42 protein-coding genes, 1 tRNA gene and 1 pseudogene (1 of these 44 running past the window's edge) are annotated in these 57,671 nt (G+C 72.2%); 15 read left to right on the forward strand and 29 right to left on the reverse strand.

The window, feature by feature from the left end; translation table 11 throughout:
* Positions 1-379: 379 nt before the first annotated feature.
* A complete protein-coding gene (locus ABD350_RS33030; RefSeq protein ID WP_382466847.1) occupies positions 380-4,183 on the reverse strand; it encodes an AfsR/SARP family transcriptional regulator in 3,804 nt (1,267 codons plus the stop codon).
* Between the two features lie 798 nt (positions 4,184-4,981).
* On the opposite strand from ABD350_RS33030, the gene ABD350_RS33035 reads away from it, so the two are divergent.
* Genes ABD350_RS33035 through ABD350_RS33045 form a run of 3 tightly spaced genes read left to right on the forward strand, consistent with a single transcriptional unit; the run spans position 4,982 to position 8,897 of the window.
* A complete protein-coding gene (locus tag ABD350_RS33035; RefSeq protein ID WP_344352662.1) occupies positions 4,982-5,824 on the forward strand; it encodes a vWA domain-containing protein in 843 nt (280 codons plus the stop codon).
* A 5-nt stretch (positions 5,825-5,829) separates the two neighbouring features.
* Entirely contained in the window at positions 5,830-6,690 is an 861-nt protein-coding gene (locus ABD350_RS33040; RefSeq protein WP_344352663.1) for a hypothetical protein, read from the forward strand.
* Positions 6,690-8,897, forward strand: coding sequence for a hypothetical protein (locus ABD350_RS33045; protein WP_344352664.1), 2,208 nt, complete (start codon positions 6,690-6,692; stop codon positions 8,895-8,897). Before ABD350_RS33040 ends, ABD350_RS33045 begins: the two co-directional genes overlap by 1 nt.
* 140 nt (positions 8,898-9,037) lie before the next feature.
* Here ABD350_RS33045 and ABD350_RS33050 read toward each other — a convergent pair.
* The 11 genes from ABD350_RS33050 to bldG form a co-directional block, all read right to left on the reverse strand.
* Positions 9,038-9,111 (reverse strand) — tRNA-Thr (locus ABD350_RS33050).
* Positions 9,112-9,218: 107 nt separating this feature from the next.
* Complete coding sequence (locus ABD350_RS33055; protein ID WP_344352665.1) at positions 9,219-10,850, reverse strand: alpha/beta hydrolase; 1,632 nt, start codon at positions 10,848-10,850, stop codon at positions 9,219-9,221.
* A 215-nt stretch (positions 10,851-11,065) separates the two neighbouring features.
* The gene (locus tag ABD350_RS33060; RefSeq protein WP_344352666.1) at positions 11,066-12,271 is read right to left on the reverse strand and encodes a DNA polymerase III subunit delta'; all 1,206 of its coding nucleotides are present in this window, start codon (positions 12,269-12,271) and stop codon (positions 11,066-11,068) included.
* Between the two features lie 303 nt (positions 12,272-12,574).
* Positions 12,575-16,024 (reverse strand): dTMP kinase, encoded by a 3,450-nt coding sequence (gene tmk, locus ABD350_RS33065; RefSeq protein WP_344352667.1) that lies wholly within the window; start codon positions 16,022-16,024, stop codon positions 12,575-12,577.
* Between the two features lie 315 nt (positions 16,025-16,339).
* The gene (topA, locus tag ABD350_RS33070; RefSeq protein WP_344352668.1) at positions 16,340-19,171 is read right to left on the reverse strand and encodes a type I DNA topoisomerase; all 2,832 of its coding nucleotides are present in this window, start codon (positions 19,169-19,171) and stop codon (positions 16,340-16,342) included.
* Positions 19,172-19,427: 256 nt separating this feature from the next.
* Positions 19,428-19,625, reverse strand: a complete 198-nt coding sequence (locus tag ABD350_RS33075; protein WP_344352669.1) for a hypothetical protein — start codon at positions 19,623-19,625, stop codon at positions 19,428-19,430.
* A gap of 323 nt (positions 19,626-19,948) precedes the next feature.
* Entirely contained in the window at positions 19,949-21,469 is a 1,521-nt protein-coding gene (locus ABD350_RS33080; protein WP_344352670.1) for a DUF7059 domain-containing protein, read from the reverse strand.
* A 61-nt stretch (positions 21,470-21,530) separates the two neighbouring features.
* Positions 21,531-22,142, reverse strand: coding sequence for a small secreted protein (locus ABD350_RS33085; RefSeq protein WP_344352671.1), 612 nt, complete (start codon positions 22,140-22,142; stop codon positions 21,531-21,533).
* Positions 22,143-22,356: 214 nt separating this feature from the next.
* Positions 22,357-24,759: a sodium-translocating pyrophosphatase gene (locus tag ABD350_RS33090; protein WP_344352672.1), complete on the reverse strand. Its 2,403-nt coding sequence runs from the start codon at positions 24,757-24,759 to the stop codon at positions 22,357-22,359.
* A gap of 297 nt (positions 24,760-25,056) precedes the next feature.
* Positions 25,057-25,491 (reverse strand): ATP-binding protein, encoded by a 435-nt coding sequence (locus ABD350_RS33095; RefSeq protein ID WP_344352673.1) that lies wholly within the window; start codon positions 25,489-25,491, stop codon positions 25,057-25,059.
* Between the two features lie 251 nt (positions 25,492-25,742).
* Positions 25,743-26,084 carry an anti-sigma factor antagonist BldG gene (bldG, locus tag ABD350_RS33100; protein WP_318202147.1) on the reverse strand — a complete coding sequence of 114 codons (342 nt, stop codon included), beginning with the start codon at positions 26,082-26,084 and terminating at the stop codon, positions 25,743-25,745.
* Between the two features lie 79 nt (positions 26,085-26,163).
* Here bldG and ABD350_RS33105 point away from each other — a divergent pair, with 79 nt between their 5' ends.
* Positions 26,164-28,641: a DEAD/DEAH box helicase gene (locus ABD350_RS33105; RefSeq protein WP_344352674.1), complete on the forward strand. Its 2,478-nt coding sequence runs from the start codon at positions 26,164-26,166 to the stop codon at positions 28,639-28,641.
* 139 nt (positions 28,642-28,780) lie between these two features.
* Here the strand turns inward: ABD350_RS33105 and ABD350_RS38100 are convergent, their stop codons facing one another.
* The 7 genes from ABD350_RS38100 to ssd form a co-directional block, all read right to left on the reverse strand.
* Positions 28,781-29,416 carry an Rv3654c family TadE-like protein gene (locus tag ABD350_RS38100; RefSeq protein WP_382466851.1) on the reverse strand — a complete coding sequence of 212 codons (636 nt, stop codon included), beginning with the start codon at positions 29,414-29,416 and terminating at the stop codon, positions 28,781-28,783.
* A 305-nt stretch (positions 29,417-29,721) separates the two neighbouring features.
* Positions 29,722-30,060 (reverse strand): TadE family type IV pilus minor pilin, encoded by a 339-nt coding sequence (locus ABD350_RS33115; protein ID WP_344352676.1) that lies wholly within the window; start codon positions 30,058-30,060, stop codon positions 29,722-29,724.
* A gap of 34 nt (positions 30,061-30,094) precedes the next feature.
* On the reverse strand, positions 30,095-30,295 hold the full coding sequence (locus tag ABD350_RS33120; protein ID WP_051753867.1) for a DUF4244 domain-containing protein: 201 nt from the start codon (positions 30,293-30,295) through the stop codon (positions 30,095-30,097).
* A 106-nt stretch (positions 30,296-30,401) separates the two neighbouring features.
* Entirely contained in the window at positions 30,402-31,190 is a 789-nt protein-coding gene (locus ABD350_RS33125) for a type II secretion system F family protein (protein ID WP_344352679.1), read from the reverse strand.
* 94 nt (positions 31,191-31,284) lie between these two features.
* Positions 31,285-32,154, reverse strand: coding sequence for a type II secretion system F family protein (locus tag ABD350_RS33130; RefSeq protein ID WP_344352681.1), 870 nt, complete (start codon positions 32,152-32,154; stop codon positions 31,285-31,287).
* Between the two features lie 115 nt (positions 32,155-32,269).
* Complete coding sequence (locus ABD350_RS33135; protein ID WP_344352683.1) at positions 32,270-33,457, reverse strand: TadA family conjugal transfer-associated ATPase; 1,188 nt, start codon at positions 33,455-33,457, stop codon at positions 32,270-32,272.
* Complete coding sequence (ssd, locus tag ABD350_RS33140; protein WP_344352685.1) at positions 33,454-34,560, reverse strand: septum site-determining protein Ssd; 1,107 nt, start codon at positions 34,558-34,560, stop codon at positions 33,454-33,456. The genes ABD350_RS33135 and ssd overlap by 4 nt, the downstream gene beginning before the upstream one ends.
* Before the next feature lie 593 nt (positions 34,561-35,153).
* Between ssd and ABD350_RS33145 the strand changes: the two genes are divergently transcribed.
* Positions 35,154-35,984: an HAD family hydrolase gene (locus ABD350_RS33145; RefSeq protein ID WP_344352687.1), complete on the forward strand. Its 831-nt coding sequence runs from the start codon at positions 35,154-35,156 to the stop codon at positions 35,982-35,984.
* Between the two features lie 381 nt (positions 35,985-36,365).
* On the opposite strand, the gene ABD350_RS33150 is transcribed toward ABD350_RS33145, so the two are convergent.
* Positions 36,366-37,190: a Fic family protein gene (locus tag ABD350_RS33150; protein WP_344352689.1), complete on the reverse strand. Its 825-nt coding sequence runs from the start codon at positions 37,188-37,190 to the stop codon at positions 36,366-36,368.
* A gap of 101 nt (positions 37,191-37,291) precedes the next feature.
* On the opposite strand from ABD350_RS33150, the gene ABD350_RS33155 reads away from it, so the two are divergent.
* Positions 37,292-38,272, forward strand: a complete 981-nt coding sequence (locus tag ABD350_RS33155) for an ATP-binding protein (protein WP_344352691.1) — start codon at positions 37,292-37,294, stop codon at positions 38,270-38,272.
* 3 nt (positions 38,273-38,275) lie between these two features.
* On the opposite strand, the gene ABD350_RS33160 is transcribed toward ABD350_RS33155, so the two are convergent.
* Entirely contained in the window at positions 38,276-39,541 is a 1,266-nt protein-coding gene (locus ABD350_RS33160) for a polysaccharide deacetylase family protein (RefSeq protein ID WP_344352693.1), read from the reverse strand.
* Positions 39,542-39,956: 415 nt separating this feature from the next.
* Between ABD350_RS33160 and acs the strand changes: the two genes are divergently transcribed.
* The 5 genes from acs to ABD350_RS33185 all read left to right on the forward strand — a co-directional run bounded on the left by acs (position 39,957) and on the right by ABD350_RS33185 (position 45,452).
* Complete coding sequence (gene acs, locus ABD350_RS33165; protein WP_344352695.1) at positions 39,957-41,954, forward strand: acetate--CoA ligase; 1,998 nt, start codon at positions 39,957-39,959, stop codon at positions 41,952-41,954.
* Between the two features lie 217 nt (positions 41,955-42,171).
* Positions 42,172-43,602, forward strand: a complete 1,431-nt coding sequence (gene nhaA / locus ABD350_RS33170; protein ID WP_344352696.1) for a Na+/H+ antiporter NhaA — start codon at positions 42,172-42,174, stop codon at positions 43,600-43,602.
* Between the two features lie 122 nt (positions 43,603-43,724).
* Positions 43,725-44,213 carry a phage holin family protein gene (locus ABD350_RS33175; RefSeq protein ID WP_344352697.1) on the forward strand — a complete coding sequence of 163 codons (489 nt, stop codon included), beginning with the start codon at positions 43,725-43,727 and terminating at the stop codon, positions 44,211-44,213.
* Positions 44,210-45,145, forward strand: a complete 936-nt coding sequence (locus ABD350_RS33180) for an alpha/beta fold hydrolase (RefSeq protein WP_344352698.1) — start codon at positions 44,210-44,212, stop codon at positions 45,143-45,145. Before ABD350_RS33175 ends, ABD350_RS33180 begins: the two co-directional genes overlap by 4 nt.
* Positions 45,146-45,272: 127 nt before the next feature.
* Complete coding sequence (locus ABD350_RS33185; protein ID WP_344352700.1) at positions 45,273-45,452, forward strand: hypothetical protein; 180 nt, start codon at positions 45,273-45,275, stop codon at positions 45,450-45,452.
* Between the two features lie 16 nt (positions 45,453-45,468).
* Here the strand turns inward: ABD350_RS33185 and ABD350_RS33190 are convergent, their stop codons facing one another.
* The 3 genes from ABD350_RS33190 to nth all read right to left on the reverse strand — a co-directional run bounded on the left by ABD350_RS33190 (position 45,469) and on the right by nth (position 48,607).
* Complete coding sequence (locus ABD350_RS33190) at positions 45,469-46,668, reverse strand: MarP family serine protease (protein WP_344352701.1); 1,200 nt, start codon at positions 46,666-46,668, stop codon at positions 45,469-45,471.
* A gap of 90 nt (positions 46,669-46,758) precedes the next feature.
* Entirely contained in the window at positions 46,759-47,454 is a 696-nt protein-coding gene (locus ABD350_RS33195; protein WP_344352702.1) for an NUDIX hydrolase, read from the reverse strand.
* Between the two features lie 55 nt (positions 47,455-47,509).
* Positions 47,510-48,607, reverse strand: coding sequence for an endonuclease III (nth, locus tag ABD350_RS33200; protein WP_382466944.1), 1,098 nt, complete (start codon positions 48,605-48,607; stop codon positions 47,510-47,512).
* Between the two features lie 383 nt (positions 48,608-48,990).
* Here nth and ABD350_RS33205 point away from each other — a divergent pair, with 383 nt between their 5' ends.
* Positions 48,991-49,665: a Crp/Fnr family transcriptional regulator gene (locus ABD350_RS33205; RefSeq protein ID WP_014674022.1), complete on the forward strand. Its 675-nt coding sequence runs from the start codon at positions 48,991-48,993 to the stop codon at positions 49,663-49,665.
* Positions 49,666-49,768: 103 nt separating this feature from the next.
* Here ABD350_RS33205 and ABD350_RS33210 read toward each other — a convergent pair whose 3' ends face one another.
* From ABD350_RS33210 to sp36, 4 genes and pseudogenes are all read right to left on the reverse strand, one after another.
* Entirely contained in the window at positions 49,769-50,599 is an 831-nt protein-coding gene (locus ABD350_RS33210) for an MBL fold metallo-hydrolase (RefSeq protein WP_344352703.1), read from the reverse strand.
* A 335-nt stretch (positions 50,600-50,934) separates the two neighbouring features.
* Positions 50,935-51,798: pseudogene (locus ABD350_RS33215) on the reverse strand (NUDIX hydrolase); the annotation flags it as partial.
* A gap of 65 nt (positions 51,799-51,863) precedes the next feature.
* Complete coding sequence (locus ABD350_RS33220; protein WP_344352705.1) at positions 51,864-52,328, reverse strand: RidA family protein; 465 nt, start codon at positions 52,326-52,328, stop codon at positions 51,864-51,866.
* A complete protein-coding gene (sp36, locus tag ABD350_RS33225) occupies positions 52,325-52,483 on the reverse strand; it encodes a Sp36 family protein (protein WP_086024262.1) in 159 nt (52 codons plus the stop codon). Before sp36 ends, ABD350_RS33220 begins: the two co-directional genes overlap by 4 nt.
* A gap of 95 nt (positions 52,484-52,578) precedes the next feature.
* Between sp36 and bagA the strand changes: the two genes are divergently transcribed.
* Positions 52,579-53,556, forward strand: a complete 978-nt coding sequence (gene bagA / locus ABD350_RS33230; RefSeq protein ID WP_344352707.1) for an ATPase BagA — start codon at positions 52,579-52,581, stop codon at positions 53,554-53,556.
* Positions 53,553-54,914: an ATPase BagB gene (gene bagB, locus ABD350_RS33235; protein ID WP_344352708.1), complete on the forward strand. Its 1,362-nt coding sequence runs from the start codon at positions 53,553-53,555 to the stop codon at positions 54,912-54,914. The genes bagA and bagB overlap by 4 nt, the downstream gene beginning before the upstream one ends.
* A 342-nt stretch (positions 54,915-55,256) precedes the next feature.
* Here bagB and wblA read toward each other — a convergent pair whose 3' ends face one another.
* A complete protein-coding gene (wblA, locus tag ABD350_RS33240; protein WP_030606400.1) occupies positions 55,257-55,595 on the reverse strand; it encodes a transcriptional regulator WblA in 339 nt (112 codons plus the stop codon).
* 567 nt (positions 55,596-56,162) lie between these two features.
* Between wblA and ABD350_RS33245 the strand changes: the two genes are divergently transcribed.
* A protein-coding gene (locus tag ABD350_RS33245) for a transglycosylase domain-containing protein (RefSeq protein WP_344352709.1) crosses the window boundary here: on the forward strand, positions 56,163-57,671 show its 5' portion. Its footprint extends 870 nt past the window's final position; the window shows 1,509 of its 2,379 coding nt (coding positions 1-1,509); it begins with the start codon at positions 56,163-56,165; its stop codon lies off the right edge, out of view.

Consider the following 57,671-nt stretch of genomic DNA (forward strand, 5'->3'; position numbering starts at 1 on the left):
TGGTCGGGGGTCGGTGGATGGTCGGGGGTCGGTGGATGGTCGGGGGTCGGTGGATGGTCGGGGGTCGGTGGATGGTCGGGGGTCGGTGGATGGTCGGGGGTCGGTGGATGGTGGTGCGGCGAGTGGTCGGGGGTCACCGGAAGGTGGGGCTCAGCGGGTGGTCGGTCTTCTCCGGAGGCGGGGCTCAGCGGGCGGCGGGGCTCCCCGGAGGCTGGCGCTCACCGGAGGCTGGGCTCCCCGAAGGCTGGCGCTCATCGGAGGCTGGGGGTTCAGCGGGTGGCCGGGGGCCTCGGAAGGCGGGGGTTCATCGGGTAGTCGCCGGGCTTCACCGGAAGGCGGGGCTCAGCGGGCGGGCGGGCGGTCGGGCGGCAGGGCTCGTTCAGCCGGTCTCCGGGTCCTCGTCCGGCAGATCCGGTTCGCCGGACGAGTCGTGGCCCCCGCCGCTCGGCGAACCGCCCTGCTCGCCGGTCGCGTCCGGACCGCCGTCCAACGGTCCCGCTCGGACGGGGGCGTCGGGCGCGTCGGAACCGTCGCCCAGCAGATCCCGCAGCTCCGCCAGGACGGCCTGCTCGTCCGTGCCGTCCAGTGCCGCGTGTGCCGCGCGCCAGGCGTCGTACGCCTCCGTCCGCCGCCCCCGCTCACGCAGCAGGAGCCCGTGCTGGTGCAGGGCCAGCCCGCCCATGTAGCGGTCGGCGCGGGCGTCGGCGCGGGACAGCAGCTCGGCACACTCCTCGGCCGCCCGCTCGATCTGCCCCAGCTGCCGCAGCGCGCGGACCAGACCGAGCCGGGTCTGGGCCTCGCCGTGCCAGTCGCCGTGGCCGCCCAGGATGCGCAGGCTCTCCTCGAAGTGCCGGGCGGCGGACTCCGGTTCGCCGAGGGTGAGATGGGCGTAGCCGATGTTGCAGTGCGCCGAGTGCCGCACGATGACCGCGCCGATCCTGTCCCCGATCGCCAGCGAGCGCCGGTGCTGCTCGATGGCGGCACGCGGGTCGGTGTGCTCGTAGAGGTTGCCGAGGTGGCTGCGGGTGACGGCCTCGCCGTAGGGATCGTTCAGCAACCGCGAGTAGGTGAGGCTCCGGCGCAGCGCCTCCCCCGACTCCGCGAACCGCCCGAGCCCCTCCAGCAGCAGCCCCCGGTTGTTCAGACAGCGCCGGATGCGGGAGACCATGCCCAGCCGCCCCCAGATCTCCAGGGCCTGGTCGGTGAGGGCGAGGGCGTCGTTCTGCCGGCCCGTCAGGAAGTGCAGCGCCGCGAGGTCGCACAGCGCGTATCCCTCGGCCGCCGGGTCCCCGAGCCGCCGCGCCACCGCGAGCCCGGCCCGGCCCAGCACCTCCATCTCGGCGACCCGGCCGCTGCGCTGGACGTACGGGGAGAGCAACCGCGTGAGCACCGAGAGGTGGGCGGCCGTGCGCGGATCGTCGGTGTCCGCGTTCCGCGACACCAGCGCGACGATGTTCTCCAGTTCCATCTCGCCCCAGGCGAACGCCTCCTCGGCCGATTCGAAGGGCGCGAGGGCGGCCACGTCCGTCGCGTGCCCGGCCGGCTGCGCGGCGGTCGGCCGCCGCCGGTCGTCCTGGTCGATGCCGGGCTCCACGATCGCCACCAGCACCCGCTCGGACATGGCGGCGTACCAGCGCAGGGCGAGGAGGCCGGCGCGGTCGTGGAGGGCGGTGGCCCCGGGCGCGGCCGGCCCCGAGAACGAGCCCCCGGTGACGGCCCGCGTACGAGCGGCCTGCGCGTGGGTAGCGGCCTCCTGGGTATCGACGTTGGCCTCGGCGCCGGCGTCGGCTTCCGCCAGTTCGCGGGCGAAGTCGCGAACCAGGTCGTGGGGCGCGTAGCGGCCGTACGCCGTCTCCTCCAGCAGGGCGACGTCGACCAGACGGTCCAGGGCGGCCTCGGCGCGCCGCTCGTCGGTTCCGGTGAGGCGGGCGATCAGCGAGGCGCCGTAGGTCGGCAGGTCGAGCGCGCCGATACGGCGCAGGGCGAGGGCCGCGTCCCGGTCGGCCTCGCGCTCGGCGGCGGCGAGCGCGTCGTGGGCGACGGCCAGGGAGCGGCGGACGCTCAGATCGTCGTACTCCAGATGGTGCAGCCGGCTGCCGGTATCGGCCAGCTGACCGGCCAGGACGTCCGGGGTGAGGGCGCGGCGGGCGGCGAGCCGGGCGGCGACCACGCGCAGCGCCAGCGGGAGCCGGCCGGTCAGCTCGACCAGCGGGTGGGCCGCGTCCAGCCCCGCGCGTCCGCTGACCGCGCGCAGCAGGGCCGCGCTGTCCTCACCGGTCAGCGGGGAGAGCGGGAAGCGCCGGGCGCCGTCGAGGGCGGTGAGCGGCGAACGGCTGGTGACGATCACCGCGCAGCCGGATCCGGCCGGCAGCAGCGGCCGGACCTGCGCCGCGTTCGCCGCGTCGTCCAGTACCAGCAGGAGGCGGGCGGGGGCGAGCAGCGAGCGGAGCAACGCGGCGGCCGCGTCGGGGTGTTCGGGGATGTTCCGGGGTCCCACGCCGAGGTCGCGCAGCAGGGCGGTGAGCGCCTGGGCGGCGGTGAGGGGGGACATGCCGGGGGTGGCGCCGTGCAGATTGACGTAGAGCTGACCGTCGGTGAAACGCTCCCGCAGCTCATGGGCCACGTGCAGGGCCAGAGCGCTTTTCCCGACCCCGGCCATGCCGCTGATCACCACGACGGCGGGGACGGAGGCGGGCGGCCCGGTCAGCGCCTGGCGCAACGCGCGCCGTACGTCCGTCCGCCCGGTGAAGTGGGCCGGCGGCGCGGGCAGCTGGGCCGGACGCGGGGTCTGCGGCACGGGCGGGGCGGCGCCGTCCTGCGGGGAGGCGGAGGCCGTGGGGCCGGTGGCGGTCCGGGGAGCCGGGGGCGCGGTGGGGGCGATGGGGGCGGGTTCGCCGACATCGCTCCCGAGGCGGGCGCCATCGGTACTGAGACTGCCGGAGCCGGTGCTGCCGTCGGTGCCGGTACTGCTGGTGCTGTCGGTACTGCCAGTGCTGCCAGTGCTGTCGGTGCTGTCGGTGCTGTCGGCAGCGGCCAGGCCATCGGCGTCACCGGCGCGCGGTTCCTCCCCCGCCCAGGTCTCCGGCCGGGAATCATCGCGCACCTGCCCGCCCCGGCCGCGCAGCACCTCGACATGCGCCTCGCGGACCGCCGAACCGGGTTCGATCCCGAGGTCCTCCACCAGACGGGCGCGCAGATCGCGGTGGACGGCGAGGGCCTCGGCCCGGCGCCCGGTGCGGTGCAGGGCGAGCATCAGCTGACGGTGGTACGCCTCGCGCAGCGGATGCTCGGCGGCCAGGGCCGTCAGCTCGGGCACGAGGGCGGCCAGACGGGCGCCCCCTAGGGCGAGTTCGGCGTCGTAGCGCCACTCCAGCAGGAGCAGCCGGGCCTGCTCCAGGCGCTGCGCGAAGGCGTAGCCGCCGATGTCGGCGGGGAGCCCGCTGAGCGGGGTGCCGCGCCACAGCGCGAGCGCGCCGGCGCAGGCCCGCAGCACGCCCGGCCAGTCCCGCCGGGCGTGCGCGGCCCGCGCCTCGGCGACGCGCGCGTCGAAGACGTGCACGTCCAGCTCGCCGTGGTCGACCCGCAGGACATAGCCCGGCGGTACGGCCCTGAGCCGCTCGGGATCGTCCAGGAGCCGGCGCAGCCGGGTGACGTGGTTGTGCAGGGAGGCCTGCGCGGAGACGGGCGGCGCGCCGCCCCACAGCGCGTCCTTCAGTACCTCGACCGAGACGACCCGGCCGGGCTCCAGCAGCAGCGCGGCGAGCAGGGCACGGACCTTGGGGCTCCCGATGGACCGGACGTGGCTGTCGGGGCCGTCGACCCCGGACGCCCCGCCCTTCTGGACGGCACGGCCGGAAACCACGGCACCGGAGTCCCCCGGCAAGCCATCGCCTGGATTTCCGGAAGAGATGCTCCCCGCAGCACCGGCAGAGGAATTGCCCGGAACACCGGCGGAGGAGCCGCCCGAGGCACCAGCGGAGGGGACACGCGAGGGCCCAGCGGAGGAGCCGCCCGAGGCACCGGCGGAAGGGTCACCCGAGGCCCCGATGACGGGGGCGCCGAAGGCCCCGGGGGCGGAGGCACCCGAGGGCCCCGGGGAGGATTCGTCCGAGACTCCGTCCGACGGTCGGTCGTAGAGGACCGGCGGTCCCAGCAGTCCGAAGCGCAGCTCGCACCGCCGCATCACGCCGCTCCACAGCCTTCCCGCGCGGCCGGGGACGACCGCGCTCCGCGGCGGGCGTATGCCCGCCGATGTCTGGCGGAAACCCGCCCTGTCCGCAACGGTTTCCCGCCACTTCCTGCCCACCGAACGACCTGTGGAATCTCCCTCGTTCGAGGGACTTTTCCCGCTTCCGAAGGGCGAGTTCGGGCCAACCGCTCGGCGGCCCGCTGACGAACCGTTGGCCACATGTTAGCGATCCGTTGGCGAATCCTGATGTGATCATTCCATCGGATCCGGCTCGACGGCGCGCGCGTATGTCGCGTAACTCGGGGGAGTGTCGCCGCAGGCTGGATCCGGGGACGACAAGGGCCCCGGCCGGCGGAGGTGAACGACCGGGGCCCCGTCCCGCCTCTCTCAGGCCCCCGCCTTCGACGGCCCCCCTCCCCCGTCCGGACACACGCGCCGACCGCGGATGTACCAAGACTGCGGCCACCACTTCAGCGTCGGGCAGACGGTAGCGGTCCAGGGCATCGGCGGCCTTGACCACCTCGGTGATGCGCTCGGCCCTGGCGTGGTCGGTCTTGTCGTCCGCGGTGAACGCCTCACGCGGACGCCGACGCATGAGTCCAGACTGCTGCGGGCGGCGCCGGAAGCTTGACCGACGAGCACATCGAGTCTTTCGGAACATGCGAAGTCCTCCGATCCCGCTCACTGCGCTGCACCGCATCCGCTACCATCAACCTCCCTGGGGGGTCAGGTTTCCGCGCGCGTTCTATGCCGTGGCTCAGCCCCTGTCGTGCAGAGGAGCTGGCCGCCGAGATGCCGTACACCGCCGAGATCAGCCGGACCAACCCCGGTTGCTTCATCTTCCTCGTAGACCAGTCGGCGTCGATGAGCGATCCCATCGGCAGCGGTGAGGCGGTGCAGCAGCGCGCCCAGGTCGTTTCGGACGCCATCAACCGGCTGCTGACCGAGCTCTCGGTCAAGTGCGCGAAGGAAGAGGGCGTCCGCGACTACTTCCATGTCGCGGTGATCGGCTACGGTCACAACCAGGTCGGTTCCGCCTTCACCGGCGCGCTCGCCGGTCGGGACCTCGTACCGCTGAGCGAGATCGCGAACAACCCCGCCCGTCTGGAGAGCCGTACGAAGAAGGTTTCGGACGGCGCCGGCGGCCTCGTCGAGACAACCGTTCAGTTCCCTGTCTGGATGGACCCGGTCACCAACGGCGGCACCCCCATGACCCGCGCCCTCGGCTACGCCGACTCCCTGGTGGCCCGCTGGGTCGAAGAGCACCCGGGCGGTTTTCCGCCCATCGTCCTCAACCTGACCGACGGTGAGTCCACCGACGGTGATCCCACGAGCGCGGCCATCGGGCTCGCCTCGCACGCCACCGCCGACGGGTCAGTGCTCCTCTTCAACCTGCACGTGTCCGGGGCCGGCGGGACTCCCGTCACGTTCCCCGACAGCGAGGCCGGCCTCCCGGACACCTATTCCCGGCTGCTCTTCCACATGTCGAGCGTGCTGCCCAGCCACATGCGCTCCTACGCTGCTTCGCAAGGGCACCGGGTCAGCGAAGCCACACGCGGTTTCGTCTACAACGCCGACATCACCTCTATCGTCGAGTTCCTCGACATCGGTACGCGCGCCACGGAACTGCGCTGACCGCCATGGGCGCACACCCGACGCCCATCGACTTCCAGTGCTTCCTGGTGCCCAAGGCAGGCAGCTCCCCCGAGGAATGTGAGGACGCCACACACGTCGCGTCGTCACCCGACGGGCACTCCGTCTTCGCCGCCGTGTCCGACGGGGCGTCCGAGAGTCTGCTCTCCGGGTCTTGGGCCAGGAAGCTCGTACGGGGTGCCGTTGCCTCGATGGCGGCTGCCGACGACCGGCGGCACGACAGGGAGAACAGCGGATCCGAGTTCTTCGTCGAGGATCTCCTGTCCCGCACCGTCGACCAGTGGGACGGCTACATCGCGGAGTATCAGGCCGAGCGGGCGGCCCGCGGCCGGCCCATCACCTGGTACGAGCAGCCGGGGCTGGACAAAGGGGCTTTCGCCACGCTGGTGGCCGTCCACATCCGGGCGGCATCAGCGGTTCCGGAAGACCCCGAGGCCCCGCCACCCTGGACCTGGCACGCCTTCGCCCTCGGCGACAGTTGCCTCTTCCACCTCCGCGAAGGCCGGCTGATCGCCTCGTTCCCCCTCGCCGACGGCGACGGCTTCGGCATCACCCCACAACTGCTCGGCAGCCGCAACCGGGACGCCGCCCTGATCACCGACCGCGCGTCGACCGCGACCGGTGAACTGCGCGCGGACGACGAGCTGCTGCTGACGACCGATGCGCTGGCCGCATGGCTGTTCTCCCACCCCGAGCTCGCTTCGGGCGGTTCCGGCAAGCAGCTCGGAAAGCTTGCCGATCTGGGCGAAGAGACCTTTGCCGAGTGGGTCCAGAGCGAGCGCGACAAGTCCCGGATGCGCAACGACGACGTAGCCCTCATTCGCATGCGGGTGAAGACGGAGGGGTAATGGCGGTCTCCCACACCGGCAAACCTGCCGCCGGACGGAAATTCCCGACCGGCGCGAACTACGTGGAAGCCCTTCAGAACCCCACACTGTGCTTCGAGGACCCGGACCTCAAGCACGGGACGGTCCAGCAGAGCCCCGTACTAGGTCCGAAGGCGATCTCGGGAAATTTCGCAAGCGTCTTCTCCATCACCGCCCCGGACGGACAGCGGTACGCCCTGAAGTGCTTCACCCGCGACAGCAGCACGCTGGAGGCCCGCTACCAGGCCATCAGCAGGCAGCTCGCCGACCTCAGGCCCTCCAAGCTGTCCCAGCCTTGGCCGGTCAGCACCGCATACCTGCCGAGGGGCGTCCTCGTCGCCGGTGAGTGGTACCCGGCCCTGAAGATGGCCTGGGTGGAGGGCACCAGTCTGATCACGTGGATCGAGCGGAACGTCCGGGACACGGCGGCCGTTCTCAGGACGGCTGAGCGCTTCGCTGCGCTGGTCGCCGACCTGGAGAGGCTCGGCGTCGCCCACGGCGACCTCCAGCACGGCAATCTCCTGGTCGCCGCCGACAGCACGCTCCGTCTTGTCGACTACGACGGGATGTACGTGCCTGCGCTGAAGGGGCAGGGCGCCACGGAGAATGGTCACCGCAACTACCAGTCCCCGACGCGTACGAGTGCGGACTTCGGCCCTTCTATAGACCGGTTCTCGGCCTGGGTCATCTACCTCAGCCTCGTCGCGATCGCCACCGACCCCGCTCTCTGGGACCAACTGCACGATGCTCAAGGCGAGTTCCTGATCCTGAAAGAGGACGACTTCAAGGAACCGCGATCCTCACCGGCCTGGAGCCTGCTGCTCACCCATACAGACCCGAACCTCCAGGCACTGGCCACGCAGACGCACGGGCACCTCACGGCGGCCGCCCAGGCAGTTCCGCCGCTGACCACGGCAGGGACGATCCCGACCCCCCGTCCGGCCCCCGCGGTGAACCAGCAGGGCGGATCCCCCTCCTGGATGGCAGGGCACATGCCGCAGCCCCGGAACAGACCTGCGGCAAGCGGCACGGGTCCGGGCACAGGCACGGGTACGGGTACGGGTACGGCCGCCGGTACAGGCTTCGCACACCGGCGCCCCGGAGACATCCTCGCCGGCGTGTTCGCGCTGACCGGATCGGCGGCACCGGCCACACTGACGGCCATCAGCACGCTGCCGACCGGTTACATGGCCGCCGCTCAGCTGGGAGTTCTGCTCCTGTCCGGCGGCGTCCTCCACGCCAGCCGACGCTCCCGCCCCGAAGCCCAGGCCTCGAAGGCCCGGATACTGGTGCTCCAGCAGCAGGTGGATGCGTTGGCTGACTCCGTGGCAGCGGCGCAGAAGATCCACCAGGAGATCGAATCCCTGAACACGGCCGGCGCGCGCCGGGACACACAGCTCAACCGGCAGATCAAGAGCCTGCAGACCGAGCTGCGCGACGAGCAGTCGCGGATCACCGTCAGGCTCAACAAGGAGACCGGCGATCTCAGGACCAAGCTGAGCGGTCTTGCCGCCAAGGAGCAGCAGCAACTGGATGCCGCGCTGGCGTCGGCGGTAAGGACGCACATCCAGGACAAACTCCGCCGGACGTCCATCAAGGACGCCAAGAAGCTCTCCAACATGGGCAGCGGAACGGTCACAAACCTGATCGCCGCCGGTATTCACACAGCCGCCGACTTCACGGGGGTCCGGTACGTACAGGGCAGCAGATACGGCAATCGTGACGCGTTCCTCATCCGCTCCAACGGACATCAGGTCAAGGTCCCAGGCGTCGGCGAGGTCCGGGCAGCCGCGCTCGAAAGCTGGCGGACCTCGCTGGAGCAGCGGGCCCGAAAGTCGGCTCCCACCAGCGTAGGCGTCCAGGAACGGGCCGCGATCCGACAACAGTTCGCCGCGCAGAAGAAGAGATACGAAGCGGAGATCACGCAGGCCGAGAGCGCGGCCCGACACGAGCGTGACCAACTCCAGCAGCGCATCACCACCCGTCTGCAGCAGGTCAACACGGAGAAGCAGCAGCACCAGGCGGCCACCCAGAAGCAGCGCGCGGTGCTGCTTCAGCGCCAGACCCAACTCGCCGACGCCACCACCACGCACGGCCGACTGGTCGCCCAGCTCACTACGGCGGGCGCGGAGCACCGCCGCACCTTCGGCCTGCGCCGATACCTGCGCTTCGTCGCAACAGGTCGCTGACCGGCCATCCGCCACGGCGCTGCCACGCTCGTGCCGGCGGCCGCCACCGACATCGAACGAGACCCCTGCCGTGTGACTCTCCATGCCCTGAGCAAACAGAAAACCCCAGGTCACGGGCTACGTGACCTGGGGTTTCTCTGAGCCGCTTTCGGGATTCGAACCCGAGACCTACGCATTACGAGTGCGTTGCTCTGGCCATCTGAGCTAAAGCGGCGTGCTGCTCGCACCATGGTGCGATCGGCGACGTCGGTAAGTCTACACAGTTCCGGGGAGTGCTTCGTACCCGCCCCGGAGCGGAGGGATCCGGGGCGGGTGGAAGGGTTATGAGCAGCGCTTTCCGGGGGGCGGCGGGGTGCCTCGGAGGAGGTAGGTGTCGATCGCCGTGTCGACGCAGCCGCTGCCTCGCCCGTACGCCGTGTGGCCGTCGCCGTCGTAGGTCAGCAGACGCGCCGAGTAGAGCTGGCCGGCCAGGGACCGGGCCCAGCGATAGGGCGTCGCCGGGTCGCGGACCGTGCCGACCACCACGATCGGCGCCGCCCCCTTCGCCTCGATGCGATGCGGCTCACCCGTGGCCCGCACCGGCCAGTACGCGCAAGTCAGCGAGGCCCACGCCAGGCCCGGGCCGAAGACCGGGGACGCCTTCTCGAACGCGGGCAGCGCCTTCTCGACCTGCTCGGGGCCCGTGAAGGCCGACGGCAGGTCCAGGCAGTTCACGGCGGCGTTGGCCATCATCAGGTTGCTGTAGTGCCCGCCGGCGTCCCGCTCGTAGTAGATGTCCGCCAGGGACAGCAGGCCCGCGCCGTCGTGCTTCTTGATCGCCGAGGTGAGCGCGTCGCGCAACTGCGCCCAGGCCCCCTCGTCGTACATCGACGCGATCACCCCGGTCGTGGCCAGCGCCTCGCCGAGCCTGCGGCCGTCCGCGTCGCCCGTCGGCAACGGGCGGGCGTCCAGCTCGCGGAAGAACGCCCGCAGGCGGTCGCCGACCCGCGCGGGCGACGCGCCCCTGCCGCCGAGCGGGCAGCCGGACCGTCGTACGCAGTCCTTCGCGAACGCCTGGAACGCCGTCTCGAAGCCCGCCGTCTGGTCCAGGTTCAGCCTGCGGGCGTCCAGGGACGGGTCCATCGCGCCGTCCAGGACCATCCGGCCGACCCGCTCGGGGAACAGCCCCGCGTACGTCGCCCCGAGGAACGTGCCGTACGACGCACCGACGTAGTTCAGCCTCCGGTCGCCGAGCACCGACCGCAGGATGTCCATGTCCCGGGCCGCCTCCACCGTGGAGACATGCCGCAGCAGCCGCGCCGAGTGGGCCCCGCAGCTCTCCGCGAACCTCCGGTTGGCCGCGACCAGCACGTCCCGCTCCCGCTGGTCGTCGGGTGTCAGGTCCGTCTGTGCGTACGCGTCCATCTGCCGCCCGTCGAGACATTTCACGGGCTCGCTGCGGGCGACGCCCCGCGGGTCCATGGCCACCATGTCGTAGCGGGCGCGGATCCGCTCCGGGTAGCCGAGGCCCGCGTACTGCTGGAGGTACTCCACCGCCGAGCCGCCCGGACCACCCGGGTTGACCAGCAGCGAGCCCAGCCGCCCCGCCGCCGTGCCGGTGGCCTTCTTGCGGGCGACGGCGAGCCGGACGGTGCCCGCGTCGGGGTTGCCGTAGTCCAGCGGGGCCTTCATCGTCGCGCACTGGAATCCGGGGACGCCGCACTCGCGCCAGCGCAGCCGCTGGCTGTAGTACGGCGTCAGCGCCGTCGGCGTCGTGCGCGGCAGCGCGGCGAGCGCCGCCTGCACCGTCCCGCCGGCCGGCGTGGCCGGGCTCCCGGGGGCGCAGGCGGTCACCAGCAGTGCGGCGGCCGTGAGGAGAGTGGCCGTGACACGGGCCGTCGCCCGGGAGTGGGTGGCTCGGATCCGGTGGGCGCGGCGGGAACCGCGGGTACGGGGAGCTGACCTGGTTCGCATCAGGCGAGCGTAACGCTCCGCAGCGGAACGGGCGCGCTGTGTGGACATTGTGCCTCCTACGGGGGACACCTCGCACCGCCCGGACTGTCGCGCTTCCACCCCGGCCCCACGGTGCCTCGCGCATCCGCCCCATGGGTTCCAAGGACGTCAGCCCCACGGTCCTGAGAACATCAGCCCCGCGGTCCCGAGCACGTCAGCCCCAGGGTGTCAGCGCCTCAGCCCGCCCGCAGGGCCATCGTCATAGCCTCCACCGCCAGCAGCGGGGCCACATTGCGGTCCAGGGCCTCGCGGCACGCCGAGATCGCCTCGATGCGGCGGAGCGTGGACTCGGGAGTGCTGCCGCGCGCCAGCCGTTCCAGGGCATCCTCGGCGTCGGCGTTGGCGATCGCCACGCGTGTGCCGAGCTGGAGGGCGAGGACGTCGCGGTAGAAGGCGGTGAGGTCGCCGAGGGCCACGTCCAGGCTGTCGCGCTGGGTGCGGGTTCTGCGGCGCTTCTGCATGTCCTCCAGGTCCTTCATCACCCCCGCCGTCCCACGCGGCAGCCGGCCGCCCTGAGCCGCGCCGAGCGCCGCCTTCAGCTCCTCGGTCTCCTTGCCGTCCATCTCCTCGGCGAGTTGCTTGGCGTCCTCCGCCGCCGCGTCGACCAGTTCCTGGGCGGCCTTCAGGCAGGCGCCCACCTCGTCCAGCCGCAACGGCAGCCGCAGCACGGCGGCGCGGCGTTCGCGGGCCGCCGGGTCGGTGGCCAGCCGGCGGGCCCGGTCGACATGCCCCTGGGTGGCGCGGGCGACGGATACGGCGACCTCGGGCTCGATGCCGTCGCGCCGTACGAGCGTGTCGGCGACCGCCTCGACGGACGGCGTACGCAGATTCAGGTGGCGGCAGCGGGAGCGGATGGTGGGCAGAACGTCCTCGATGGAGGGGGCGCACAGCAGCCAGACCGTGCGCGGGGCGGGCTCCTCCACGGCCTTGAGGACGGCGTTGGCCGACTTCTCGTTCAGCCGTTCGGCGTCCTCGACCAGGATGATCTGCCAGCGGCCGTTCGCCGGGGCGGTGAACGACTTGCGGACCGTGTCCCGCATGTCCTTGACCAGGATCTCGGCGCCGACCGCGGCGACCGTCGTGACGTCCGCGTGGGTGCCGAGCAGCGCCGTGTGGCAGCCGTCACAGAAGCCGCAGCCGGGGGCGCCGCCGAGCGCGCGGTCGGGGCTCACGCACTGCAGGGCCGCGGCAAAGGCCCTGGCCGCCTGATTCCGGCCCGCGCCGGGCGGGCCCGTGAACAGCCAGGCGTGGGTCATCTTCGACGCCTCGGGCGGCGGCTGTTCCGCCGCGGCGGCCGTGACGAGGGCGTCGGCGTCCCGCGCGGCCGCGCCGAGCACCGCGCTCACCTTCTCCTGCCCGACGAGGTCGTCCCACACGGTCATGGGTCACGCCGCCCTTCCGTCACATTCCGCGTTCCGGAATCCATTGTGCGGGTGGGCACTGACAACGGACGCCCGCCGCGGGCAGCGGGACGTCGTCCGCCGAGGTCGCGGGGCCTCTGGGGAAGCGGTGGGGGCAGGTCTCCCACGGGGAACGACCGGCGCGGGGGCAGCGGTGCCGAGCGCCTGCCGCACCCCGGCACGGCAGCACCCGTCGCCAGCCCCTGTCGCACCTACGGCACTGTCCCCCGCCCGACCGCGCGGCCCCGGTCGTTCCAAGCCAACGCCGCAGCCCCGCCAGTCCCGTCAGCCCCGTCGGCCCCTGCCCCGGCCTCGGCTCCGGCCGCGCTGTTCCTCGCTCTCGCTGCCGTCGCCGTACTCCCGCTCGCCGTACTCCCCCTCGTCGTACGACCCGAGCAGTTCGTCGGCCAGCGACGGCAGGTCGTCCAGCGGGGTCTCCTCGGCCCAGTCGGGGCGCGGCCGGCGGGGCGTGCCGTCGGCGCCGAGCCGGGGCATCTCACGCGTGCGGGCCTCGGAGCCGTCGGGGCTCGCCGTGGGGCGCTCGTCCCGGAAGAAGCCGGGCGGCACCCGGTCCGCCGGGTCGTCACCGCGTACGGGCGGCAGTACGGCCGTCTCGTCGGCCGCACCCGGAGCCACCTGCGGCAGCTGCGCCGTCTCCTCCCCCGGTCCCGAGCCCGCCGGCGGCGCGTCGGCCGGTCCGTCGGACACCGGCGGCAGTACGGCGGTCTCGTCCGCCGCGCCCGGGGTCACCTGCGGCAGCACCGCCGTCTCCTCCCCGGAACCAGTGGGCGCCGGCGGCTGCGGCAGCTCGGCGGTCACCTCGGAGTCCGGATAGGTGTCCCGGGTGCGGCCGGCGGGCCGGTCGCGCTCCTCGCGCACCGGTCGCAGCACCGTCGTGTCGTCCGTGGCCGGCCCGTCCGCACGGTGCCCCGTCGCACCCGGTGTCCGCGCGTCCGGCGACACCGCCGGCGACGGGACGGTCTCCTCGGCGCTCTCGGCGCCGCGGGCCGTGCCCGGGACCGTGGGAAGCGGCGCGCTGGGCCTGCGGGCCGCCGCGTCGGCCGCCGCCGCGGCCTCGGCGGCCTGCCGCCGGGCCTCCTCGGCACGCAGCAGCGCCTCCTCTGCCTTGCGCTGCGCCTCCAGACGCCGGGCCTCCTCCTCGGCACGCAGCTTCGCCTGCCGGGCCTCTTCCTCGGCGCGCAGGCGGGCCTGCCTGGCCTCTTCCTCGGCGCGCCGGCGGGCCTCCTCCTCGGCCTCCTTGCGGCGCTGCTCCTCCTCGGCCTTGCGGCGGGCCTCCGCCTCGGCGCGCGCCTTCTCCTCGGCGAGCAGCCGCTGCCGCTCCTCCTCCGCGCGCCGGCGCGCCTCCTCGGCCCGCAGCCGGGCCTCCTCCGCCTGCCGCTCGGCCTCGCGCCGCTGTGCCTCCTCCAGCTCGCGCCGCTTGCGCTCCTCCTCCTCGGCGCGCAACCGGGCGAGCTGCTCCTGGCGCTCGCGCTCCAGGCGCTCTTCCTCGGCCTTGCGGGCGGCCTCTTCCTCCGCCTTGCGGCGGGCCTCCTCCTCGGCCTTGCGCCGGGCTTCCTCCTGCGCCTTGATCTCGGCCTCGGACAGCGGCAGCACGGTGTCCAGCCGGTGCCGGATCACGGTGGTGACGGCCTCGGGCTCCTGCCCGGCGTCCACCACCAGATAGCGGCCGGGGTCGGACGCGGCCAGCGTGAGGAAACCGGCGCGCACGCGCGCGTGGAACTCCGCCGGCTCCGACTCCAGCCGGTCCGGTGCCTCGGTGAACCGCTCACGGGCGGTCTCCGGGGAGACGTCCAGCAGGACGGTGAGGTGCGGGACCAGGCCGTTGGTGGCCCAGCGGTTGATGCGGGCGATCTCGGTCGGGGACAGATCGCGGCCGGCGCCCTGGTAGGCGACGGAGGAGTCGATGTAGCGGTCGGAGATGACCACCGCGCCGCGCTCCAGGGCGGGCCGTACGACCGTGTCGACGTGCTCGGCGCGGTCGGCGGCGTACAACAGCGCCTCCGCGCGGTGCGACAGGCCTGCCGAGGACACGTCCAGCAGGATGGAGCGCAGCCGCTTGCCCACCGGGGTGGCGCCGGGTTCGCGGGTCACCACGACCTCGTGGCCCTTGGCGCGGATCCACTCGGCGAGGGCCTCGGCCTGGGTGGACTTGCCGGCGCCGTCGCCGCCCTCCAGGGCGATGAAGAAGCCGCTGGCCGCCGGTGCGGTGACCGGGTCGTCGCCGCCGAGCAGCGCGTCCTTCAGGTCCTGGCGCAGCGGCACGCCGGAGCGGTCGTCGACCTTGGCGAGCACCAGCGCGGCCACCGGCAGCAGCAGCGCGCCGACGAGCATCAGCGTGAAGGCGGCACCGCCGTGCGCGAAGACGAACTTGCCGTTCTCCAGCCGGTGCGGGCCGATCAGCGCCGCGAACAGCGGCGCGATCAGGACGCCGAGCGCTATGAAGACGCGGACCACGGCGTGCAGGTGCTCGGTGGTGCGCACCCGGCGGTAGTCCTCGGTCTCCTGGTCGAGCAGGGTGTGCCCGGTGTTCGCGGCGACGCCCGCGGCGGCACCGGCCAGCGTGACGATCAGCAGGACCGTGGTGACGTCCGGGACCAGCCCGGCGGCCAGCAGCGCGATGCCGGTGACGGCGATCGCCAGGGCCAGCAGGCGGCGGCGGGACAGGGAGGGCAGCAGCGCGGGGGCGGTCCGGATACCGGCGGCGACACCGCCGGTCAGGCCCAGCACCAGCAGGCCGTACAGGACCGGGCCGCCGCCCAGGTCCCTGGCGTGCAGCACGCACACCGAGACGGCTGCGGCGATCGCCCCGGCGACCCCGGCGCAGGCGGGGACCAGCAGCGGGGCGGCGCCCGTACGGCCCTTGTCGACGCCGGTGCCGGTGCGCGGGCGGCGCAGGCCCTCCAGCGGGGACCGCGCGCGCGGGGTGCGCGTGCCGGGCACCTCCAGGGACGTCAGCACGGACAGGGAGGCGGCGAACAGGCCCGCCGCCACATACGACCCGAGGGCCGCGTGATGCTGGTCGAACCAGGCCACGCCGGTGCCCAGCAGGTTGTTCAGCAGGGCCGCGACCACCAGGACGGCGGCGGCCAGCGGGACCGCGAGGAAGGTGGTGCGCAGCGCCAGGCGGCGCAGGGCGTCCAGATGGTCCGGCAGCGGCCGCACGGTCGCGCCCTCCGGGGGCGGGGCCGGCAGCAGGGCGGGGGCGGCGCTCTCCCGGCACATGGTCCACAGCCGCTCGGCGGCGCCGGTGACGAAGGCGGTGACCAGCAGGACGGTGAGCGCGTCGCCCGGGATCCAGTCGATCCACAGGGGCGCGACGATCAGCAGCGCGGCGCGCAGGCCGTCGGCGCCGACCATGGTCCAGCGGCGGTCGAGCGGGCCGTCTTCGGCGGTGAGCGAGGTCAGCGGGCCCAGGAGGACGGCGCCGAAGAGCAGCATGGCGAGGATGCGCGCGGCGAAGACCGTCGCCACTGCGAACGCCACGCCTCGGTAGCCACCGCCGAAGGCGCCCTCGGCGATCGCCGCCTGGAGGACCAGCACGACGAGGACGAGAAGGGACAGGGTGTCACCCACACCGCTCACCAGCTGCGCGCTCCACAGGCGCCTCAGCTGCGGTCGGCGCAGCAGGGAACGGACGGCGCGCTCGCGGGAGTCCGCGACCAGGGCGTCGTCCGGGGCTGTGGGGTGGGCCGTTGGCTGCTCGGCTCGCGTCATGCGTTCAGCCTATCCGCAGCCACTGACACCACACCTCGCATGTCCGTACGTACGCCCGTCCCGGCACCGCGGGGGCGCCGGGACGGGCGTACGTTTCGCGAAGCCGACTGCGAAGCGGAGCGGCGGAAGCCAGGCCGAGTGCGAAACGGCGGAAGCCAGAGCCGAGTGCGAAACGGCGGAAAGCCGCGAGCGGACGCCGAGGACAGGCGGCGGCCGATGTCGCCCCGACCCGCCCCGGCAGACCTGACAGGCCCGGCAGACCTGACAGGCCTCAGCCGGCCGCCGGCCCCGCCGCTCCCACCGTCGCCGCTGCTCTCAGTCCTCCGCCCCGGCCCCCGCCGCCTTGGAAGCCGTGGTCTTCTTCACGGCCGTCTTCTTGGCGGTCGTCTTCTTCGCGGCGGCCGTCGTCTTCTTGGCCGCCGTCTTCTTCGCGGCGGTCTTCTTCGCCGGAGCGGTCTTCTTGGCCGCCGCCTTCTTCGCGGTCTTCTTGGCCGGGGCCTTCGCCCGCTTCTCGGCGAGCAGCTCGAAACCACGCTCAGGGGTGATCGTCTCGACGCTGTCACCGGAGCGCAGGGTCGCGTTCGTCTCGCCGTCGGTGACGTACGGGCCGAAGCGGCCGTCCTTGACCACGACCGGCTTTCCGGAGACCGGATCCGCGCCCAGCTCCTTCAGCGGCGGCTTGGCGGCGGCCCGCCCCCGCTGCTTCGGCTGGGCGTAGATCGCCTGGGCCTCTTCCAGCGTGATCGTGAAGATCTGGTCCTCGGACTGCAGGGAACGCGAGTCCGTGCCCTTCTTCAGATACGGGCCGTAGCGGCCGTTCTGCGCGGTGATCTCCACGCCGTCGGCGTCCGTACCGACGACCCGCGGCAGCGACATCAGCTTCAGCGCGTCCTCAAGCGTCACCGTGTCGAGCGCCATGGACTTGAACAGCGAGGCCGTCCGCGGCTTGACCGCGTTCTTGCCGGTCTTGGGGGTGCCCTCGGGCAGCACCTCCGTGACGTACGGGCCGTAGCGGCCGGCCTTGGCGACGATCTGGTGGCCCGTCTCCGGGTCGGTGCCCAGCTCGACGTCGCCGCTGGGCTTGGCCAGCAGCTCCTCGGCCAGCTCGACGGTCAGCTCGTCCGGCGCCAGGTCCTCAGGGATGTCGGCGCGCTGGTGCTCCTCGGTGTCCTTCTCGCCGCGCTCGATGTACGGGCCGTAGCGGCCGACGCGGAGCACGATGCCGTTGCCCACCGGGAACGAGGAGACCTCGCGGGCGTCGATCGCGCCCAGGTCGGTCACCAGCTCCTTGAGGCCGCCGAGGTGGTCGCCGTCGCCGTTGCCCGCCTCGGCCGCGCTGCCGACACCGCGGCCCTCGCCGAAGTAGAAACGCTTCAGCCACGGCACGGCCTTCGCCTCGCCGGCGGCGATCCGGTCGAGGTCGTCCTCCATCTTGGCGGTGAAGTCGTAGTCGACGAGCCGCCCGAAGTGCTTCTCCAGCAGGTTGACCACGGCGAAGGACAGGAAGGACGGCACCAGGGCCGTGCCCTTCTTGAAGACGTAGCCGCGGTCCAGGATCGTGCCGATGATCGACGCGTAGGTGGACGGGCGGCCGATCTCGCGCTCTTCCAGCTCCTTGACCAGGCTGGCCTCGGTGTACCGGGCCGGGGGCTTGGTGGCGTGGCCGTCGGCCGTGATCTGCTCGGCGGACAGCGCGTCGCCCTCGGCGACCTGCGGCAGCCGGCGCTCACGGTCGTCCAGCTCGGCGTTCGGGTCGTCGGCGCCCTCGACGTAGGCCTTCAGGAAGCCGTGGAAGGTGATCGTCTTGCCGGACGCGCTGAACTCGACGTCCCGGCCGTCGGCGGACGTGCCGCCGATCTTCACCGTGACGCTGTTCCCGGTCGCGTCCTTCATCTGGGAGGCGACCGTCCGCTTCCAGATCAGTTCGTAGAGCTTGAACTGGTCGCCGGTCAGACCGGTCTCCGCGGGCGTGCGGAAACGATCACCCGACGGACGGATGGCCTCGTGGGCCTCCTGCGCGTTCTTGACCTTGGCGGCGTACGTACGCGGCTGCGGCGGCAGGTAGTCGGCGCCGTACAGCTGCGTGACCTGGGCACGGGCCGCGGAGACCGCGGTGTCGCTCAGCGTCGTGGAGTCCGTACGCATGTACGTGATGTAGCCGTTCTCGTACAGCTTCTGCGCGATCTGCATCGTCGCCTTCGCGCCGAAGCCGAGCTTGCGGCTGGCCTCCTGCTGCAGCGTCGTCGTACGGAACGGGGCGTACGGCGAGCGGCGGTACGGCTTGGACTCGACGGAGCGCACGGAGAAGCGGGTGTTCTCCAGCGCGGCGGCGAGACCGCGGGCGGTCGCCTCGTCGAGGTGGAGGGTGCCCGCGCTCTTGAGCTGTCCCACGGAGTCGAAGTCGCGGCCCTGCGCGACCCGCCTGCCGTCGACGGTCTGCAGGCGCGCGACCAGCGACGACGGGTCGGACGGGTCTCCCGCGCGGCCGGTGGCGAAGGTGCCCGTGAGGTCCCAGTACTCGGCGGAGCGGAAGGCGATGCGCTCGCGTTCCCGCTCCACGACGAGTCGCGTGGCGACGGACTGCACGCGGCCGGCCGACAGCCGGGGCATGACCTTCTTCCACAGCACCGGGGAGACCTCGTAGCCGTAGAGACGGTCGAGGATGCGGCGGGTCTCCTGGGCGTCGACCAGCTTCTGGTTGAGCTGGCGCGGGTTGGCGACGGCCGCGCGGATCGCGTCCTTGGTGATCTCGTGGAACACCATCCGCTTGACGGGGATCTTCGGCTTCAGGACCTCCTGGAGGTGCCAGGCGATCGCCTCGCCCTCCCGGTCCTCATCGGTGGCGAGGAAGAGCTCGTCGGAGTCCTTCAGCAGGTCCTTGAGCTTCTTGACCTGAGCCTTCTTGTCCGCGTTGACGACATAGATCGGCTGGAAGTCGTGTTCTACATCCACACCGAGGCGGCGGACCTCACCGGTGTACTTCTCGGGCACCTCCGCGGCACCGTTGGGAAGGTCGCGGATGTGCCCGACGCTCGCCTCGACGATGTAACCGGGGCCGAGGTAGCCCTTGATCGTCTTCGCCTTGGCAGGCGACTCGACGATGACGAGTCGGCGACCGCCGTGTGCGGTCTCGCTGGTCGGGGACAACTTCGCTCTTCTCTCCGGTCGACGCTGGGGCCTCCCCAGGCCTTGGTCCCGGGGTCGCGGCGTACTTCTGGCTCGTGTGACGCTGCGGAGTGTGACGCTACATCCCGCCCCCGTGTCAAACGGGAAAAGCCCACAACGGCCACTCGAACGGTAACCCGACTACCGGCATTCCTGCCGCCCGGACCGCCCGGCCGTCGCCGTGACCCTGTCCGGAGCGTAACGCTCCCCTTACCCGCCGGAACGGCGTTCTACCGCCTCACAGGCGGGTCAGGCAGTACCCGCCGAGGGCCAGCGCGAGGGCTCCGGCCATGCCCGCGAGGGCCGTGGATGCGACCCGGCTCACACCGAGGCCCACCGGTTCCCGGCGCCGCAGCCGCGTCCCGGTCCAGGTCAGCAGACCGGCTCCGAACAGGGCGAACACCGCTCCCGCGAACATCGCCGGCCCACTCTCCATCGCCCGCCCACCCCTTCCCCGCCGCCGGTTCGGCCCGGCGCGGGGAGAGTGGCACGCACGGGAGGCGGACGGGCGACATCAGGGTGAACGGAAGGCCGACGCGTAACCGAACGTGTGAGCGAGCAAGCGGCCTCCGATCCCTCGGCCATATTTTTCCGGCCGTTTTCCGAAGGACGGCGCGCGCCGAGGCCCGGGCGCCCTCCCCGGGCCCCGGCGCGCGGTATACGACGGTGCGCGCGGCCGGATCGGACGATGATCCGACCGCGCCTACGACGGCACGGGCGTCCCGGCTCGGGAACGCGCCCCCGGATGCCCGTCCCCGCTCAGCCCGCCGGCTCCAGGAAGCCCTGCTCCACCAGCAGCCGGATCTGGGCGGGGGTGCGGTCGCGCAGCAGGACCGCGTCCTCGCCGACGAGCTGCGCGATGGCGTCCAGGATGCGGCCCGCGCTCAGCGTGCCGTCGCACACGCCCGCGAACCCGGCGCCGACCGTGTCCACCTTCGTCGCCCGCCGCATCCCGCGGTGCTGGCGCAGCACGACGTGCTCGGGATCCTCGGCGCCGGGCAGCCCGACCTGCTCCTGGACCACCTCGGGGGCGAGCTTGAAGCGGCTGTCCAGCAGCGCCGCGTCATCGTGGGCCCGGAGGTAGTCGAGCCGGTCGAAGTGCGCCCGGACCGTCTCGCCGAGCGGCTGCTCGACCGGGTGCGGCCACTCCTCCACGGTGACGACGGGCTCGGCGGAGCCGGTCCTGCGCAGGGTGATCCAGCCGAAGCCGACCGCCCTGACCTTGCGCGCCTCGAACTCGTCGAGCCAGGCGTCGTAGCGCGCCTGGTACTGCGCCGGGTCACCGCGGTGGTCCCCGGCGTCCCTCAGCCACAGCTCGGCGTACTGTGTGACGTCCTGTACCTCGCGCTGCACGATCCAGGCATCGCAGCCGCGCGGCACCCACGACCTGAGTCTGTCCTGCCAGTCCTCCCCCGCCACGTGCTGCCAGTTCGCGAGGAACTGCGCGAACCCGCCCTCGGCCAGCCGCTCCCCCGCCTGCTGAACGAGCGAGCGGCACAGATCGTCCCCGCCCATGCCACCGTCCCGGTACGTCAGCCGGGCGCCCGGGGAGATCACGAACGGCGGGTTGGAGACGATCAGGTCGAACGTCTCGTCGTCGCGGACCGGCTCGAAGAGCGAGCCCTCGCGCAGATCGGCGGCGGGCGCCCCGGACAGCGCCAGCGTGAGCGCCGTGATGTGCAGCGCGCGCGGGTTGAGGTCGGTCGCCGTCACGCGCGTGGCGTGCTGGGCGGCGTGCAGCGCCTGGATGCCGGAGCCGGTGCCGAGGTCCAGGGCGGAGGCGACGGGGGTGCGCACGGTGATGCCGGCGAGGGTGGTGGAGGCGCCGCCGACGCCCAGGACGACGCCCTCGTCATGCTGTCCGATGCCGCCGGCCCCGCCGACCGCGCAGCCGAGGTCGGAGACGATGAACCAGTCCTCGCCGCCGGGACCGCCGTAAGGCCGTACGTCCACGGTCGCGGCGACCTCGTCACCGCCCACGCGCCGCAGCCAGCCGGCCTCAAGCGCCTCCTGGACCGGCAGCACGGCCGCCACGCGCGCGTGCGGCACGGGCTGCTGGAGCAGGAACAGTCGTACGAGCGTCTCCAGCGGCGTGTCGCCGCGGGTCGCCCGCAGGGCGGGCACGGTCTCGCTGCGGGCCAGTGCCGCGTACGCGGCGGCGCCGAGCAGGTCGAGCAGTCCGTCGGCGGTGAAGGAGGCGGCCAGCAGCGCGTCCCTCAGGCGCGCGGCGGTGTCGGGCCGGTCGGCGGCGGGCAGGGAAGCGGGTCCGGTGTCAGTCACGCCCCCATTGTGGCCCGCGACGGCCCGCCGGGGCGGACTCCGCGCGGGCCGTCCGCCGACGTCAGCCGGCCGTCGCCGGAGCCGTGGACTGTGCCGTCGCGGACGCGGCGACCTTGCAGCTGGGCTGCTCGGCCATGGCTTCCTTGACCTCGCCCTGCTCCAGCCGCTTCAGCGCCTCCGTGCCGTCGTCGCCCTGCTTGCCGACCTCCTCGGTCTGGCCGGCGACCGCCTTGAGGCCCTTGGCGAACTTGCCCTGGTCCTTGGTGTCGAGCCCCTCGACCGTCTTCTTCAGGCCGGTGTACGACGTGGAGAGACCGGCGAGGTTCTTGGCGGCGTCCTTCTGGAGCTTGGCTCCGCCGTCGATCCCGGGGGGCGCCCCGGCGCTGTCGAGGGCGTCCGCGAGGGCCTTGTAGCCGTCGGCGAGGTTCTGGAAGGCCTCGACGTACGTCTTCTGGGCGTCCTTGGGCGGAAGGTTGCCGTCCGTGGCGATGGACGCGATCGACGCGTTGGCCGACTTGATCTTGGCGCTCTGGGCGGGCACGGCGTCGCACACCGTCTTGGCCCAGGACACCAGCTTGGGGTCGGGCCCCTCGTCACCGCTGCCGCCGCACCCCGTCACCGCGACTGCCAGTACCGCACCGCTGGACAGTGCGGCCGCGAGCTTCTTGTTCACCGGATTGGTCCCTTCCATGGCTCTCGGCCCCCGGAATCTACACGGCGGACGGCCGTGCCCCCGCTACCGGGCGAGAGATCAGTCAGCTTTTACGACCTTTTGTTCCAAGGGAGAGAAGGCTCACCACGTGACCGGGCCCGCACACGCAGACGGGCGGCCGGCGCGTCAGCACGCGCCGCCCGCCCGTCGATCACCCGGGTCCTGCCGCTCCGGGCTAGGAGACCACCGCCGCGTCGGGCGAGTTGGTGACCCGCTCGGCGTCGTCCTCGTCGCCGACGGCGATGCCGCGCCGCTTGGAGACGTACACGGCGACGACGATCACCAGCAGGGCGAGGACCGCGATCCCGATCCGCACGCCGAGGTTCTTGTCATCGCCGTAGGAGAACTTGATCACGGCCGGTGCGATGAGCAGCGACACCAGGTTCATGACCTTCAGCAGCGGGTTGATCGCGGGGCCGGCGGTGTCCTTGAAGGGGTCGCCGACCGTGTCCCCGATCACCGTGGCCGCGTGCGCCTCGCTGCCCTTGCCCCCGTGGTGGCCGTCCTCCACCAGCTTCTTGGCGTTGTCCCAGGCGCCGCCGGAGTTGGCGAGGAACACCGCCATCAGCGTGCCCGCGCCGATGGCACCGGCGAGGTAGGAGCCGAGCGCGCCGACGCCGAGCGTGAACCCGATGAAGATCGGCGCCATGACGGCGAGCAGACCGGGCGTGGCCAGCTCCCGCAGGGCGTCCTTGGTGCAGATGTCGACGACCTTGCCGTACTCGGGTTTCTCGGTGAAGTCCATGATCCCGGGCTTCTCGCGGAACTGCCGCCGCACCTCGAACACCACCGAACCGGCCGAACGCGACACGGCGTTGATGGCCAGCCCGGAGAAGAGGAAGACGACCGCGGCACCCGCGATGAGACCGACCAGGTTGTTGGGTTGCGAGATGTCCAAAGACAGGCTGAGCGGCGAACCCGGCCCGGTCAGCTTGGCGCCGACGTCCTGCACGTTGGTGGTGATCGCGTCGCGGTACGACCCGAACAGCGCCGCCGCGGCCAGGACGGCGGTGGCGATGGCGATGCCCTTGGTGATGGCCTTGGTGGTGTTGCCGACCGCGTCCAGGTTGGTGAGCACCTGCGCGCCCGCGCCCTCGACGTCGCCGGACATCTCGGCGATGCCCTGCGCGTTGTCGGAGACCGGCCCGAAGGTGTCCATGGCGACGATCACGCCGACCGTGGTGAGCAGGCCGGTGCCGGCCAGGGCCACCGCGAACAGCGCCAGCATGATCGACGTACCGCCGAGCAGGAACGCGCCGTACACACCGAGCCCGATGAGCAGGGCGGTGTACACGGCCGATTCCAGACCGACCGAGATACCGGACAGGACGACGGTGGCCGGTCCGGTCAGGGAGGTCTTGCCGATGTCCCGCACCGGGCGGCGGTTGGTCTCGGTGAAGTAGCCGGTCAGTTGCTGGATGACGGCGGCGAGCAGGATGCCGATGGCCACCGCGACCAGCGCGAGGATGCGCGGGTCGCCGTCCTTGCCCTTGATCGCCGCGTCGGTGACGCCGTCCAGGCCGGCGTAGCTTCCCGGCAGGTAGACGAAGACGGCCACCGCGACCAGCGCCAGCGAGATCACCGCGGAGATGAAGAAGCCGCGGTTGATCGCGCTCATGCCGCTGCGGTCGGCGCGGCGCGGGGCGACCGCGAAGATGCCGATCATCGCCGTGATCACACCGATGGCGGGCACCAGCAGCGGGAAGGCCAGTCCGGCGTCGCCGAAGGCGGTCTTGCCGAGGATCAGCGCGGCCACCAGGGTCACGGCGTACGACTCGAAGAGGTCGGCCGCCATGCCCGCGCAGTCGCCGACGTTGTCGCCCACGTTGTCGGCGATGGTCGCGGCATTGCGCGGGTCGTCCTCCGGAATGCCCTGCTCGACCTTGCCGACCAGGTCGGCGCCGACGTCGGCGGCCTTGGTGAAGATGCCGCCGCCCACCCGCATGAACATGGCGATCAGGGCGGCGCCGAGGCCGAAGCCCTCCAGCACCTTCGGCGCGTCGGCGGCGTACACCAGCACCACACAGGAGGCGCCCAGCAGGCCGAGCCCCACCGTGAACATGCCGACGACGCCGCCCGTGCGAAATGCGATCTTCATCGCGGTGTGCGAGACGGTGGTGAGATCCTTTCGCGGTTCGCCTTCCGCCGGAGTCGCTTCCCGGGCCGCCGCGGCGACCCGCACGTTGCTGCGCACCGCGAGCCACATGCCGATATAGCCGGTGGCCGCCGAGAACGCCGCACCGATCAGGAAGAACACCGAGCGGCCGGCCCGCTGATTCCAGTCGTCCGCGGGCAGCAGCATGAGCAGGAAGAACACGACCACGGCGAATACGCCGAGCGTGCGCAACTGCCGGGCGAGATAGGCCTTGGCGCCTTCCTGGACCGCCTCGGCGATCCGTTTCATGCTGTCGGTTCCCTCGCCCGCCGCGAGTACCTGCCGGACCAGGATCCCCGCGACCACCAGCGCGGCCAGGGCGACGGCCGCGATAACGGCCACGATGATCCGATTGTCGTCGGTCAGAACCGCTGCCGCGAGAGAAGTGGGATGACCCAGATGAGGGGTAGAAAGCCCCGCCATTCGTCCTCCTTGACGCTTGGGCTGAGCTCAAGATGTGGACGGATTGTAGGTACCGCGGAGTGATCTAAACAGGGGACGGTAAACGGAATCGGCCTACTAGCGCTCTTCAGCAAATGATCGAGACAAGACCATGGGGCTCGAAAGAAGTAATGGCCTCAGGGCATTGACGCCCGCATTGGCGCTTGATCAAATTATCAGCTATTGATCGTGAATTCCTTCACGAATTCCTCGGCGCCCCGGAAAACACGACGAGGGCCCTGCTCAGCAGGGCCCTCGCGGGTGTCGCCGCGCCGTCGGTCAGACGAGCACCGTGGCCGGCGGCGTGGTCGGCCAGGTCATGCGGATCAGTCCGCCGTTCGGTCCGGTGGTGACCTCCACGTCGTCGACGAGGCCGCTGATGACCGCCAGGCCCATCTCGTCCTCCTCGACCTCGGTCTCGCCGTCCTGCCCGGCGCCGGGCGTGTCGCCGCCCGCGACGGCGTGCGGCGCCTCGTCGCCGACCTCGATGGAGAACTGTTTCTCCTCTTCGATCAGCGCCACCTTCACCGGTGCCGTGACGCCACTGCTCTGGTGCAGTCCGACCGCGCGGGAGCACGCCTCCCCCACGGCCAGGCGCACCTCGTCCAGGACGGCCTCGTCCACTCCCGCCCTGCGCGCCACCGCTGCCGCCACCAGCCGGGCGGTCCGGACGTGTTCGGGCAGCGCGCTGAAGCGGAGTTCGACGGTGGCCATGCATCCCCCTCGCGACTACGGGCGTGCGGTCGGGGACGGGGCCGCCGCCGGGCGACCGCACCCCCTGGTGTCCTTGCTGTACCCCGGGCCGCCCTGTCCGCATCGTCTTGTCTGCGTCACATCCGCGTCGGCGTCTCGTGTGCGTCAACGGCGGCGGCGCGGCAGGCGCGGCCCAGGACGGACCGGCCGACGACCGGGCCCCCGCCGGGGGCCCGGTGCCGGCGACCGGTCCGGGATCGGCCTGCGGCCGATCAGTCGGTGGCCTCCACCGCTTCCTCGACCGTGGTGTGGATCGGGAACACCTTGGTGAGGCCGGTGATGCGGAAGATCTTGAGAATGCGCTCCTGGTTGCAGACCAGGCGCAGCGAGCCCTCGTGGGCCCGCACTCGCTTCAGACCGCCGACCAGCACGCCGAGCCCGGTGGAGTCGAGGAAGTCCACGCCCTCCATGTCGACGACGAGGTGGAAATTCCCGTCGTTCACCAGCTCGACCAGCTGCTCGCGCAGCTTGGGCGCGGTATACACGTCGATTTCGCCACCGACTCGGACGACCGTACGATCGCCGACGGTCTCGGTCGACAGGGACAGGTCCACGGATCCTCCAGCACCTTGCTATCGAGCGGTTGTCCCTCGGGCACCGGCTTGCGGCCCCCGGGACGCTTCGCCAGCCGCGATGGCATTCAATCACTTACCGGCAGGCGTGCACGACGCCTTGACCCCATTGTCCGTCACACCAGTGACACACTCGGTGCCGATGGCCAAGAATCACCGATCCGATCGAACCCCGGCGGACCCGGCGTCCCGTCCGTCTCCGGGCGCGGTCCTGGACCGGCTCGCCTCCGGGCCGAGCCGGGCTGCGCGCATCACTCATACGGAGCACTTGCCCCCGCGCGCGGGCCGCCATGCCGTCTGGCCTGACCGGATTCGCCCCGAGGTGATCGCGGCCGTACAGGCGTGCGGGATCGAGCATCCCTGGGCGCACCAGGCGCGGGCGGCCGAGCACGCCCTGGACGGCGACTCGGTGGTCGTCGCCACCGGCACCGCCTCCGGCAAGTCCCTCGCCTATCTCGTACCCGTGATGTCCACCCTCCTGGACGGGGCCGAGGCCCCGAACGGGCGCGGCACCACCGCCCTGTACCTGGCGCCGACCAAAGCGCTCGCGGCGGATCAGTGCCGGTCGGTGAAGGAACTTTCACAACCTCTCGGCACTTCGGTACGCCCGGCCGTGTACGACGGCGACACTCCGTTCGAGGAACGGGAGTGGATCCGCCAGTACGCCAACTACGTGCTCACCAACCCGGACATGCTGCACCGCGGGATACTCCCCTCCCACCCGCGCTGGTCCTCCTTCCTGAAGTCGCTCCGGTACGTCGTCATCGACGAGTGCCACACCTACCGCGGCGTGTTCGGCTCGCACGTCGCCCAGGTACTGCGCCGGCTGCGTCGCCTGTGCGCCCGCTACGGCTCCTCCCCCGTGTTCCTGCTGGCCTCGGCGACCTCCGCCGAGCCCGCGGCCTCCGCCCGCCGGCTGACCGGCCTGCCGGTGGTGGAGGTCGCCGACGACGCCTCCCCGCGCGGGGAGCTGGTCTTCGCCCTCTGGGAGCCCCCGCTCACCGAGTTGCAGGGCGAGAAGGGCGCCCCCGTACGGCGTACCGCCACCGCCGAGACCGCCGATCTGCTGACCGACCTGACCGTGCAGGGCGTCCGCTCGGTCGCCTTCGTGCGCTCCCGGCGCGGCGCCGAACTGATCTCGGTCATCGCCCAGGAGCGGCTTGGCGAGGTCGACCGCTCCCTGGTCCGGCGTGTCGCGGCCTACCGCGGCGGCTACCTCCCCGAGGAACGCCGCGCCCTGGAACGCGCCCTGCACTCCGGCGAACTCCTCGGCCTCGCCGCCACGACGGCCCTGGAGCTGGGCGTGGACGTCTCCGGCCTGGACGCGGTGGTGATCGCCGGCTACCCGGGCACGCGCGCGTCCCTGTGGCAGCAGGCGGGCCGCGCGGGCCGCTCCGGCCAGGGCGCCCTCGCGGTGCTCGTCGCCCGTGACGACCCACTGGACACCTTCCTCGTCCATCACCCCGAGGCCCTGTTCGACCAACCGGTGGAATCGACGGTCCTCGACCCCGACAACCCCTACGTCCTCGCCCCGCACCTGTGCGCCGCCGCCGCGGAGCTGCCGCTGACCGAGGAGGACCTGGAGCTCTTCGGTTCCGGCTGCGCGGACGTGCTGCCGCAGCTGGAGGCCGCGAAGCTGCTGCGCCGCCGCACCCGGGCCTGGCACTGGACCCGCCGGGAGCGGGCGGCCGACCTCACCGACATCCGCGGCGCCGGGGGCCGCCCGGTGCAGATCGTGGAGACCGGCACGGGCCGGCTGCTCGGCACGGTCGACGCGGGCGCCGCGCACTCCGCGGTCCACGAGGGCGCCGTCCACCTGCACCAGGGCCGCACCTACCTGGTGCGCACCCTGGACCTGGAGGACTCCGTCGCCCTGGTCGAACAGGCCGACCCGCCGTACTCGACCGTCGCCCGCGACACCACGTCGATCTCCATCCTGGAGACGGACACCGAGATCCCCTGGGGCTCCGGCCGCCTGTGCTTCGGCTCCGTGGAGGTCACCAACCAGGTGGTCTCCTACCTCCGCCGGCGCCTCATCACCGGCGAGGTGCTGGGCGAGACGAAACTCGACCTCCCTCCCCGTACGCTGCGCACCCGCGCGGTGTGGTGGACGGTCACCGAGGACCAGCTGGACGAGGCCCGGATCACCCCGGAGATCCTCGGCGGCTCCCTGCACGCCGCCGAGCACGCCTCCATCGGCATGCTGCCCCTCTTCGCGACCTGCGACCGCTGGGACATCGGCGGCGTGTCCGTACCGCTGCACCCCGACACCCTGCTGCCCACGGTCTTCGTCTACGACGGCCACCCCGGCGGCGCGGGCTTCGCCGAGCGCGCCTTCCACACCGCCCGCGCCTGGCTGTCCGCCACTCGCGAGGCCATCGCCTCCTGCGAGTGCGAGGCCGGCTGCCCGTCCTGCATCCAGTCCCCCAAGTGCGGCAACGGCAACGATCCACTGCACAAGAGGGGGGCGGTACGGCTTCTCACGGTGCTCCTGAAGGGTGCGGCGAACGAGCCGACGGAGGGGACGGCGGCTGGTTAAGGGGGCGGGGTGAACGACGGAGGGGACTGACTGCGGCTGGTCAGAGGCCGAGTGAGGCCGACGGAGGGGACGCCGGCTGGTCAGAGGCCGACCGAGAGGGCGGCGGCTGGCAGAGGCCGACGGAAGCGGTGGCGGCTGGTCAAGGGGTGAGCGGAGCCGACGGTGGTCCCGGTTCGGCAGGCGGTATGGCCCGGGGTCCGTCCGGGGGCCCGGGCGCCACCAATCCCGGCGGGCCCGATCCCGGCGGACCCGGTTCGGCAGAGGGCGCGGTCCGGAGTCCGTCGCGGAGCCCGGGCGGCAGCGGGCCCGGCGAGCCCGGCCCGGCAAGCGGCGCCACCCCAAGCCCGCCTCCGATCCCGGACGGCACCGACCCCGGCGAGCCCGGCCCGGCAGGCGGCACGGCCCCGAGTCCGTCGCGGAGCCCGGACGGCAGCGGGCCCGGCGGGCCCGCTCTCGCCCTCGCCTCCGCCGCGAACGGTCCAGTCCGCACGGCTGCCGTCACCTCCGCGGTGTCGCCCACGATCGCGCACCGCACCAACCGTGCTCCATGGCCCGCCGCCAGCCGCCCGGCGCGGGCGCAGGCCGCCGTACCGCCCTCGGCCCAGTGGTCCGCCGCCGCGAGCGCCGCCAGGTCCGCTCCGCCGGCCGCCCGGTGCCGTACGACGACGGCCTGCCCGTAAAGGAGCACCGCGCCGAACACCGCGCACAGCAAGGCCATCGCCCCCAGGCTCCACACGGTGGCCGACCCCCGGTCGGTCCCGCACCGCCGCGCCATACCGTCGCGCACGCGGCCCGGCGCCGACGCGCAACGCCCCCGGCCGCACCGCGGCCACCGAGACACCGCTCGCCACGCCTCCGCACCAACCCACCGGCCCGGTGACGCACGCCCACGCTCCCGGGTCCCGGCACACTCCCGCCGGCCCGTCCCCCGCCGACCACGCCGTCGCCCTGGTGTTTCCTCGACCTGGCCCTGACCGGCCCGCCCCCGGCCCGGCCGGCCATACCCGCGCGAGAGCGCCCTGGCGTCCTCCCGTACACCGTCGGCGGGCCGTCGTGCGCCGGCCGGCTCGCACCCGTACTTCACGGCCCCACCTCCCCCGTACGCACGGTGTCCTCGGCGAGCGCCACCGCCTCCTCGTGTACCTCGACGGGCAGCCCGCTCAGGAGCGGGGGCCGGGCCACCACCGTGACCCGGACCCGGTCACCCTCGCGTGCGACGGTCACCCGCGCTCCCCGCGGAGCCGTTTCCCGCGTCACCCGCGCCACCGCGTCGGGCGGGTCCTGCCGGGCGGCGGCCCGGGCACCCGCGCGGGCCGCGTCCACGCACTCGATCCGCGCCGCCACCGCGAGCAGCCCCCAGACCAGCGCCATCGTGAACGCCACCAGCACGGACAGCGCCATGGCCGTCTCCACGGTCACGAAGCCGTGGTCCCCGCCCCGCTCTCCTCCTTCCTCACATCCGCGCACTGAGGGCCTTCTTCACGATGGCCTGGAGCTCCGCCTGGACCTGGCCGCTGGTGACCACCTGGTACAGCAGCACCGCGAACCCGACGGCCGCGATGATTCCCATGGCGTATTCGGACGTCACCATTCCGGTGTCCTGACGGCACGTCCCGCGCAGCCTCGCCGCCGCTTTCCTGATCTTTCCGAACATCTCGGTCCCCCTGAGGTTCCGTTCCGCAGTCGTTCTCCGTGCTTGTCGGACGGCTTCCCGCTCGTCCGCTCTCGTCCGTTCTGGTCCGTTCTCCTCCGTCTCGGCCTCACCCTCCTCCCGTCACCCCGCCCGCCAGACCGATCACGACGGGCGCCACCCCGACCGCGACGAACGCGGGCAGGAAGCACAGGCCGACCGGCGCGGAGATCAGTACGGCCGCCCGCCGTGCCCGGGCCGTCGCCGTACGGGTCCACTCCGCGCGCGCGTCCGACGCGAGACGGGCGACCGGACCGGCCGCGGGCAGCCCGGACTCGTCGGCCCGCTCCAGCAGTCGCGCCAGGGCACCGGCGCCGGGCAGCAGGGCCAGGCTCCGCCAGGCTTCCGCCGGCGCGCCGCCGAGCCGGACCTCCGCGGCGCCACGCGCCAGCGCCTGCCCGACAGGGCCGCCGAGGGCCTCCCCCACGGCGTGGGCGGCGACCACCGGAGCGGCACCGGCGGCGATGCAGGCGGCCAGCAGGTCGGCCGCGAGCGGGAGCCGGCGCGCGGCCCCGGCGGTGTCGCTCGCCTCGGACCGCCCGGCCGCCCTCTGCCGGTCCCGCCACCACCACAGCGCGGCACCGACGATCAGCCCCAGCACCACCCCGGGGACCCCGCCGACCAGCACCCACGCCCCGCACGCCGCACCGGCCGGAGCCGGCAACCGCCGTACACCGGGCGGCATCGCGAACGGCACTCCGCCCGCCGGCCCCGACGGCATCTCGTGCCCCAGCAACCCGGCCACCCGGCGCCGTACCCGGCGCCGCCGACGCGCCAGTTCCAGCCTCCGGGCGCCCCAGCCGAGGACCAGCATGGCGACTCCGACCATCCCCAGCCTGTGGACAACGTCCCCGCTCACCCGGCCCACCCCTCCCGCATCGCACACATCCCGGACCGCCCTGGCTGTCCCGCCTCGCGGCCCAGCCGCTTTCCCACAGCCCGCCCAGCCGCCCTCACACCGCCTCCGCCCCGCGCACGATCCGCATCGCCCACCACATCCCGGCCGCCTCGAACACCGCCCCAACCGACAGGCAGCCGAGGCCGGCCCCGGTGTGCAGCAGCACGCGCAGGGGGTCGGCGCCCATGGCCGTGCCGAGCAGCAGCCCGAGGACGGGCAGTACGGCGAGCAGCACCGCGGTGGCCCGGGCACCCGCCAACTGGGCGCGCAGATCGGCCCGGCCGTCCCGCTCGGCGCGCAGGGCACCGTCCAGCCGGTCCAGGCCCGCGGCGAGTCCGGCGCCCTGGTCCACGGCCACCCGCCAGCACGCGGCGAGACCGAGCAGCCCCTCCGCGCCCGGCTGCCGCGCCGCCACGGCGAGCGCGCCCGGCACGTCTCCGCCGAACCGCGCCGCCGCCACCACGGCGGCCTGGGCGTCACCGAGCCCGGCGGAGTCCCGCGCGGCCCGCAGCAGCGCCGCCGCCGGCTGCCGTCCGGCCCGCACCTCCCCGGCGAGCGCCCCGCACAGGGCGATCACCGCGTCGGCCCGCCGCTCCCGGGCGTTGCGGTCCTGCCGGGCCAGCCGCACCCGGCGCAGCACCGGCACCCCGGCCGCCCCCGCGACGACCGGGATCACCGAGGCGCCCCACAGGGCGATCACCACCCCGATGCCGAGGGCCGCCCACTCCGCTCCCCACCGGCCGCGCCATCGCCTCAGGTCCGTGCGGGCCTGCTGCCAGGCGGGCGGCCCGGTCGCCACCACTCCGCCGCCGGCCAGCAGCAGCCGGGCCCGCCGGACCCCGTAGTGCCGGCCGCCCAGCAGCCAGACCGATCCGCCGAGGCACAGCGCCGCGGCTCCCGTCGAGAGCTCACCGATCACTTCCATCACCTTTCTCATCACTTCGGTCTCATCACTTCGGTCTCATCACTCCGGGCACGCCTCTCCAGCGGCCCCGCCCGTCCTCGCAGCACGCCCATCCCCAGCCCGCACCCGTCGGACCTCACCCGCCCCCGGCCTCCCCATAAGGCCCCAGCAGCTCCCGCAACCGCTCCCACCCCCGCTCCCGGACGAAGGCCCGCTCGCCCCAGCGCAGGGCCGGTACCGCCCGCACCAGCCCGGTGGGGTCCCGCTCCAGGACGTGGACCTCGTCGATCCGGCGCCGCCCGGACCGGTCCCGTACGAGGTGCACCACCACCGAGAGGGCGGCCGCCAATTGGCTGTGCAGCGCGGCCCGGTCCAGCCCGGCGGCCGTGGCCAGCGCCTCCAGCCGGGCCGGTACATCGGCGGCGGCGTTGGCGTGCACGGTGCAGCAGCCGCCGTGACCGGTGTTGAGGGCCGCGAGCAGATGCACGACCTCGGGCCCGCGCACCTCTCCGACGACCAGCCGGTCCGGCCGCATCCGCAGTGCCTGCCGTACGAGGTCCTCCAGGGTGACCAGGCCGGCCCCCTCCTGGTTGGCGGGCCGGGTCTCCAGCCGGACCACGTGCGGATGGTCCGGCCGCAGCTCGGCCGAGTCCTCGGCGAGCACGATCCGCTCGCCCGGTCCGACCAGCCCCAGCAGGGCACTGAGCAGGGTGGTCTTGCCGCAGCCGGTGCCACCGCTGACGAGGAACGAGAGCCGGGCCTCGATCAGTGCGTGCAGGATCCGGTCACCGCCGGGCGGCACCGTGCCGGCCGCGACGAGTTCCCCGACGGTGAAGGCCCGGGGCCGGATCACGCGCAGGGCGAGGCAGGTGCAGCCGACGGCGACCGGGGGCAGCACCGCGTGCAGCCGGGTGCCGTCGGGCAGCCGGGCGTCCGCCCAGGGCCGGGCGTCGTCCAGCCGGCGTCCGGCCACCGCGGCCAGCCGCTGCGCGAGCCGTCGTACGGCCGCCGCGTCGGGGAAGGCGACCGTGGTCAGCTCCAGGCCGCCGCCGCGGTCCACCCACACCCGGTCGGGGGCGGAGACCAGGACGTCGGTGACATCCGGGTCGGCGAGCAGCGGTTCCAGGGGGCCGGTGCCCACGAGTTCGGACCGCAGGCGTTCGGCCGTGCCGAGCACCTCGGCGTCGCCGAGCACCCGGCCCTGCTGGCGCAGCGCCTGGGCCACGCGCGCGGGGGTGGGTTCGGCACCGCTCTCGGCGAGCCAGCGGCGGACGCCGTCGAGCAGGGCCGCGCCGTCGGCCCGGTCGAGTCCGGGCAGGCTCATCGGGTGCCTCCCGTCTCGACCAGCACGCGCTCCCAGAAGTGGGTGCAGAAGCGGGCGAGCGGGCCGCGCCCGGTGGCGCCTGGGGCCTTGGCGCTTCCTCGCGGGCGCAGCAGCACCGGTTCGACGGGCAGTTGGCCGGCCAGTGGCAGGCCGAGCAGCCGGGCCACCTCGTGGTCGTCCAGTCCGGGTGCGTAGGGCCCGCGGACCGCCACCCGCAGATCGCGGACGACCATGCCGACGGCGGATGCGACCCGGCTGGCTGCGGCGACCGCGCGCAGTTCGGCCGGGACGACGAGGAGGACCAGGTCGAGCTGGGCGAGTGCCTCGGCCACCCCGTCGTCGAGGCGGCGGGGCAGGTCGACCACGACCGTGCCGCCGCGCCGCCGGGCCGCGGCCAGCACCGCCCGCACCGCGGGCGGGGGCACGGCGACGCAGTCCCCGCGGTCCCAGCTGAGCACGCGCAGGGAGTGCAGTTCGGGCAGCGACTCCTCCAGGGCGCCGCCGCCGACCCGGCCGCGGGAGGCGGCGAAGGCGGGCCAGCGCAGTCCTTCGGCGCTTTCGCCGCCGAGGAGCACGTCGAGTCCGCCGCCGAGCGGGTCGGCGTCCACCAGGAGGGTGCGCAGTCCCTCGCGCGCGGAGGTGACGGCGAGGGCACACGCGAGTGTGGACGCCCCGGCCCCGCCCCGGCCGCCGATCACGCCGACGGTGAGGGCCGGACGGCCGATGCCCTCGGCGACGTCGGCGATGCGGTCGACCAGCCAGGCCTCGCCGTCGGGGAGCATCAGGACGTGGTCGGCGCCGATCAGGACGGCCCGTTTCCACACGTCGGGGTCGTCCTGGTCGCGGCCGACCAGCACCACGCCGGGCCGGCGCGCGGCCCCGCCCACCCGGCGGGCGGCGTCGTCACCGACGAGTACGAGCGGGGCCGCCGCCCAGCCGTCACCGGAATCCGGCACGCCGTGCCGGACCTCGGGCGTGGCGCCCGCCGCCGCGCACAGGCGCAGCAGATCGTCCAGGAGGACGGCGTCCTCGGTGATGATGAGCGGTCGTCCGGGCCGGTCCGCGGGGCCGGGCGGCGGGTCGTGGGTGACGGTTCCGGTCACGGGTGTTCCCCCTTCGCTGCGTGGGCGGCGCGGCTTCCTCGGCCACGCGATTCCCAAAGGTGTGAAGAACCGGCAAGCGGCCTTCCTGTGAAGGCCGACGGAAACCGGCCATACGCGCTGCGGGCAATCGGAACCGGCCATCAACTCGCCGCGGCCGGAGCGCGCTGGAAACACGGTGGCGCGATCCGGGAAATAATGTGGATCTTGGTGGAAAACTGTGGACAACGCCGACCCTGTGAATAACTTCGTCACCCATACCGGTGACCCCTGCACCGATCCGCTGGCGACTTCCACAGAGCAGCCCGATGATTACGCTGCGTAACGAATCATGGGCATACCGAAGGAGCGGCCACGGCGGCGTGACGCCGGCCGTACGACCGCTCGAAGAAGGGGGGAAGAGCGAGAAAACCCGTCCGGACATGCGACGACCCCCGCCGGGGGGGAGAGCGGGGGTCGTCCCCACGGCCGACTCGGGGGGGGAGGAGTCGGACCGGGTTAGCACGGTCGCGAACGATCCGTGACTTCCATGGTGTACCCGAGAGCCCTCTCAGGCAAACCCACGCGCCCCACCTTACGCCGAATGGTGGGCCCCTATGCTCAGGGGTGTGGAAAACCACTCCTCGCCCCGCGCGGCGGCCTTCTTTGACCTGGACAAGACGGTCATTGCGAAGTCGAGCACGCTCACCTTCAGCAAGTCCTTCTACCAAGGCGGCCTGATCAACCGCAGGGCCGCCCTGCGTACCGCATATGCCCAGTTCGTCTTCCTGGCCGGCGGTCTGGACCACGACCAGATGGAGCGTATGCGCGAGTATCTCTCCGCGCTGTGCCGCGGCTGGAACGTCCAGCAGGTGCGGGAGATCGTGGCCGAGACCCTGCACGACCTGATCGACCCGATCATCTACGACGAGGCCGCCTCCCTCATCGAGGAGCACCACGCGGCCGGCCGGGACGTGGTGATCGTGTCCACCTCGGGCGCGGAGGTGGTCGAGCCGATCGGCGAACTGCTGGGGGCGGACCGGGTGGTCGCCACCCGTATGGTCGTGGGCGAGGACGGCTGCTTCACCGGAGAGGTGGAGTACTACGCCTACGGCCCGACCAAGGCCGAGGCCATCCGGGAACTGGCCGCGTCCGAGGGCTACGACCTCGACCGCTGCTACGCCTACAGCGACTCGGCGACCGACCTGCCGATGCTCCGCACCGTCGGGCACCCGCACGCCGTGAACCCGGACCGCGCACTGCGCCGCGAGGCCCTCGCGCACGGATGGCCGGTCCTGGAGTTCCGCCGCCCGGTCCCGCTCAAGAAGCGGCTGCCGGCGTTCTCGGTGCCGCCCCGCCCCGCGCTGGTCGCGGCGGCGGCCATAGGCGCGGCGGCGGCGACCGCCGGGCTGGTCTGGTACGCCAGCCGGCGCCGCGCCACGGCCTGAGCGGCGCCCGTTTCACCCCGTTTGAAGGCGAAAGTAAAGAAGTGCAGGCAGGGGTTCCGCTTCCTCCCGGCTCGCGGTACAAAGAATGTAGGCCCGCGAGACCAAAGGACATCCGGGAGGATCCCCTGTCTCCACGCACTTGGCCCACGGACCTCGCATGAACACCGGGCACCCACGCGACGTCGACCCGTCGATTACGGGCCAGCCGCACCAGGACGGGCAAAGTACCCCGACCTGATGGGCGACATATCGAGGACGCTTGGTAACCCGATGAGCATGCCAGCGGCGGTACGAGTATTCGTACCGCCGCATCTCTTCTGCCCGGCCACCGCAGACCGCCCCCTGCCGGGAGCCCGCCCGGGCGGCCGCGGGGAGTTCCGCTCAGGCCGCGCCGCGCTGGAGCGCCTCGCAGACCGCCGTCGACTCGCGCACGCCCAGCTCGACCGCGCGTCCGCAGTGGGCGATCCACGCCGCCATGCCCTCGGGCGTGCCGGAGACGTAGCCCTCCAGGGCGGCGAGGTACGAGGCGCGACCCAGTTCGGCGTGGCCCACCTCGGCCGGACAGATCGCCTTCGGGTCCAGACCGCTGCCGATCAGCACGATCCGCTCGGCCGCGCGCGCGACCAGGCCGTTGTACGACGTGAAGGGACGCAGCGCGAGCAGCTCGCCGTGCACGACGGCGGCCGTCACCAGCGCGGGGGCCGAGGTGCCGGCGATGATCAGGTCCGCCAGCCCCTCCAGCCGGCCGGAGACCTCACCGGCGTCCGGCAGCGGCAGTTCGATCAGCGGTTCGTCCACCGGCTCGCCGGCCTGACGCGGCCTGCCCACCTGCTCGGCGTCGTCGGCCGCGGCCACCAGGTGCAGCCGGGCCAGCACCCGCAGCGGAGACTGGCGCCAGATGGACAGCAGCTGTCCCGCCTCGGCGGTGAGCCGCAGCGCCGCACCCATCACGCGGGCCTCCGCGTCGACGCCGAAGTCGCTGCGCCGCCGCACCTCCTCCAGGGCCCAGTCCGCCCCGGACAGCGCCGCCGAACCACGGGCGCCGCGCAGGGCCGCCTCGGAGGTGACCTCGTTGCTGCGACGCCTCATGACACGGTGCCCGTAGACCCGGTCCACGGCCTTGCGTACGGACTCCACGGATTCGGCCACCCCGGGCAGCGAGCCCAAGGCGGAGAGCGGGTCGGCGGTCGCGCCTGTCGTACTCATGGGTACGACAGTACGCACCCCGGCGGCCCGCCCCACGAAGGAGTGGTCTTCTTCACTTCACCGTGACACATACAGCTATCGTGCGGCTACCCTTGGTGAACATGAAAATTGCTTTCGTCGGGAAGGGCGGGAGCGGCAAAACGACGCTCTCCTCCCTCTTCATCCGCCATCTCGTCGCCGCCGGCGCCCCGGTGGTCGCCATCGACGCGGACATCAACCAGCACCTCGGCCCCGCCCTCGGTCTCGGCGAGGAGGAGGCGGCGGCGCTGCCCGCCATGGGCGAACAGCTCCCGCTGATCAAGGACTATCTGCGCGGCGCCAACCCGCGCATCGCCTCGGCCGCGACGATGATCAAGACGACCCCGCCCGGCGAGGGCTCGCGCCTGGTCCGGGTGCGCGAGCCCAACCCCGTCTACGACGCCTGCGCGCGTCCGGTGGAACTCGACGGCGGCGCCGTCCGTTTGATGGTCACGGGCCCCTTCACGGACGCCGACTTGGGGGTCTCCTGCTACCACTCCAAGACGGGAGCGGTGGAGCTGTATCTCAACCACCTCGTCGACGGCCCCGACGAGTACGTCGTGGTCGACATGACGGCCGGTTCGGACTCCTTCGCCTCCGGCATGTTCACCCGCTTCGACATGACGTTCCTCGTCGCCGAACCGACCCGGAAGGGGGTCTCCGTCTACCGCCAGTACAAGGAGTACGCCCGGGACTTCGGCGTGGCCCTGAAGGTCGTCGGCAACAAGATCCACGAGCCGGACGACATCGACTTCCTGCGCGCGGAGGTCGGAGACGACCTGCTCGTGACAGTCGGGCGCTCGGACTGGGTGCGCGCCATGGAGAAGGGCCGCCCGCCCCGGTTCGACCTCCTGGAGGAGGCCAACGCCCGCGCCCTGGAGACCCTTCGGGCCGCCGTGGACGCCACCTACGAGCGGCGCGACTGGGAGCGCTACACCCGTCAGATGGTGCACTTCCACCTGAAGAACGCCGAGTCCTGGGGGAACGAGCGCACCGGGGCCGACCTGGCGGCGCAGGTCGACCCCGGCTTCGTGCTCGGTGAGAACGTGGCGACCCCCGCCTGACGCCTACCGCCGGTCCGCCGGCGCCCCGGGCACACCCCTGGGCGCCGGGGCCGGGCTGCCGGACAGGAAGGACGCCCAGCCCTGCCGGGGCGCCTCGCCGACCTCCAGGGAACGCAGCCGCGCCAGCGTCCGCGGGTCCTGGGCGTCGAGCCAGTCGACCAGCTGCCGGAAGGAGACACAGCGCACGTCGGGCTTGGTGCACACCTCCTTCACCACCTCTTCCACGGCGCGCATATAGGTGCCGCCGTTCCAGGACTCGAAGTGGTTGCCGATGACCAGAGGCGCGCGGTTGCCGTCATAGGCGCGGTAGAAGCCCTTGAGGAGGCCGTCGCGCATCTGGTCGCCCCAGTAGTCGAACTTGTCGGGATCGCCCTGGGTCTGGGTGCCGGACTGGCCGACCATGAAGTTGTAGTCCATGGTCAGCTGCTCATAGGTATGGCCGGGGAAGGGCACCAGCTGCATCGACAGGTCCCACAGCCCTTCCTTCTTCTTGGGCCAGACCTGGTCGTTGACTCCGCTGGAGTCGTAGCGGAAGCCCAGGTCGCGGGCGGCCTTCACGAAGTTCTTCCGCCCCTCCAGGCAGGGGGTGCGGGCGCCGATCAGCTCCTTGTCGTAATCGAAGGGCAGGGGGTCCTCCGCCCGCATGCCGGTGTTGGAGCGCCAGGACTTCACGAACCTCTTGGCCTGGGCGATCTCGCTCTTCCACTCGTCCACCGACCAGGTGCCCACCCCGCCGTCGGGCCCGCAGAAATGGCCGTTGAAGTGGGTGCCGATCTCGTTGCCCTCCAGCCAGGCCAGCCGCAGTTGCTCAAGGGTGTCGGCGATGCCCCGCTCGTCGTTGAACCCGATGTCGGAGCGGCCCGGGGAGTGCTGCGGCGGCTTGTAGAGGTCGCGCTTCTCCTCCGGCAGCAGGTACACCCCGCTGAGGAAGTACGTCATGGTCGCGTTGTTCTCCTTGGCGACCTCGCGGAAGTGCGAGAACAGCTTCTGACTGTCCTCGCCCGCGCCGTCCCAGGAGAACACGACGAACTGCGGGGGCTTCCGGCCGGGACTCAATCGCTCCGGGCCGGGCAGATGCGGCTGGGCTCCGGTGTATGCGGTGGATCCGTCGCCGATCGGCCGGAACACGCTGCCCGGTGCCGGCGCCCCCTGTTCCGGGCCGGGTGCCCCCGGCTTCACGGCGGCGGTGTCTCCCGCGCAGCCGGCGAGCGACGCCGCACAGGCCGCGGCGACCATGGCGCCGACGGCGATCCTCTGGGTGGCGGCCATGTTCCGCCCACCTTCTTCCTTCTCTCAGGCACACGCTGACTGGGGCCGTTTCTGGTGATGTGCCGGGTTTGTCCCGGCGGCGCGGCCAAGGTCGCATGGGGTCGAGAAGGAATTAGTACGACAAGCCGATCAAATGATTAATTCACCCTCAGAGGTGATCTCCTCCTCCATTTACGCCGAAAAACTATGCCGTACCTTTACGCGGCATTACGATTCTTTTACCAATCCCCGTCTGTTCCGTCAGCGTCCGCCGCCACGCCCACGTCCGCGACCGCGCGGGCAACCTCTCCTACGTCGAGAGCGGTCCGGCCAACTGGCGTTCCGGCGACCGAAGGTGACGGACTGCGTCCCTCCGACAGGTCTAAACCAATTTTCCCGGCGACCCTTGTCATCGGCCCCCCGGGTCTGATGAGCTGTGGCCTGGGACACAACGGACACCCTTGGAAAGGGAGATGTCGTGAGCAACGAGAGCCTGGCCAACCTGCTGAAGGAAGAACGCAGGTTCGCGCCCCCCGCCGACCTGGCCGCACACGCCAATGTCACCGCGGAGGCGTATGAGCAGGCCAAGGCTGACAGGCTCGGCTTCTGGGCCGAGCAGGCCCGCCGGCTGACCTGGGCCAAGGAACCGACCGAGACGCTGGACTGGTCCAACCCGCCGTTCGCGAAGTGGTTCAAGGACGGTGAACTGAACGTCGCCTACAACTGCGTGGACCGCCACGTGGAGGCCGGCCACGGCGACCGCGTCGCCATCCACTTCGAGGGCGAGCCCGGCGACAGCCGCTCGATCACTTACGCGGAGCTGAAGGACGAGGTCTCCAGGGCCGCCAACGCCCTGCTGGAACTGGGCGTGCGCAAGGGCGACCGGGTCGCCATCTACATGCCGATGATCCCGGAGACCGCGATCGCGATGCTGGCCTCGGCCCGGATCGGCGCGGCCCACTCGGTCGTCTTCGGCGGCTTCTCGGCGGACGCGCTCGCGACCCGCATCCAGGACGCGGACGCCAAGGTCGTCATCACCGCCGACGGCGGCTACCGGCGCGGCAAGCCGTCCGCACTCAAGCCGGCCGTGGACGAGGCGCTCGGCAAGGCCGACAAGGTCGAGCACGTGCTGGTGGTGCGCCGTACCGGCCAGGAGGTCGCCTGGACCGAGGGCCGGGACGTGTGGTGGCACGACCTGGTGGGCCGGCAGTCCGCCGAGCACACCCCCGAGGCGTTCGAGGCGGAGCACCCGCTGTTCATCCTCTACACCTCCGGTACGACGGGGAAGCCGAAGGGCATCCTGCACACCTCCGGCGGCTACCTCACCCAGGCGGCCTACACCCACTGGGCGGTCTTCGACCTCAAGCCGGAGACGGACGTGTACTGGTGCACGGCCGACGTCGGCTGGGTGACCGGCCACTCGTACATCGTGTACGGCCCGCTGGCCAACGGCGCGACGCAGGTGATGTACGAGGGCACGCCGGACACCCCGCACCAGGGCCGGTTCTGGGAGATCGTGCAAAAGTACAAGGTCACGATCCTCTACACCGCGCCGACCGCGATCCGGACGTTCATGAAGTGGGGCGACGACATCCCCGCCAAGTACGACCTGTCGTCCCTGCGGGTCCTCGGCTCGGTGGGCGAGCCCATCAACCCCGAGGCGTGGATCTGGTACCGCAAGCACATCGGCGCCGACCGCACGCCCGTGGTGGACACCTGGTGGCAGACCGAGACCGGCGCGATGATGATCACGCCGCTGCCCGGTGTCACCGAGGCCAAGCCCGGTTCGGCGCAGCGCCCGCTGCCCGGCATCAGCGCGACGGTCGTCGACGACGAGGCGAACGAGGTGCCCGACGGCGGCGGTGGCTACCTGGTGCTGACCGAGCCGTGGCCGTCGATGCTGCGCACCATCTGGGGTGACGACCAGCGGTTCATCGACACGTACTGGTCCCGCTTCGAGGGCAAGTACTTCGCCGGTGACGGCGCGAAGAAGGACGACGACGGGGACATCTGGCTGCTCGGCCGGGTGGACGACGTGATGCTGGTCTCCGGGCACAACATCTCCACCACCGAGGTGGAGTCGGCGCTGGTCTCGCACCCGGCGGTCGCCGAGGCCGCCGTCGTGGGCGCCGCGGACGAGACCACCGGCCAGGCCATCGTCGCGTTCGTCATCCTGCGCGGCTCGGCATCGGAGACCGATACGCTCGTCGGCGAGCTGCGCGACCACGTCGGCGCCACCCTCGGTCCGATCGCCAAGCCCAAGCGGATCCTGCCGGTGGCCGAGCTGCCGAAGACCCGCTCGGGCAAGATCATGCGCCGCCTGCTGCGGGACGTCGCCGAGAACCGCAGCCTCGGCGATGTGACCACGCTGACCGACAGCACGGTCATGGATCTCATCCAGGCCAAGCTGCCCGCCGCGCCCAGCGAGGACTGAGCGGACCGGGAGGACCGGGAGGACTGCAGCGGCGTCCTTCGGGGCACTCGGCCGGTGAACGTGCCGGGTGCCCCAGAGGCGGCTACCGTGAAGATCATCGGACCGGCGCGCGCTACTTTAGGTAAACTAAGGAAAGTGTCGCGGCATGTGACACGTCAGGTGCGCCGGGAAGTCTGGTCGGCATGTGATTCCGCCTGCCTGCCTCCGGAGGTCTCCCGTGACCGCGTCCCGCACCCCCACCACCGCCCGCAAGGTCTTCGACCGGCTGTCCCTGCCCGAGCGGACCTTCCTCGCGGACGCGCTGCGCACCGAGACCGTCGGCGGCGTCCTGCTGCTCCTGGCCGCCGTGGCCGCGCTGCTCTGGGCGAACATCCCCGGCCTGCACCACAGCTACGAGGCGGTCGGCCACTTCCACCTCGGTCCCGACGCGCTGGGCCTGCACCTGTCCGTCGCCCACTGGGCCGCCGACGGACTGCTCGCGGTGTTCTTCTTCGTCGCCGGCATCGAACTCAAGCGCGAGCTGGTCGCCGGGGACCTGCGCGACCCGAAGGCGGCCGTGCTGCCCGTGGTGGCGGCCCTGTGCGGGATGGCCGCGCCCGCGCTCGTCTACACGCTCACCAACCTCGCCGGAAACGGCTCACTCCAGGGCTGGGCGGTGCCCACCGCCACCGACATCGCCTTCGCGCTCGCCGTGCTCGCGGTCATCGGCACCTCCCTGCCCAGCGCCCTGCGCGCCTTCCTGCTCACACTGGCGGTCGTCGACGACCTCTTCGCGATCCTGATCATCGCGATCTTCTTCACCGACCAGTTGAATCTCGCCGCCCTCGGCGGGGCCGTCGCCGGGCTCGCCGTCTTCTGGCTGCTGCTACGCAAGGGCGTACGCGGCTGGTACGTATACGTGCCGCTCGCCGTCGTCATCTGGGCGCTGATGTACAACAGCGGCGTGCACGCCACCATCGCCGGCGTGGCGATGGGCCTGATGCTGCGCTGCACCACCCGGGAGGGTGAGCAGCACTCGCCGGGCGAGCACATCGAGCATCTGGTGCGGCCCCTGTCGGCCGGGCTCGCCGTACCACTGTTCGCCCTGTTCAGCGCCGGTGTGTCGATATCCGGCGGGGCGCTCGGGGACGTGTTCGCGAGGCCCGAGACGCTCGGTGTCGTCCTCGGCCTGGTCGTGGGCAAGACGATCGGGATCTTCGGCGGCACCTGGCTGACCGTCCGCTTCACCCGCGCGCGGCTCAGCGAGGAACTGGCGTGGGCCGACGTCTTCGCGATGTCCTCGCTCGCCGGGATCGGCTTCACGGTGTCGCTGCTGATCGGCGAGCTGGCCTTCGGGAGCGACACCGCACTGACCGGCGAGGTGAAGGCGGCCGTCCTCATCGGATCGCTGATCGCGGCGGTGTGCGCGACGATGCTGCTGAAGCTGCGCAACGACCGGTACCGCAGGCTGTGCGAGGAAGAGGAGCGCGACGAGGACCTCGACGGCATCCCGGACGTCTACGAGCAGGGCGACCCGGCGTACCACCTCCGGATGGCCGAGATCCACGAGCGCAAGGCCGCCGAGCACCGGCGGCTGGCCGCCGAGGCACGCCACCGGCTTGCGGAAGTGCCGGGCGGGGCAGGCGAGGAGAGCGACCGTCCGGCATGATCTGACGAGACGGTACAAAACAAGACGGCCGCACGCGCGCGACGGCTACCCGGATGGCCGTACGAGCACCACGGCCGTCCCCACAGCACATGTGCGGTACGAGACCTCTGAGGGAGAACGCGATGAGCGCACCCGACGGCAGCCCGGTCGGCGCCGAACGCAGCATCGGCCAGCTGTTCGCCTCGGCGACGACCGAGTTGTCGGCGCTGGTGCACGACGAGATCGCGCTGGCCAAGGCCCAGCTCAAGCAGGACGTGAAACGCGGCGCGATGAGCGGCGGCGCCTTCTCCATGGCGGGCGTGCTCCTGGTGTTCTCCCTGCCGATGCTCAACTTCGCCCTGGCCTACGGCATCCGCACCTGGAGCCACTGGAACATGGCGATCTGCTTCGTGCTGTCCTTCGCGGCCAACGTGCTGGTGGCCGGTCTGCTCGGGCTCATCGGCGTGGTCTTCGCGAAGAAGGCCAAGAAGGGCAAGGGCCCGCAGAAGGTGGCCGCCTCGATGAAGGAGTCGGCGGGCGTCCTGCAGAACGCCAAGCCGCACCCGCGTCCGGAACTGCACGGGGAACCGGCTCCCGCCGCCATCGAGGCTGTGGCACGCTCGTCGTCATGACGGACCCAGCCGCCCCCTCGCCCGTGCGGATCGACCTCCCGGACGGGAGGCGGGTCACGCACCGGGATGTCGCCGCCAACGGCGCCCGCTTCCACATCGCGGAGCTGGGCGACGGGCCCCTGGTGCTGCTCCTGCACGGCTTCCCGCAGTTCTGGTGGACGTGGCGGCACCAGCTGACCGCGCTCGCCGACGCGGGCTACCGGGCGGTGGCGATGGACCTGCGGGGCGTCGGCGGCAGCGACCGCACGCCCCGCGGGTACGACCCCGCCAACCTGGCGCTCGACGTCACCGGGGTGATCCGCTCGCTCGGCGAGCCGGACGCCGCGCTGGTCGGCCACGACCTCGGCGGCTATCTGGCGTGGACGGCGGCGGCCATGCGGCCCAAGCTGGTCCGGCGCCTGGCGGTGGTGTCCATGCCGCACCCGCGGCGCTGGCGCGCGGCGATGCTGAGGGACGCCCGGCAGACCGCCGCCAACTCCTACATCTGGGGGTTCCAGCGGCCGTGGCTGCCCGAGCGCCAACTGACCGCCGACGGGGGCGCGCTGGTGGGCCGGCTGATCCGGGACTGGTCCGGGCCACGGGCGCCGGAGGACGCGGCCGTGAAGACGTACCAGCGGGCCATGTGCATCCCCTCCACGGCGCACTGCTCCATCGAGCCGTACCGCTGGCTGGTGCGCTCCCTGGCCCGCCCCGACGGTGTGCAGTTCTACCGGCGGATGAAACGGCCGGTACGGGTGCCGACGCTGCATCTGCACGGCTCGCTGGATACGGTGACCCGTACCCGCAGCGCGGCCGGTTCCGGCGAGTACGTCGAAGCCCCGTACCGCTGGCGCCTGTTCGACGGTCTCGGCCACTTCCCGCACGAGGAGGACCCGGCCGCTTTCTCCGCGGAACTGGTCAACTGGCTGAAGGATCCCGAGCCGGACCGGTGAAAGCGCCGGCGCGTCCGGCAGCCGGCTCCCCACCCGTCGCCCCTCGACCGCCACATGCCTTGCGCATAGGCCAATTAGGGGGCGCGCGGGCGGTTATCGACCTTCGGGCGGGGGCACACGTCGGGGTATGGGCTGGACGCACGACTACAGTGACGCACCCCGCAACCGCCGCTCGGCCACGGGTCCGGGCACGCCGCAGCGGATCACGCCGCAACTCGCGGAAGGTGACCTCAGGGTGGGGATCCCGCGCATCCTGCGCCGTCGGGCCCGCTGGGTCTCGGTGCGTCTGCGTCACCCGCGGAGCTGACCGCCACCGCGCCGTCCTACAGCGCGCAGCTGTCCGTACCCACCTGCTCGTTCGCCGTACGACCCCGCTCGATGTCGGCCCGGATCTCGTCCGCCGTCAGCGCGTACCCCGTGTCCGCGTCGTCGAGTGACTTGGCGAACACCACGCCGTACACCTCTCCGTCCGGAGTGAGCAGCGGGCCGCCGGAGTTGCCCTGCCGGACGACGGCGTAGAGGGAGTAGACATCGCGGCGGACCGTGCCGCGGTGGTAGATGTCCGCGCCGCTGGCCGTGATGCGCCCGCGCACGCGCGCGGCGCGCACGTCGTACGCGCCGTTCTCCGGGAAGCCCGCGACGATCGCGCCGTCCCCTCCCGCCGCGTCCTCACGGGTGAACCGCAGCGCGGTCGCCCGCAGGTCGGGCACGTCGAGTACGGCGATGTCGCGCTCCCAGTCGTACAGCACCACCCGGGCGTCGTACTTGCGGCCCTCGCCGCCTATCTGCACCCGCGGCGCGTCGACGCCGCCGACCACGTGCGCGTTGGTCATCACGCGCCGGTCGGCGAACACGAAGCCGGTGCCCTCCAGGACCTTGCCGCAGCTGTGGGCGGTGCCGGTGACCTTGACGATGGAGTTCCGGGCGCGCTGCGCGACCGGGCTGCCCGCGAGGGACGGGTCGGGCGGCCGCACGTCCTTGATCGGTTCGTCGGCGAACGGGCTGAAGACCTGCGGGAAGCCGTTCTGCGCGAGCACGGAGGAGAAGTCCGCGAACCAGGTGTCGGCCTGCTCGGGCAGCGCCCGGGAGACGCCGAGCAGCACCTTGGAGCCGCGGACCTCCTTGCCGAGCGTGGGCAGGGTCGTACCGGCCAGCGCGGACCCGATCAGCCAGGCCACCAGGAGCATCGCCACGACGTTGACCAGCGCGCCGCCGGTGGCGTCCAGGGCGCGGGCCGGGGACCAGGTGATGTGCCGGCGCAGCTTGTTGCCGAGATGGGTGGTCAGGGCCTGGCCCACGGAGGCGCAGACGATGACGACGACCACGGCCACCACGGCGGCGGTGGTGCCCACCTCCTCCTTGCCGGTCGTGGCGTCCCAGATCACGGGCAGCGTGTACACGGCGAGGAGGCCACCGCCGAGGAACCCGGTCACCGACAGGATGCCGACGACGAAACCCTGGCGGTAACCCACCACCGCGAACCACACGGCCGCGACGAGCAACAGGATGTCCAGCACGTTCACTGCTTCAGGCCTCGCCTACTCACTCCGCTCCCAGCAGCTCGGCCGGGCCCGGGGGCCGCCCCCCGGGGTTTCAGCACGGGGATCACCCTGTCACGCGTGCCAGTCGAGCGGGACCTGCTTGCCCCGGTCCCAGGGGCGCTCCCAGCCCGCGTAGTGCAGCAGGCGGTCGATCACTCCGGCCGTGAAACCCCACACCAGAGCCGATTCGACCAGGAAGGCCGGGCCGCTGTGGCCCCTGGGGTGGACGGCGGTGGCGCGGTGGGCGGGGTCCGTGAGATCCGCCACGGGCACCGTGAAGACCCGGGCCGTCTCGTTCGGGTCGACCACGCCGACCGGGCTGGGCTCGCGCCACCAGCCGAGCACGGGCGTGACGACGAAACGGCTGACCGGGATGTACAGCCGGGGCAGCACGCCGAAGAGCTGTACTCCCGACGGGTCCAGCCCGGTCTCCTCCCGCGCCTCGCGCAGCGCAGCCCGCAGCGGCCCGTCGCCCAAGGGGTCGCCGTCCTCCGGATCCAGCGCGCCGCCCGGGAAGGACGGCTGGCCGGCGTGCGAGCGCAGGGAGCCCGCGCGCTCCATGAGCAGCAGCTCCGGGCCGCGCTCGCCCTCGCCGAACAGGATCAGCACGGCCGACTGCCGTCCCGAGCCGTTCTCCGGCGGCAGGAAGTGGCTCATCTGCGTCGGCTCGACCGTCTCCGCGACGCGTACGACCGGCGCCAGCCAGTCCGGCAGGCCCGCCCTGCTGAGCGTCAGCGGCCCGTCCTGCGTGTCGCTCGTCCTCGTCATCGCCACCCCCGTCGTCCTGCCCTCTCCAACGCCCGAGGGCTCCGAGATCGTTCCGTCACGCGGCCCCCAGGGGCGGCGCCGGCCTGCCGCCGGCGTCGAGATAGGCCTGCGGGGGGTTCAGGCGCTGGCCCGGGAAGCCGCCCTTCTCGTACTTCAGCAGCTTTTTCGCCTTCTCCGGGTCGGTCTCGCCCTCGCCGTACGCCGGGCAGAGCGGGGCGATGGGGCAGGCGCCGCAGGCGGGCTTGCGGGCGTGGCAGATGCGCCGGCCGTGCCAGATGACGTGGTGGGACAGGTCGGTCCACTCGCTCTTCGGGAAGAGCGCGCCGACGGCGGCCTCGATCTTGTCGGGGTCGGTCTCTTCCGTCCACCGCCAGCGCCGGACGAGCCGCTGGAAGTGGGTGTCGACGGTGATCCCGGGGCGGCCGTAGGCATTGCCGAGGACGACGAAGGCCGTCTTGCGGCCCACGCCGGGCAGCGTGACCAGGTCCTCCAGCCGTCCGGGCACCTCGCCGCCGAAGTTCTCGACGAGCGACTTGGAGAGCCCTATGACCGACCTCGTCTTGGCCCGGAAGAAGCCGCAGGGGCGCAGGATCTGCTCGACCTCCTCCGGGTCGGCGGCGGCGAGGTCCTCGGGGGTGGGGTACCGGGCGAAGAGCGCCGGGGTGGTCTGGTTGACCCGCAGGTCGGTGGTCTGGGCCGACAGCACGGTGGCGACCAGCAGCTGGAAGGGGTTCTCGAAGTCCAGCTCGGGGTGGGCGTAGGGGTACACCTCGGCCAGCTCGCGGTTGATGCGGCGGGCGCGGCGGACCAGGGCGGTGGGGGACTCGCCGCCCGGCGGCCGGACGGCGATCTTCTTGACGGGCGTGCCCTTCTCGACGGCGGCTCCGCCGGGGACGACCACGTCGGCCGGCTTGACCTTCTTGGCGACCGCGGCCTTCCCGGCGGGGACGGTCTTCTTAGCGTTCGCGGAGCCGGTCTTCTTGGCGGCGGTCTTCTTCACGGGCGCCTTCTTGGCGGGTGCCGTTTTCCCGGCCGCCGGTGCCGCCTTCTTCTCGGCGCTTCCGGCGGGCGCCGACGCGTCAGCGGTCTTCCCGGCGGGCTTCGCGGCCGTCTCCGTGACCTCCGCCGCGGCCTTCTTCGCGGCCTTCTTCAGGGCCTTCTCCGGGGCCTTCTTCGCGGGCGTGGTCTTCTCCTCCGCTCCGACAGCCTTTTTAGCCGATTTGCCCGTTTTACTACTTCCATCGGGCGCGCGTTCGCCCACAGCGGAATCGCGACGTACAACCACCCGCCCAGCCCCCTTGTCCTGTGCTGTCACCGGCGATTTGGACACCCGGCCAGCCTAAAGCCCGGCGCCGACATCCGTCCCGGACCCCGCGGAGCGGCCCCCGATCGGACCCCTGACGCTTACCCCGGGAGACGCGTGCGGCATCCTTGTGACAGATCACACTGTTTGGACCGTCCGGCAAAATGGGGAACACGGTCCCCTGGCACACGGGGGAGCAAGATCCCCTGAGCAGGTCGACAAGGAGAGAACTCGTGGACGACGTTCTGCGGCGCAACCCGCTCTTCGCGGCTCTCGACGACGAGCAGGCCGCGGAGCTTCGCGCCTCCATGAGTGAGGTGACCCTCGCACGCGGCGATTCCCTGTTCCACGAGGGCGACCCCGGGGACCGGCTGTACGTCGTCACGGAAGGCAAGGTCAAGCTGCACCGCACCTCCCCCGACGGCCGGGAGAACATGCTCGCCGTCGTCGGCCCCGGCGAACTCATCGGCGAGCTGTCGCTGTTCGACCCGGGCCCCCGCACCGCCACCGCGACCGCGCTGACCGAGGTCAAGCTGCTCGGTCTCGGCCACGGTGACCTCCAGCCCTGGCTGAACGCCCGCCCCGAGGTGGCCGGCGCCCTGCTGCGGGCCGTCGCCCGCCGGCTGCGCAAGACCAACGACGCCATGTCCGACCTGGTCTTCTCCGACGTCCCCGGCCGGGTGGCGCGTGCCCTGCTGGACCTCTCGCGCCGCTTCGGTGTGCAGTCCGAGGAGGGCATCCACGTCGTCCACGACCTGACCCAGGAGGAGCTGGCCCAGCTGGTCGGCGCCTCCCGCGAGACCGTGAACAAGGCGCTCGCGGACTTCGCCCAGCGCGGCTGGCTCCGCCTGGAGGCGCGCGCCGTGATCCTGCTGGACGTGGAGCGGCTGGCCAAGCGGTCGCGCTGACGCCGGCCTCGGCCGTACGACCCCGGGGCCCGGCTCGCACGAGCCGGGCCCCGCTGTCGTGTCCGGGCGTCCGGCGTCCGGCGTCCGGCGTCCGGCGTCCGGGCTAGATCAGCCCGTGTTCGCTGAGGTAGTCCAGCTGGGCCCGGACCGAGAGTTCCGCCGCCGGCCACAGTGAGCGGTCCACGTCGGCGTAGACGTGCGCGACGACCTCCGCCGAGGTGCGGTGGCCGTTCTCGACCGCGGTCTCCACCTGGGCGAGCCGGTGGGCGCGGTGGGCGAGGTAGAACTCCACGGCGCCCTGGGCGTCTTCCAGGACCGGACCGTGGCCCGGCAGCACGGTGTGCACGCCGTCGTCCACCGTCAGGGACCGCAGCCGCCGCAGGGAGTCCAGATAGTCCCCGAGCCTGCCGTCCGGGTGCGCCACGAACGTCGTACCCCGCCCGAGGATGGTGTCACCGGTCAGCACCGCCCGGTCGGCCGGGAGATGGAAGGACAGCGAGTCCGCGGTGTGCCCGGGGGTGGGTACGACCCGCAGCTCCAGCCCGCCGACGGTGACCACGTCCCCGGCGGCCAGACCCTCGTCGCCGAGCCGCAGGGCCGGGTCGAGGGCGCGCACGCGCGTGCCGGTCAGTTCGGCGAACCGGGCGGCGCCCTCGGCGTGGTCGGGGTGCCCGTGGGTCAGCAGGGTCAGGGCTATGCGTTTGCCGGCCTTCTCCGCCGTGTCCACGACGTTGCGGAGGTGGCCGTCGTCGAGCGGGCCGGGGTCGATCACCACGGCCAGGTCGGAATCGGGCTCGGCGACGATCCAGGTGTTGGTGCCGTCCAGGGTCATCGCGGAGGCGTTGGGCGCGAGGACGTTGACCGCCCGTTCGGTGGCCGGTCCGGACAGCGCTCCGCCCCGGGGCTGGCCCGGCAGCGCGCTCGCGTCGGTCATACGGGGCCTCCACCGGTGGTCGAAGGGGTGGTCTGGGTGGTCTGGGTGGTTTGGGGCGTGGTCGTGGGGGCGGTCGCGAAGGTGGTCGTGTCCGTGGCCGGGCGGATGCCGGTCGAGGCGTCCGCCGGGCGGATGCCGACCGAGGCGTCCGCCGGGCCGTCGGCCGGCGCCCCGGGCACTCCGGGCGTCGCGGGCGCCGTAGGCAGCGCCGGCGTCGTAGGCGTCGGGGGTGCCCCCGGCGCCGTAGACGTGACAGGCCTCCCCGGCGCCGTAGGCGTCGCAGCTGCCGCCGGCGCCGTAGGCGTCGCGGCTGTCTCCGGTGCCGTGGGCCGGGTCGGCTCGGCGCCGGTCGGGATGTGCTTGGTGAATTCCTCGTGCCCGGGCCAGGAGAGGACGATCTCGTCGCCCTGGAGGCGGGCGGTCGCCCGTACCGGAGTCATCTCCCGCGCGGGCGCGGCGGCCAGGGCCTCGGCGGCGCTGCCGTAGGGGAGCAGCTGGCGCAGGGCGGCGATGGTGGGCGGCATCATCAGCAGCTCCCCCCTGTCGTACCCGGCGGCGGCCTCGGCGGGGCGGATCCACACCGCGCGGTCGGCCTCCGTGGAGGCGTTGCGGGTGCGCTGTCCCTCGGGGAGGGCGGCCACGAAGAACCACGTGTCGTAGCGGCGGGCCTCGAACTCCGGGGTGATCCAGCGGGCCCAGGCGCCCAGCAGGTCCGAGCGCAGCACCAGGCCGCGCCGGTCGAGGAACTCCGCGAAGGAAAGCTCGCGCGCGACCAGGGCGGCGCGGTCGGCCTCCCAGTCGTCCCCCGTGGTGTCACCGACGACCGAGTCCGGGTCGGGACCGGCGAGCAGCACGCCGGCCTCCTCGTACGTCTCCCGTACGGCCGCGCACACGATCGCCTGGGCGGCCGCGGCGTCGACGCCGAGCCGCTTCGCCCACCACGCGCGCGCGGGGCCCGCCCAGCGGATGTGGCGGTCGTCGTCGCGTGGGTCGACACCGCCGCCGGGATACGCGTACGCGCCTCCGGCGAAGGCCATGGAGGCGCGTCTGCGCAGCATGTGGACGACGGGGCCGTCCGGGGTGTCCTTGAGGAGCAGCACCGTGGCCGCGCGCCTGGGGGCCACCGGGGTGAGCGAGCCGTCCGCGAGCGCGCGGATGCGGTCCGGCCACTCCGGGGGATACCACTGACCGTTCGCCATGGCCGGAGGCTATCCCGTACCGGGCGATTGTTCGAGAGGTGCCCGAGGCCGCCGGGGGCGGCGGTCTACTCGGCCAGCTCCACCTGGATCTCGACCTCGACGGGCGCGTCCAGCGGCAGCACCGCGACGCCGACCGCGCTGCGGGCGTGCACGCCCTTCTCGCCCAGGACCTCGCCGAGCAGTTCGCTGGCGCCGTTGACGACGCCGGGCTGCCCGGTGAAGTCGGACGCCGAGGCGACGAAGCCGACGACCTTCACCACGCGCGCGATGCGGTCCAGGTCGCCGACGACGGACTTCACGGCGGCCAGCGCGTTCAGCGCGCAGGTACGGGCCAGCTCCTTGGCCTCCTCCGGCGTGACCTCGGCGCCCACCTTGCCGGTGACCGGCAGCTTGCCCTCCACCATCGGCAGCTGTCCGGCGGTGTAGACGTACGCCCCGGACCGCACGGCCGGCTGGTAGGCGGCCAGCGGCGGTACCACCTCCGGCAGGTTCAGGCCCAGCTCGGCCAGCCTGGCCTCGACCGCGCTCACGCCTGCTTCTCCCGCTTCAGGTAGGCCACGAGCTGCTCCGGGTTCGGGCCGGGCACGACCTGGACGAGTTCCCAGCCGTCCTCGCCCCAGTTGTCCAGGATCTGCTTCGTGGCGTGGACGAGCAGCGGCACGGTTGCGTATTCCCACTTGGTCATGGGCCGACTGTAGCCGCTGTGCCGGGAGGGACGGTGACCTGCGTTATCCACAGCCTCCCGCGTGCGCGTCGGCCGGACTGGTTAGTCTCGAAGACGTGAGCAGGCTCCAGGTCGTCAGCGGCAAGGGCGGGACCGGAAAGACGACGGTCGCCGCCGCACTCGCGCTGGCCCTCGCGACCGAGGGGAAGCGGACGCTTCTCGTGGAGGTCGAGGGCCGGCAGGGCATCGCACAACTCTTCGAGACGGAGGCGTTGCCCTATGAAGAGCGGAAGATCGCGGTCGCTCCGGGCGGCGGGGAGGTGTACGCCCTCGCCATCGACCCCGAACTGGCCCTTCTGGACTATCTCCAGATGTTCTACAAGCTCGGGGGCGCGGGCCGGGCCCTGAAGAAGCTCGGCGCGATCGACTTCGCCACCACCATCGCGCCCGGTCTCAGGGACGTCCTGCTGACCGGCAAGGCGTGCGAGGCGGTGCGCCGCAAGGACCGGTCGGGGCGGTTCGCGTACGACTACGTCGTCATGGACGCCCCGCCGACCGGCCGTGTCACCCGCTTCCTGAACGTGAACGACGAGGTGGCGGGCCTGGCGAAGATCGGCCCGATACACAATCAGGCGCAGGCCGTGATGCGGGTGCTGAAGTCGCCGGAGACGGCGGTGCACCTGGTGACGCTGCTGGAGGAGATGCCGGTCCAGGAGACCGCCGACGGCATCGCCGAACTCCGGGCGGCCCGGCTGCCGGTGGGCCGGGTCATCGTGAACATGGTCCGGCCGCAGGTGTTGGACGCGGCCGACCTGGAACTCGTACGGACCGTGGAGCGTTCCTCTGTCGCGCAGGCGCTCTCGGCGGCCGGCCTGGGCGGGGCCCGGCGCGGCGGGAACGCCGAGAAGCTGGTGGACCCGCTGCTGGAGCAGGCCGCGGAGTACGCCGAGCGGTACACGCTGGAGCAGGAGCAGCGGGCGGTCCTCACCGAGCTGGGCCTGCCGCTGCACGAACTGCCGCTGCTCGCCGAGGGCATGGACCTGGCGTGCCTGTACGAACTCGCCACCGAGCTGCGGAAGCAGGGGTTGTCATGAGTCCGGACCCGGCCGAGGCATCCGAGACGGCGGAGTGGCCCGAGCAGGCCGAGGGGCCCGGGCAGGCCCGCCGGCTTTCTTCCGCGCGCGTGCTGGACGTGGACCCGCTGCTGGACGATCCCAAGACCCGGATCGTGGTGTGCTGCGGCTCGGGCGGGGTCGGCAAGACGACGACTGCGGCGGCACTCGGGCTCAGGGCCGCCGAGCGGGGCCGCAAGGTGGTCGTGCTGACCATCGACCCGGCCAAGCGGCTGGCCCAGTCGATGGGCATCGACTCCCTCGACAACGTGCCCCGCAGGGTGAAGGGCACCGAGGGCGACGGCGAGCTGCACGCCATGATGCTCGACATGAAGCGCACCTTCGACGAGGTCGTGGAGGCGCACGCGGACCCGGCGCGGGCCGCCGCGATCCTGGCGAACCCCTTCTACCAGTCGCTCTCGGCGGGCTTCGCGGGCACGCAGGAGTACATGGCGATGGAGAAGCTGGGCCAGCTGCGGGCCAGGGACGAGTGGGACCTGATCGTGGTCGACACCCCGCCGTCCCGCTCGGCGCTGGACTTCCTGGACGCGCCCAAGCGGCTCGGCTCCTTCCTGGACGGCCGGCTCATCCGCCTGCTGACCGCGCCGGCGAAGCTCGGCGGCCGGGCCGGGATGGCCTTCCTCAACGTCGGCATGTCGATGATGACGGGCACGCTCGGAAAGCTGCTGGGCGGTCAGCTGCTGAAGGACGTGCAGACGTTCGTGGCCGCGATGGACACCACCTTCGGCGGCTTCCGCACCCGCGCGGACGCCACCTACAAGCTGCTTCAGGCGCCCGGCACGGCGTTCCTGGTGGTGGCGGCCCCGGAGCGGGACGCGCTGCGCGAGGCCGCGTACTTCGTGGAGCGGCTGGCCGCGGAGAGTATGCCGCTGGTGGGCCTGGTGCTGAACCGCGTCCATGGCAGCGGCGCCGGCCGGCTGTCGGCCGAGCGGGCGCTCGCGGCCGCGGAAAATCTTGAGGAGCCCGGCATTGTGGATCAGGGGGGCGGGAAAGCTGGACTTCGTAACTCTTCCGACACGCAAGGCAGTTCACAATCTTCCGCACCGAAGACCGTGACCCCTGCTCCCGAGGAAGGCTCCCCCGCCGACACGGAGCGTTCGGTCGACCGGCTCACCGCGGGCCTGCTGAGGCTGCACGCCGAGCGCATGCGGGTGCTCGCCCGCGAGCGGCGCACACGCGACCGCTTCACCGCCCGCCATCCCGAGGTGGCGGTGGTCGAGGTACCCGCGCTGCCCGGCGATGTCCACGACCTCACGGGCCTGCGCGACATCGGCGACCGACTGGCGGCCCAACGACCTGAACGGACGGAGCACATATAGGCACCCGCAGACGGCTTACGCCGACGCGGGCAAGCACACAGACGGCTTATGCAGGCGGCTTAGGTCGTCGGCTTACGTCGGCACGGCAAACACGCACACGGCTCACGTCGGCGCGAACAGGCGCGCGGACAGCACATACGGCGCATACCGGCGCGTGCGGGTGCACAGGGGCGTGCGAACGACGCGCTCGCTGCGCGGACGCCGCAGCCGTACAGCCGCCGTCGTACAACCGTCGTCGTACACCCGTCGTCGTACACCCGTCGTACGACCGGTCGTACCGGCCCTGTGTCCTGGACCGGACCCGGCCCGGCTTTGACGTGGTGAGCCCGAGCGGGGAAGCCCTCAGCTCACCGCGGCGTAGTTCTCGTACACCTCGTCGTTGTCGAGGGATACGATCCCCGCTCCCCGCTCGTACTCCGAGCGGGCGGTTTCCAGGAGTCTGCGCCAAGAGGTCACGGTGGGCCGCCGGCGCAGCAGCGCACGGCGCTCGCGCTCCGTCATGCCTCCCCACACGCCGAACTCCACGCGGTTGTCCAGCGCGTCGGCCAGGCACTCGGTGCGTACCGGGCATCCGGTGCACACCGCCTTGGCCCTGTTCTGCGCTGCTCCCTGAACGAACAGTTCATCCGGATCGGTAGTGCGGCAGGCGGCCTGCGCACTCCAGTCGGTTACCCAGCCCATACCGGCGCCGTCCTCTCCCGAATCGAGGCTCCCCCACGGCGGCAGCGGCATATTCACCGCCGCCAGTTGAGGACGTTACGGAAGGTGGAGACAGTGCAACACCCCCTTCGGGCCCAATCTTGAATGGCCCGAACGGACTATGGGTAAGCGGCAGATCACCCGCGGGAGTGAGCTGGCGACATGCGTGATCATCCCGGCAAACCGGGGCAGTCGCGGTGGGCCACACCGGACGCCGGACGGCGCCGACGGCGGATTCGGGCCCGTCCCCGGCGGGAAAACAGGTCCGTTTCCCGGATTTCCTGGCTGGGTCTGGCTGGGTACGGAACGATTCGGGGTAGCCGGACGTAGGGATAGGCGACCGCACGGCTGTGACAGTTGAGAGCAGCTTAGGCCAATGCCTGCGCGCGTGTCCGGCGAATGGGAACGCGGACATCCCTCTTTGCCGGGCCATGACGGAGGCCGGCGCCCCGGCGAGCCCTCGGGCGGTACGTCACGATCGGCACTCGGAACATCCCGAGAAGCGGTCGCTCCCTCGGAACGCTCAACAGTACGGATTAGGCTGCCTCCATGCCAAAGAAGCGCTCGGGCGGTGGTCTGTCGCCCATGCAGCAGGCCGCCAAGTTCCTCGGTGTCAGTGTGCTCGCCGGAGCCGTCATGGCGGGCATCGCGCTGCCCGCGGCCGGAGCGCTGGGCCTCGCGGCCAAGGGCTCGGTCAAGGGCTTCGACGAGATCCCGGCCGATTTGAAGAGCCCCCAGCTGAGCCAGCGCACCACCATCCTGGACAGCCAGGGCAAGCAGATCGCGACCGTCTATTCCCGCGACCGTACGGTGGTGGACCTCAAGGACATCTCGCCGTACATGCAGAAGGCGATCGTCGCGATCGAGGACTCGCGCTTCTACAAGCACGGTGCCGTCGACCTCAAGGGCGTACTGCGCGCCCTGAACAAGAACGCGCAGGAGGGCGGGGTCGCCCAGGGCGCCTCCACGCTCACCCAACAGCTGGTGAAGAACTATTTCATCGAGGAGGCCGGCGACGACCCGACGAAGGTCGCCGAGGCCACCCAGCAGACCCTGGGCCGCAAGATCCGCGAGCTGAAGTACGCCATCCAGATCGAGGACAAGCTCGGCAAGAAGAAGATCCTTGAGAATTATCTGAACATCACGTTCTTCGGCGAGCAGGCCTACGGCGTCGAGGCCGCCTCCCAGCGTTACTTCTCCAAGCACGCGAAAGACCTCAACCTCCAGGAGTCGGCGCTGCTGGCCGGCATCGTGCAGTCCCCGAGCCGGTACGACCCGGTGAACGACGAGGCGGAGGCCACCAAACGGCGCAACATCGTGCTCCAGCGGATGGCGGAGCTGGGCGACATCTCCCAGCAGGAGGCCGACCAGGCGAAGCGCGCGCCGCTCGGCCTGCACACCAGCCGCCCCAAGAACGGCTGCATCACCGCGGTCAAGGGCGCCGGCTTCTTCTGTGACTACGTCCGCCAGGTCATCCTCACCGACCCGGTCTTCGGCGAGACGAAGGAGGCGCGGGCCAAGCTCTGGAACCGGGGCGGCCTGACGGTCCGTACGACGCTCGACCCGCAGGCGCAGGAATCCGTGCAGGACTCCGTCAAGGACCACGTCTACAGCAGCGACGCCGTGGCGACCGCCGCGACCATCGTCGAGCCCGGCACCGGCAAGATCCTCGCCATGGGCCAGTCCCGCCCGTACGGCGTCAACGTCAACAACGGCGAGACGACGATCAACCTGTCCGTGAACGCGGACATGGGCGGCGGCGCCGGCTACCAGCCCGGCTCCACGTTCAAGCCGATCGTCGCCGCGGCGGCCGTCGAGGGCGGCAAGTCCGCGACGCAGGAGTACTCATCGCCGTACGAGATGGCGTACCCGAGCCCGGTGGCCGCGTGCGACGGCAAGGTGTGGCGCAACGACCCGAGGCGGCCGGAAAAGCTGAAGAACGAGAACGACTCGGAGCGCGGCCCGTACGGCATGGCGGAGGCCACCGCGAAGTCGGTCAACACCTACTACGTGCAGCTGATCAGCGACATCGGCATCTGCCCGGTCGTCGACATGGCC

The organism is Streptomyces nogalater, assembly GCF_039532885.1.
GTDB classification, from domain to species: Bacteria; Actinomycetota; Actinomycetes; order Streptomycetales; family Streptomycetaceae; genus Streptomyces; species Streptomyces nogalater.

What these genes read in the sequence shown, in the direction of transcription:
- ABD350_RS33030 (WP_382466847.1), bottom strand. Translation starts at nt 4,183, where the DNA reads ATGCGGCGGTGCGAGCTGCGCTTCGGACTGCTGGGACCGCCGGTCCTC.
- ABD350_RS33035 (WP_344352662.1), top strand. Translation starts at nt 4,982, where the DNA reads ATGCCGTACACCGCCGAGATCAGCCGGACCAACCCCGGTTGCTTCATC.
- ABD350_RS33040 (WP_344352663.1), top strand. Translation starts at nt 5,830, where the DNA reads ATGGGCGCACACCCGACGCCCATCGACTTCCAGTGCTTCCTGGTGCCC.
- ABD350_RS33045 (WP_344352664.1), top strand. Translation starts at nt 6,690, where the DNA reads ATGGCGGTCTCCCACACCGGCAAACCTGCCGCCGGACGGAAATTCCCG.
- ABD350_RS33055 (WP_344352665.1), bottom strand. Translation starts at nt 10,850, where the DNA reads ATGCGAACCAGGTCAGCTCCCCGTACCCGCGGTTCCCGCCGCGCCCAC.
- ABD350_RS33060 (WP_344352666.1), bottom strand. Translation starts at nt 12,271, where the DNA reads ATGACCGTGTGGGACGACCTCGTCGGGCAGGAGAAGGTGAGCGCGGTG.
- tmk (WP_344352667.1), bottom strand. Translation starts at nt 16,024, where the DNA reads ATGACGCGAGCCGAGCAGCCAACGGCCCACCCCACAGCCCCGGACGAC.
- ABD350_RS33075 (WP_344352669.1), bottom strand. Translation starts at nt 19,625, where the DNA reads ATGGAGAGTGGGCCGGCGATGTTCGCGGGAGCGGTGTTCGCCCTGTTC.
- ABD350_RS33090 (WP_344352672.1), bottom strand. Translation starts at nt 24,759, where the DNA reads ATGGCGGGGCTTTCTACCCCTCATCTGGGTCATCCCACTTCTCTCGCG.
- ABD350_RS33095 (WP_344352673.1), bottom strand. Translation starts at nt 25,491, where the DNA reads ATGGCCACCGTCGAACTCCGCTTCAGCGCGCTGCCCGAACACGTCCGG.
- ABD350_RS33105 (WP_344352674.1), top strand. Translation starts at nt 26,164, where the DNA reads ATGGCATTCAATCACTTACCGGCAGGCGTGCACGACGCCTTGACCCCA.
- ABD350_RS38100 (WP_382466851.1), bottom strand. Translation starts at nt 29,416, where the DNA reads ATGGCGCGGCGGTGCGGGACCGACCGGGGGTCGGCCACCGTGTGGAGC.
- ABD350_RS33120 (WP_051753867.1), bottom strand. Translation starts at nt 30,295, where the DNA reads ATGTTCGGAAAGATCAGGAAAGCGGCGGCGAGGCTGCGCGGGACGTGC.
- ABD350_RS33130 (WP_344352681.1), bottom strand. Translation starts at nt 32,154, where the DNA reads ATGGAAGTGATCGGTGAGCTCTCGACGGGAGCCGCGGCGCTGTGCCTC.
- ABD350_RS33135 (WP_344352683.1), bottom strand. Translation starts at nt 33,457, where the DNA reads ATGAGCCTGCCCGGACTCGACCGGGCCGACGGCGCGGCCCTGCTCGAC.
- ABD350_RS33145 (WP_344352687.1), top strand. Translation starts at nt 35,154, where the DNA reads ATGCTCAGGGGTGTGGAAAACCACTCCTCGCCCCGCGCGGCGGCCTTC.
- ABD350_RS33150 (WP_344352689.1), bottom strand. Translation starts at nt 37,190, where the DNA reads ATGAGTACGACAGGCGCGACCGCCGACCCGCTCTCCGCCTTGGGCTCG.
- ABD350_RS33155 (WP_344352691.1), top strand. Translation starts at nt 37,292, where the DNA reads ATGAAAATTGCTTTCGTCGGGAAGGGCGGGAGCGGCAAAACGACGCTC.
- ABD350_RS33160 (WP_344352693.1), bottom strand. Translation starts at nt 39,541, where the DNA reads ATGGCCGCCACCCAGAGGATCGCCGTCGGCGCCATGGTCGCCGCGGCC.
- ABD350_RS33175 (WP_344352697.1), top strand. Translation starts at nt 43,725, where the DNA reads ATGAGCGCACCCGACGGCAGCCCGGTCGGCGCCGAACGCAGCATCGGC.
- ABD350_RS33180 (WP_344352698.1), top strand. Translation starts at nt 44,210, where the DNA reads ATGACGGACCCAGCCGCCCCCTCGCCCGTGCGGATCGACCTCCCGGAC.
- ABD350_RS33185 (WP_344352700.1), top strand. Translation starts at nt 45,273, where the DNA reads ATGGGCTGGACGCACGACTACAGTGACGCACCCCGCAACCGCCGCTCG.
- ABD350_RS33195 (WP_344352702.1), bottom strand. Translation starts at nt 47,454, where the DNA reads ATGACGAGGACGAGCGACACGCAGGACGGGCCGCTGACGCTCAGCAGG.
- ABD350_RS33210 (WP_344352703.1), bottom strand. Translation starts at nt 50,599, where the DNA reads ATGACCGACGCGAGCGCGCTGCCGGGCCAGCCCCGGGGCGGAGCGCTG.
- sp36 (WP_086024262.1), bottom strand. Translation starts at nt 52,483, where the DNA reads ATGACCAAGTGGGAATACGCAACCGTGCCGCTGCTCGTCCACGCCACG.
- bagB (WP_344352708.1), top strand. Translation starts at nt 53,553, where the DNA reads ATGAGTCCGGACCCGGCCGAGGCATCCGAGACGGCGGAGTGGCCCGAG.
- wblA (WP_030606400.1), bottom strand. Translation starts at nt 55,595, where the DNA reads ATGGGCTGGGTAACCGACTGGAGTGCGCAGGCCGCCTGCCGCACTACC.